Source organism: Citrobacter sp. C5_2 (genome assembly GCF_014596845.2).
Lineage (GTDB): Bacteria > Pseudomonadota > Gammaproteobacteria > Enterobacterales > Enterobacteriaceae > Citrobacter > Citrobacter werkmanii.
Genome location: NZ_CP115032.1, coordinates 4952767 through 5010437, shown reverse-complemented (window position 1 = coordinate 5010437; position 57671 = coordinate 4952767). Strand labels below are relative to the sequence as shown.

Here is a 57671-nt window from a genome sequence, read left to right as displayed (position 1 = left end):
CGTCAGGCCCGCTACCGGAAAGGCGACATGCTGGGCGAGCTCGAGATCTTTGAGTCACGTCATTACATCTGTTCGGTGGTGGCGGTAGGGCATGTGCAGCTCCTGAGTTTGTCGCAGGAATATTTTTGCCGCTGGCTGGCCTTAGATAACCATTTTAACCAGCGGATGCTGCGCTTCTTTAGTCAGCAATATTATCAGCTGTCAAAAAAGGCCAGCAGCGACAATCTTTACTCGCTGCATCAGCGAGTATGTCAGGCGTTATGGCTGCGTTATCAACAAGATGGCACCAACGCAATCTTGCTGGATAAGCTAAACCTCAGCGAGGAGCTGGCGGCGACGACCCGTAGTATTAATCGTATTTTACATGATCTGAAAGCGTTACAGATTATTGATACCGATGGTGAAAGCATTGTGTTGTTTGTCCCTGAAAAGTTAAAGCAGGAGGCTGATATCGGATAACCGCAAGAGTGAAGGAGGCGCGAGAATGTCGCTGCAACCCCATATCCAGTTAAGCAAGGAGATGACCGGCGCACGCTATGCGCTGCTGCCGGGCGATCCGTTGCGGGTAGACCGCATCGTCAATTTTCTTGATAACCCAGAACAGCTTGGTCAAAACCGGGAGTTTCGCGCCGCGCGAGGTTGGTATCAGGGCGTCGAGATTTTGGTGCTCTCTACCGGGATCGGTGGGCCGTCTACGGCGATTGCCATTGAAGAACTGCGCCAGATCGGCCTAACAACCCTGATTCGTATCGGTAGCTGTGGGGCGTTGCAGGATAATCTTGCGCTCGGTGACGTGATTATCGCCCATGCCGCAGTAACGGATGACGGGACCAGCCGTACCTATGCGCCAGCAGGCTATCCGGCCTGCGCCGACCCGCAGTTAACCTGGGAACTGATGGCGCAGGCTCGCCAGATGAATATCCCCGCCGTGTGCGGCCTGGTGCGTAGCCACGACAGTTTTTATACCGATCGGGAAGCAGAACTGGATGCGCAGTGGTCGGCGCTCGGCGTTCTGGGCGCGGATATGGAGAGCGCCGCTCTGATGACTATCGGCGCGCTGCGAGGGTTACGTACGGCGTCATTACTCAACGTGGTGGTGGCCCACAACGGTTGTCTGGATAGCAGCATCAATGATTATGTCCAGCAGGACGCGTTGTGCCAGCAGGGTGAAGAACGGCAAATTGCCCTGGCGCTCCGCGCCATTTATTCCGTCAGCCAGTCAGGAGGTCAGTGATGGACTTTTTTAGCATTAACAATGTGATGGTCAACATTCCTCTCGGCGAAGGCGGGTATGCGCTATCGTGGATTGAAGCCATTGGTACCGTATTTGGTCTGTTATGTATCTGGTGTGCCAGCCGGGAAAAAATCATCAATTACCTGTTTGGCTTGATTAACGTCACGTTGTTTGCGGCGATTTTCTTCCAGATTCAGCTCTATGCCAGCCTGCTGCTGCAGGTGTTTTTCTTCGCCGCTAACATTTACGGCTGGTATGCGTGGAGCCGGCAAAACGAGGCGCAGGAAGCTGCGCTCAAAGTACGTTGGCTTTCCCGCCAGCAAACCCTGGTACTGGGCGGCGTATGCGCGGTGGCGATAGTTCTGATGACGCTGTTTATCGACCCGGTGTTTTCGGCGCTCACTCGCATCATGATTGCTCTGCTGCAAACATTTGGTATGCAGGTCGCTATGCCTGACCTTCAGCCCGATGCCTTCCCGTTCTGGGATTCCACCATGCTGGTATTGTCGATTGCGGCCATGGTACTGATGACGCGTAAATATGTTGAAAACTGGCTGCTATGGGTACTTATCGATGTCATTAGCGTGGTTATATACGCGGTGCAGGGCGTTTACGCCATGTCGCTTGAGTATGTCCTCCTGACTGCGATTGCTGTCATGGGAGCGTACGGCTGGATCAAAAGTGCGCAGCGAAATGGCTATACACCGCTTGCCGCGACGGTCTCCTGATTGACCCGATTTTCTGGCTACCCGCAGGGGTAGCCAGTTACTCTTTCTCCCCCTCTTTCTGCTACAATCCACCTCCCCGTGTTTACAGATTGAGCAATCCTCTATGCGTTTGAACCCCGGACAACAACAAGCCGTCGAATTCGTCACCGGACCTTGCCTGGTGCTGGCGGGAGCTGGTTCCGGTAAGACGCGTGTTATCACCAATAAAATCGCGCATCTGATTCGTGAATGTGGCTACCAGGCACGACATATTGCGGCCGTAACCTTTACCAATAAGGCTGCGCGCGAGATGAAAGAGCGCGTGGCGAAAACGCTGGGGCGTAAAGAAGCACGCGGGTTGATGATCTCCACTTTCCACACACTGGGACTGGATGTCATTAAGCGCGAATATGCGGCGCTGGGGATGAAGTCGAACTTCTCGCTGTTTGACGATACCGACCAGGTGGCCCTGCTTAAGGAGCTGACCGAAGGGCTAATTGAAGACGATAAGCTTATTCTCCAACAGCTGATCTCGACGATCTCCAACTGGAAAAACGATCTGATGACCCCGGCGCAGGCGGCGGCCAGCGCGAAGGGCGAACGCGATCGTATTTTTGCCCACTGCTACGGTTTGTATGACGCCCATATGAAGGCGTGTAACGTTCTCGATTTTGACGATCTGATCCTGCTCCCGACGCTGCTGCTTCAGCGCAATGAAGAAGTGCGCGAGCGCTGGCAGAATAAAATCCGCTATCTGCTGGTGGATGAATATCAGGACACCAACACCAGTCAGTACGAGCTGGTGAAGTTGCTGGTGGGGAAACGGGCACGCTTCACCGTCGTGGGCGATGACGATCAGTCGATCTACTCCTGGCGCGGCGCGCGTCCGCAGAACCTGGTGCTGCTGAGCAAAGACTTCCCGACCTTACAGGTGGTTAAACTGGAGCAAAACTACCGCTCCTCCGGGCGCATTCTCAAGGCGGCGAATATTCTTATCGCTAATAACCCGCATGTGTTTGAAAAGCGGCTCTTTTCTGAGCTGGGCTATGGTGCGGAGCTTAAGGTATTGAGCGCCAATAACGAAGAGCATGAAGCGGAGCGCGTCACCGGTGAACTGATTGCCCATCACTTCGTCAATAAGACGCAGTATAAGGACTATGCGATTCTGTATCGCGGCAACCATCAGTCGCGGGTGTTTGAAAAATTCCTGATGCAGAACCGCATCCCGTACAAAATTTCCGGCGGTACCTCGTTCTTCTCTCGTCCGGAGATTAAAGACTTGCTGGCCTATCTACGCGTACTCAGCAACCCGGATGACGACAGCGCGTTCCTGCGCATCGTTAATACGCCGAAGCGCGAGATTGGCCCGGCGACGCTGCAGAAATTGGGTGAATGGGCGATGACGCGTAATAAAAGCCTGTTTACCGCCAGTTTTGACATGGGCCTGAGCTCGACGCTGACCGGACGCGGATATGATTCACTGACCCGTTTTACGCACTGGTTGGGTGAAATTCAGCGCCTGGCAGAGCGTGAGCCCGTTGCGGCCGTGCGCGATCTTATCCACGGCATTGATTACGAGTCCTGGCTGTATGAAACCTCGCCGAGTCCGAAAGCGGCAGAAATGCGCATGAAGAACGTTAACACGCTGTTTAGCTGGATGACAGAGATGCTGGAAGGCAGCGAGCTGGAAGAGCCAATGACCCTGACCCAGGTGGTTACTCGTTTTACCCTGCGTGACATGATGGAGCGCGGAGAGAGCGAAGAAGAACTGGATCAGGTGCAGTTGATGACGCTGCATGCTTCGAAAGGGCTGGAGTTCCCGTACGTGTTTATGGTGGGAATGGAAGAAGGATTTTTGCCGCACCAGAGCAGCATTGATGAAGACAATATCGATGAAGAGCGTCGTCTGGCTTACGTAGGGATTACTCGCGCGCAGAAAGAGCTCATCTTTACCCTGTGTAAAGAACGCCGTCAGTACGGTGAGCTGGTACGCCCGGAACCGAGCCGTTTCCTGTTAGAACTGCCACAGGATGACGTTATCTGGGAACAGGAGCGTAAAGTGGTAAGCGCTGAGGAACGGATGCAAAAAGGGCAGGCCAGTATTGCCAATATTCGGGCGATGATGGCAAAGGCGAAAGCGAAGCCGTAGGCCGGATAAGCGCAAGCGCCTTCCGGCAAATCAACGATTAACGTACTTCCAGCGGCCAGTGGACATAGCTTTGCCACTCGCTTTCCTGATCGATGAGCTCTTTACCTAGCGGGTGATGTTCCAGCCAGCCTTCAGGCAGTATGACCGTCAAGTGCTCATCTCTTGCATCCAGCTGAATTTCCGGCACCAAATCATCGCGGCGACGGCTGGCGAAAATAATCGCCAGACGCAGCAAACGGCAAAGGTGCTCCGCGATGCGCGGTGGCACGGCGTTTTGCTGATGGAGCGAAGAGAGATCGACCGGATTGGTCTGGTTAAGTAACAACGTGGCTAACAGTTTTTTCTGCGCCGGCGTAAAACCTGGAAGATCGAGATTGCGCACCAGATAAGCCGCATGCTGTGGTGCCTGTTTAAAATCAACGCTCAACCCAATTTCATGCAGCTGGCAGGCACTAATCAGCAGTTCGCGGCTAATTGCTTCCAGATGCCACTTATTTTCCACTTGATCGAGGAATTTCGTTGCTAACATGGCAACGCGATGCGCTTGCTCTGTATCGACCATGAATCGACGCTGAATATTACGTAACGTGCGGCTGCGAATATCCTGATCCACCGCCAGATGTAGCATGCCATAGACCAGCCCTTCGCGTAATGCGCCGCCAGCAAGGGTCATGCACTGAATATTCAGTTCGGTGAAAATGGCAATCAGGATCGCCAGCCCGCTGGGGAAAACCAGCGCACGTTCCAGCGTTAAGCCTTCAATTTCCAGCTCTTCCAGACGGCCACAATGAATGGCTCGCTGCTTTAGCTGCTGAAGTTTCGCCAGCGTGATACGCTCATCCATGCCTTGCGCCATCATGATTTCCTGCAACGCCTGGACGGTACCAGAAGCACCAACGCAGACTTTCCAGCCATGAAAACGCAGTTTGTCAGCGACCGGACGCAGCACTTCGCGCGCAGCCTGCTCGGCCTGGTCGAAGTTTTCCTGCGCCAGATTACGATCGGTAAAATACCGTTCGAGCCAGGTGACGCAGCCCATTGACAGGCTAAACAAGGAAGTCGTTTGTGCGCCGGAGCCGGTAACCAGTTCAGTGCTGGCGCCGCCAATATCAACGACCAGACGCTGATCGGCCCCGCCGGTAGTGTGGGCTACACCCTGATAAATCAGTCGTGCTTCTTCTTCGCCGCTAATGACCTGGACAGGACAGCCGAGGATATCTTGCGCTTTAGCGATAAACTCATCGGCATTTACGGCGATGCGTAATGTTGCCGTGGCAACCACGCGGATTTGCGGTTGAGGTATATCCTGCAGGCGTTCAGCAAACAGGCGCAAACATTGCCAACCGCGCTCCATCGCCTCTGCGGAGAGAACGTAGTCGCTATTGAGTCCAGCGGCCAGACGCACTTTGCGTTTAATACGCGTGAGCGTCTGGATGCTTCCCGCCACCTCGCGTACGACCAGCATATGAAAACTATTGGAGCCGAGATCGATTGCCGCATACAACGAGGTAGAGTTCATACACTTCATCCTTCAACCTGTATCTGTGTTGGCTGCGTTCTCTCACCCGAATCACTTACAGTAAGCTCATCGGGATTCGTTTTCTTGCCGCCTTGATAAAGGCTGAATGATTTTGTGTATGGCATAACTTTTCTTAACCTGAACGACGACGATTACGCGGAGCGCCACCGGTACGACGTGGGCCATTACCTGTACGCGGGCGTGTCAGGCGCAGCGGCTTCGGCAGATCGGTCATTAGCGCATCCGGGTTGTACTTGCTGACCGGAATCGAGTGGCCGATATAGGTCTCGATTGCAGGTAAATTCAGCGCGTATTCTTCGCAGGCCAGGCTGATAGAGTGACCGCTTGCGCCAGCACGACCCGTACGACCGATACGGTGAACGTAATCTTCACAGTCATCCGGCAGGTCATAGTTAAAGACGTGCGTTACGGCTGGGATATGCAGGCCACGCGCGGCCACGTCAGTCGCAACGAGAATGTCGAGATCGCCACGGGTGAACTCATCCAGGATACGCAGGCGTTTTTTCTGCGCCACGTCACCGGTCAGCAGGCCGACGCGATGACCATCCGCAGCGAGGCTGCCCCAGATATCTTCACAACGATGCTTGGTGTTAGCAAAGACGATGGCGCGATCTGGCCACTCTTCTTCAATCAGCGTTTGCAATAAACGCATTTTTTCTTCGTTGGAAGGATAGAAGAGTTCTTCTTTGATGCGGTGACCTGTCTTCTGCTCCGGTTCGACTTCCACATACTCAGCGTTATTCATTTGTTCGAACGCCAGTTCGCGGACGCGATAAGAAAGGGTTGCAGAAAACAGCATGTTCAGACGTTGGGTGGTTGGCGGCATACGACGGAACAGCCAACGGATATCTTTAATAAAGCCCAGATCGTACATACGATCGGCTTCATCCAGCACCACGACCTGAATCGCGCCCAGGTTAATGTGGTTCTGCTTTGCATAGTCAATGAGACGACCGGTGGTGCCGATAAGAATATCGACGCCGCTTTCCAGCACTTTTAGCTGTTTGTCGTAACCGTCGCCGCCATAAGCCAGGCCTAATTTCAGACCGGTGGTCTGTGCCAGCGGCTCGGCATCGGCGTGGATTTGCACGGCTAACTCACGCGTTGGCGCCATAATTAACGCACGCGGTTGGTTCACCTTGCGATCGGCAATCGCGGGATGAGAGAGAAGATAATGAAACGTTGACGTCAGGAACGCCATCGTTTTTCCGGTACCGGTTTGCGCCTGCCCTGCAACATCACGACCTGCCAGCGTTAGCGGCAGCGCGAGGGCCTGAATGGGCGTGCAGTTATGAAACCCTTTATTTTCAAGGGCTTCTATCACCTTTGGGTGCAGGGCGAAGTCGGAAAACTTCTGTTCTGTTAAATGTGTTTTGCTCATAGTGTGGTAGAATATCAGCTTACTATTGCTTTACGAAAGCGTATCCGGTGAAATAAAGTCAACCTTTAGTTGGTTAATGCTACACCAACAGCCTACACCAACACGCCAGGCTTATTCCTGTGGAGTTATATATGAGCGATAAAATTATTCACCTGACTGACGACAGTTTTGACACGGATGTACTCAAAGCGGACGGAGCGATCCTTGTTGATTTCTGGGCAGAGTGGTGCGGTCCGTGCAAAATGATCGCTCCGATTCTGGATGAAATCGCTGACGAATATCAGGGCAAACTGACGGTTGCTAAACTGAACATTGACCAAAACCCAGGCACCGCGCCGAAGTATGGTATTCGTGGTATCCCGACCCTGCTGTTGTTTAAAAACGGCGAAGTAGCGGCGACTAAAGTCGGCGCACTGTCCAAAGGTCAGTTGAAAGAATTCCTCGACGCGAATTTGGCGTAAGGAAGTCTCATGATCGGGCGACCATACTTCGAATTGATTCGGATGACTGGACGCCCGACTTGAGTCGTGCTAAGTTAGTGTTGACTTCGTATTAAACATACCTTATTAAGTTTGAATCTGGTTATATCCCATACTTCCCGTAGTTTCTCGCGCGAGAAGTGGACAGATTCAGGGCCTTATCACTCAATCCGTCTTGTCGTTTCAGTTCTGCGTACTTTCCTGTGACCAGACAGCGAACAGACATGAGTCGATGGCCGTAAACAGGCATGGATGACCCTGCCATACCATTCACAACATTAAGTTCGAGATTTACCCCAAGTTTAAGAACTCACACCATTATGAATCTTACCGAATTAAAGAATACGCCGGTTTCTGAGCTGATCACTCTCGGCGAAAATATGGGCCTTGAAAACCTGGCTCGTATGCGCAAGCAGGACATTATTTTTGCCATCCTGAAGCAGCACGCAAAGAGTGGCGAGGATATCTTTGGTGACGGTGTGCTGGAGATATTGCAGGACGGATTTGGTTTCCTCCGCTCTGCAGACAGCTCCTACCTCGCCGGTCCTGATGACATCTACGTTTCTCCCAGCCAAATCCGCCGTTTCAACCTCCGTACTGGTGATACCATTTCTGGTAAGATTCGCCCGCCGAAAGAAGGTGAACGCTACTTTGCGCTGTTGAAAGTTAACGAAGTTAACTACGACAAACCAGAAAACGCCCGTAACAAAATCCTCTTTGAGAACTTAACCCCGCTGCACGCAAACTCTCGTCTGCGTATGGAACGTGGTAACGGTTCTACTGAAGACTTAACGGCGCGCGTACTGGATCTGGCATCGCCGATCGGTCGTGGTCAGCGCGGTCTGATCGTCGCTCCGCCGAAAGCGGGTAAAACTATGCTGCTGCAGAACATCGCGCAGAGCATTGCTTACAATCATCCAGACTGTGTGCTGATGGTGCTGCTGATTGACGAACGTCCGGAAGAAGTAACCGAGATGCAGCGTCTGGTGAAAGGTGAAGTTGTTGCGTCTACTTTTGACGAACCCGCCTCCCGTCACGTTCAGGTTGCGGAAATGGTCATCGAGAAGGCGAAGCGTCTGGTTGAACACAAGAAAGACGTTATCATTCTGCTTGACTCCATCACCCGTCTGGCGCGTGCTTATAACACCGTAGTTCCGGCTTCCGGTAAAGTTCTGACTGGTGGTGTGGACGCTAACGCCCTGCACCGTCCGAAACGTTTCTTCGGTGCTGCGCGTAACGTGGAAGAGGGCGGCAGCCTGACCATCATCGCGACTGCGCTGATCGATACCGGCTCTAAAATGGATGAAGTTATCTACGAAGAGTTTAAAGGTACCGGCAACATGGAACTGCACCTCTCTCGTAAGATTGCTGAAAAACGCGTCTTCCCGGCTATCGACTACAACCGTTCCGGTACCCGTAAAGAAGAGCTGCTCACCACCCAGGAAGAGCTGCAGAAAATGTGGATCCTGCGCAAAATCATCCATCCGATGGGTGAAATCGACGCGATGGAATTCCTCATTAATAAGCTGGCGATGACCAAGACCAACGACGACTTCTTCGATATGATGAAGCGTTCCTGATTCTGGCATCATCTGAAAACGCCACGTTTTTACGTGGCGTTTTGCTTTTGTAGATGTAATCTTAACGACACAATAACAATAATCCGGTATGACATACCGCCAGGCGAAGAAGGGTAGTAATTCGTATTTTGTGGTTAATAATCATACAGAACCACCTGATATGGAATCGGGTTTCTCTTCTGAATATTCGCCTTGATGGTTATACTTCGTATATTGATATTCTTTGAGAGTATGTATAGTGAATTTACTGACAGCAAGTACTGATCTCATCAGTATTTTTTTATTCACAACGCTGTTTCTTTTCTTTGCCCGCAAGGTTGCGAAAAAGATAGGATTGGTGGATAAACCCAACTTTCGCAAACGTCATCAGGGACTGATTCCGCTGGTTGGGGGGATTTCGGTTTACGCAGGCATTTGCTTTACGTTCCTCATCGCAGATTACTACATCCCGCATGCTACTCTCTACCTGGCCTGTGCTGGGGTACTGGTATTTATCGGTGCCCTGGACGACCGTTATGATATCAGTGTAAAAATCCGCGCAACCATTCAGGCCATTATCGGCATCATTATGATGGCAGTTGGTAAACTGTATCTGCTAAGCCTGGGGTATATTTTTGGTCCCTGGGAGATGGTGCTCGGTCCATTTGGTTATTTTCTTACCCTTTTTGCCGTATGGGCGGCGATTAATGCCTTCAATATGGTTGATGGCATTGATGGTCTGTTAGGTGGGTTATCCAGCGTCTCATTTGCGGCAATGGGGCTTATCCTGTGGTTCGATGGTCAGACAAGCCTGGCTATCTGGTGTTTTGCCATGATTGCCGCCATTTTGCCTTACATCATGCTGAATCTGGGCATTCTTGGACGCCGCTATAAAGTCTTTATGGGCGATGCGGGAAGTACGCTGATTGGCTTTACAGTAATTTGGATCCTGCTGGAGACCACTCAAGGGAAAACGCATCCAATTAGCCCGGTCACCGCACTGTGGATTATTGCCATTCCGTTAATGGATATGGTGGCGATTATGTATCGTCGTTTACGTAAGGGCATGAGCCCTTTCTCCCCGGACCGCCAACATATTCACCATTTAATCATGCGCGCCGGATTTACCTCCCGACAGGCATTTGTTCTGATCACGCTGGCTGCAGCGATCCTGGCCTCTATTGGCGTACTGGCTGAATATTCTCATATAGTCCCTGAATGGGTGATGCTGGTGCTCTTTTTATTGGCATTTGTTTTGTACGACTATTGTATTAAACGTGCCTGGAAGGTAGCGAGATTTATCAAACGCTTGAAACGCAAGCTGCGTAGAAACCGTGAAAGTAAACCAAACTTAACCAAATAGATTGAGGGTACGATGACACAACCATTACCGGGGGAACACGCCGTGAGCGCTGAAAATGAACTGGACATCCGTGGGTTGTTTCGTACCTTGTGGGCAGGGAAAGTGTGGATTATTGGTATCGCGCTTGCCTTTGCGATAGTCGCTCTCGCCTATACATTTTTTGCACGTCAGGAGTGGAGTGCTACGGCGATTTCAGACCGGCCAACGGTCAATATGTTGGGCGGTTACTACTCTCAACAGCAGTTTTTGCGTAACCTGGATATTAAGGCCAGTCTCGCATCTGCGGACCAACCGTCGGTAATGGATGAAGCTTACAAAGAATTCATCATGCAACTTGCCTCCTGGGATACGCGTCGTGAATTCTGGCAGCAGACTGATTACTATAAGCAGCGTATGGTGGGTAACAGTAAAGCCGATGCGGCGATGCTGGATGAACTGATTGGTAACATCCAGTTTATGCCAGGCGATGCGTTACGTAATACCAATGACAGTGTGAAACTGATTGCGGAGACGGCTCCTGATGCCAACAATTTGCTGCGTCAGTACGTCGCCTTTGCCAGTCAGCGTGCGGCGCGTCATCTGAATGAAGAGTTAAAAGGGGCCTGGGCTGCACGCACCGTGCAGATGAAGGCGCAGGTTAAACGCCAGGAAGAAGTGGCGAAATCACTATTCTCCCGCCGTGTTCACAACATTGAGCAGGCACTCAAAATTGCCGAACAGCATAACATTTCGCGTACCTCCACTGATGTTCCAGCTGATGAGTTGCCGGATTCTGAACTGTTCTTGCTCGGACGCCCTATGCTGCAGGCGCGACTCGAAAACCTACAGTCCGTTGGTCCGGACTTTGATCTGGACTACTTCCAAAACCGAGCCATGCTTAACACACTAAACGTTGGGCCAACTCTGGATCCGCGTTTTCAGACCTATCGTTATCTGCGTACGCCGGAAGAGCCGGTAAAACGTGACAGCCCACGCCGTGCCTTCCTGATGATTATGTGGGGCATCGTTGGAGCTCTGATCGGTGCTGGCGTCGCATTAACCCGTCGCCGCGCGATTTAGTAATACCGTTGCAGTGAGGGGCTGGGCCCTCGCTGCCAATCCGAAGAGAATCGATGTGAAAGTACTGACTGTATTTGGCACGCGACCAGAGGCTATAAAAATGGCACCTCTGGTTCATGCGTTGGCAAAAGATCCTGATTTTGAGGCAAAAGTTTGCGTCACAGCGCAGCATCGGGAGATGCTCGATCAGGTGTTGAACCTCTTTTCCATAGTACCTGACTACGATCTCAATATTATGCAGCCAGGTCAGGGGCTAACAGAAATTACCTGCCGAATCCTTGAAGGGTTAAAGCCAATTCTGGCTGATTTCAAACCTGATGTGGTGTTGGTGCACGGTGATACCACGACCACTATTGCTACCAGTTTGGCTGCGTTTTATCAGCGCATCCCGGTGGGGCATGTTGAGGCGGGTTTACGTACTGGCGATCTTTACTCTCCCTGGCCGGAAGAGGCGAACCGTACGCTGACCGGGCATTTGGCTATGTATCATTTTGCGCCAACAGAAAACTCGCGGCAAAATTTGTTACGGGAAGCTATTCCTGATAATCGTATTTTCATCACCGGTAATACGGTTATAGATGCGTTGATTTGGGTACGCGACCGCGTACTGGCGAGTGATGCATTGCGGGCTGAACTGGCAGAACATTACCCTTTCCTCAACGCTGACAAAAAGATGATACTGGTGACCGGTCATCGTCGGGAAAGCTTCGGTCGCGGCTTTGAAAACATTTGCCACGCACTGGCGGAAATTGCCGCGGCTAATCAGAATGTGCAGATTGTCTATCCGGTACACCTGAATCCTAACGTCAGCGAGCCGGTCAACCGCATCCTGGGGCACGTTGAAAACGTGATTCTGATTGAACCGCAGGACTACATGCCGTTTGTCTGGCTGATGAATCACGCATGGCTGATCCTGACCGATTCCGGCGGGATTCAGGAAGAAGCCCCATCCCTGGGGAAACCTGTGCTGGTGATGCGTGAAACAACGGAACGGCCTGAAGCTATTACCGCAGGCACTGTACGTCTGGTGGGGACTGACCCACAGCGTATCGTAGAAGAAGTCACGCGTTTGCTGCATGACGACAATGAATATCAGACCATGAGCCGTGCCCATAACCCATATGGTGACGGGCTGGCGTGTGGCCGCATTTTACACGCGTTAAAAAATAATCGGGTATCGCTATGAGTTTTACGACCATTTCTGTCATTGGGCTGGGTTATATCGGACTGCCAACGGCGGCTGCCTTTGCTTCCCGTCAAAAACATGTAATTGGCGTAGATATAAATCAACATGCAGTGGATACCATTAATCGCGGCGAAATTCACATTGTTGAGCCCGATCTGGCCGCTGTGGTGAAAACGGCGGTCGAAAACGGATTTCTTCGTGCAACCACCACTCCCGTAGACGCTGATGCGTATCTGATTGCTGTGCCTACCCCGTTCAAGGGAGAGCATGAACCCGATATGGTCTACGTTGAAGCTGCGGCGAAGTCTCTTGCGCCGGTGCTGAAAAAAGGCGCATTAGTGATACTTGAATCGACGTCACCTGTCGGGGCAACTGAACAGATGGCCGCATGGCTTGCAGAAATGCGGCCTGATCTGACTTTCCCGCAGCAGGTCGGTGAACAGGCCGATGTGAATATTGCGTATTGTCCGGAGCGCGTGCTGCCAGGCCAGGTCATGGTCGAACTGATTAAAAACGACCGCGTGATCGGCGGGATGACCGCCGTCTGCTCCGCGCGTGCCAGTGAGTTGTATAACATCTTCCTTGAGGGCGAATGTGTCGTGACCAACGCCCGCACCGCGGAAATGTGCAAGCTGACTGAGAATAGCTTCCGCGACGTCAATATCGCCTTTGCGAATGAATTATCGCTAATTTGCGCCGATCAGGGGATTAACGTCTGGGAACTGATTCGCCTGGCAAACCGTCATCCGCGAGTCAATATTCTGCAACCAGGACCTGGCGTTGGTGGACACTGTATCGCGGTCGATCCGTGGTTTATCGTGTCGCAGAACCCGCAGCAGGCGAAACTGATCCGTACCGCACGCGAAGTTAATGATGGTAAGCCCCATTGGGTCGTCGAGCGGGTAAAAGCCGCTGTGGCCGACTGTCTGGCAGATACCAACAAACGGGCCAGTGAAGTGAAAATCGCCTGCTTTGGTTTGGCTTTTAAACCGAATATTGATGATTTACGTGAAAGCCCGGCGATGGGAATTGCGCAAAGCATCGCGCATTGGCACAAAGGTGAAATGCTGGTGGTGGAACCGAATATCCATCAACTGCCGAAAAAACTGGACGGCATTTGCCAACTGGCGACATTGGACGATGCGCTGGCAAGCGCCGATGTGCTGGTCATGCTGGTCGACCATAATGAATTTAAAGCCATTAAAGGCGATGCGGTTCTTCAGCAGTACATCGTTGATACCAAAGGGGTCTGGCGCTAATGAAACGAATTCTGGTTACCGGTGGCGCGGGGTTTATCGGCTCGGCGGTTGTACGCCATATTATTCAAGAGACCCAGGATGCGGTGGTTGTGGTCGATAAGCTGACCTATGCCGGAAACCTGATGTCGCTGACGCCGGTTGCACAGAATGACCGTTTTGCCTTTGAGAAAGTGGATATCTGCGATCGGGCATCGCTCGACAAGGTGTTTCAACACTACCAGCCAGACTGCGTGATGCATCTGGCGGCAGAAAGCCATGTCGATCGCTCCATTGATGGTCCGGCTGCTTTTATCGAAACCAACATTGTGGGCACCTACACGCTGTTGGAAGCGGCACGCGCTTACTGGAGTGCATTGGCCAGCGAGAAAAAATCGGCGTTTCGCTTCCACCATATCTCAACTGATGAGGTGTATGGCGATCTCCATTCGACAGATGATTTCTTTACTGAAAGCACGCCTTATGCGCCGAGTAGCCCTTATTCCGCGTCGAAAGCCAGCAGCGACCATCTGGTACGCGCGTGGTTGCGAACCTATGGCCTGCCAACGCTCATTACCAACTGCTCTAACAACTATGGCCCCTACCATTTCCCGGAAAAACTCATCCCGCTGATGATCCTCAACGCATTGGCTGGGAAACCGCTGCCGGTATACGGCAATGGGCAACAGATCCGCGACTGGTTGTACGTAGAAGATCATGCCAGGGCGCTCTATTGCGTGGCGACAACGGGCGCGATTGGGGAAACCTATAATATTGGTGGTCACAATGAGCGTAAAAACCTGGACGTTGTCGAAACGGTTTGCAGCCTGTTGGAAGAGCTGGCGCCGCAAAAACCACAAGGCATTGCACAGTACCGAGACTTGATCACTTTTGTTGACGATCGCCCGGGTCATGATGTGCGGTATGCCATTGACGCGTCGAAGATTGCGCGTGAATTAGGCTGGATGCCGCAGGAAACGTTTGAAAGCGGAATGCGCAAAACCGTGCAGTGGTATCTGGATAATCAGGCATGGTGGAAACCCGTGCAGGATGGCAGCTATCAGGGTGAACGTTTAGGTCTGAAGGGCTAACAGCCTGGTTTTGGCTCCCGGAGGAGACAACGCATGAAAGGTATCATTCTGGCGGGCGGTTCAGGTACTCGCCTGTATCCCATTACGCGTGGCGTATCGAAGCAGCTATTGCCTATTTACGATAAGCCGATGATTTACTACCCGCTATCAGTGCTAATGCTGGCGGGGATTCGCGAAATTCTGATTATTACCACGCCGGAAGATAAAGGTTATTTCCAGCGTTTGTTAGGCGATGGCTCTGAGTTCGGCATTGAATTGCACTATGCCGAGCAACCCAGCCCGGATGGATTAGCGCAGGCATTTATCATTGGTGAAACGTTCCTTAACGGTGAACCGTCATGTCTGGTATTAGGGGATAATATCTTCTTTGGTCAGGGCTTCAGTCCAAAACTACGTCATGTAGCCGCCCGCACAGAAGGTGCGACGGTGTTTGGTTACCAGGTCATGGATCCTGAACGTTTTGGTGTTGTGGAGTTTGACGACAATTTTCGCGCTATCTCTCTGGAAGAGAAGCCGAAAGCACCGAAATCTAACTGGGCGGTAACAGGGCTCTATTTCTATGACAGTAAAGTGGTGGAATACGCAAAACGCGTGAAACCTTCTGAGCGTGGAGAACTGGAGATTACGTCGATCAACCAGATGTATCTTGATGATGGGCATCTGACGGTGGAATTGCTTGGACGTGGCTTCGCCTGGCTGGATACCGGTACGCATGACAGTCTGATCGAAGCGAGTACTTTTGTGCAGACGGTAGAAAAACGTCAGGGTTTTAAAATAGCCTGTCTGGAAGAGATCGCCTGGCGTAACGGTTGGCTGGATGATGAAGGCGTGAAACGTGCCGCCAGCTCGCTGGCTAAAACGGGCTATGGCCAATATTTGCTGGAGCTGCTCCGTGCTCGTCCGCGCCAGTATTGAGCCGCTTAGCTGGGAAAATACGTTTTTTGGCGTGAATAGCGCCATTATACGTTTTGACCAACACGCGCCGGTTCTGACGGTGGATGCGTTACGTCCCTGGTCGCGGGTACAGGCAAAAATTGCTGCCGCAAATACCCATGAATTGGATGCCTTGCAGCGGTTGGGTTTCTCACTGGTCGAAGGCGAAGTGGATTTTGTACTGCCAGTGACGTGTGCCAGCGGCAACTCTGACGCGCAGATCGCGCAAACTACGGATATCCCGGCATTACGCTGCCTGGCAGAACAGGCATTCGCGCAAAGCCGTTTTCGCGCCCCGTGGTATGCCGCAGATGCCAGTTCGCGTTTTTATGCGCAGTGGATTGAAAATGCGGTGCTGGGGACGTTCGATCATCAATGCCTCGTTTTACGCACGCCGACAGGTGAAATTCGTGGTTATGTCTCGCTGCGCGAACTGAATGCGACCGAGGCGCGAATAGGCCTACTGGCCGGGCGTGGCGCGGGTGAAGAACTAATGCTGGCTGCGCTTTGCTGGGCGCAGGCCCGCGGTAAAACAATATTGCGCGTGGCAACCCAAATGGGTAACACCGCCGCGCTTAAACGTTACATACACAGTGGTGCGAATGTAGAAAGCACCGCGTATTGGTTATACAGGTGACACGATGATTCCATTTAATGCACCGCCGGTGGTGGGAACTGAACTCGATTACATGCAGTCTGCGATGAACAGCGGCAAACTGTGTGGCGACGGCGGCTTTACCCGTCGCTGTCAGCAGTGGCTGGAGCAGCATTTTGGCAGCGAGAAAGTTCTGTTGACGCCATCTTGTACCGCATCGCTTGAGATGGCGGCATTGCTGTTGGACATTCAGCCCGGCGATGAAATCATCATGCCGAGCTACACATTTGTCTCCACGGCTAACGCATTCGTTTTACGCGGGGCGAAAATCGTCTTTGTTGATATCCGTCCGGATACCATGAACATTGACGAAATGCTGATTGAAGCGGCGATCACCGACAAAACCCGCGCTATTGTGCCGGTACATTACGCGGGCGTGGCCTGCGAAATGGATACCATTATGGCGCTGGCCAGCAAACATAACCTGTATGTGGTCGAAGATGCGGCTCAGGGCGTGATGTCGACCTACAAAGGCCGGGCGCTGGGGACAATTGGTCACATCGGCTGCTTTAGCTTCCATGAGACTAAAAACTATACCGCAGGCGGTGAAGGCGGCGCGACGCTGATCAATGATGAAAAATTAGTCGAACGTGCCGAGATTATTCGTGAAAAAGGGACAAATCGTAGTCAATTTTTCCGTGGCCAGGTAGATAAGTATACCTGGCGCGATATCGGCTCCAGCTATCTGATGTCCGATCTGCAGGCTGCCTATTTGTGGGCGCAACTGGAAGCGGCCGACCGTATTAACCAGCAGCGTCTGGCGCTGTGGCAGAATTACTATGATGCCCTCGAACCGCTGGCGCGTGCCGGACGTATTGAGCTGCCTGCTGTCCCGGAAAACTGCGTGCAGAATGCCCATATGTTTTATATCAAGCTGCGCGATATCGACGATCGCACCGCGTTGATTAATTTTCTCAAAGAAGCCGAAATTATGGCGGTGTTCCACTATATCCCGCTACATGATTGCCCGGCTGGCGATAAATTTGGCGAGTTTGCCGGTGTGGATCGTTACACCACCAAAGAGAGCGAGCGTCTGCTGCGTTTACCGCTGTTCTATAACCTGTCGCCGGTTAATCAGCGAACGGTAATTTCGACCTTACTCAATTACTTCGCCTGATATGTCGCTTGCTAAAGCGTCCTTATGGACGGCGGCCAGTACGCTGGTAAAAATTGGGGCGGGTTTGCTGGTGGTGAAGTTATTGGCCGTCTCCTTTGGCCCGGCAGGTGTGGGCCAGGCGGGTAATTTTCGCCAAATGGTCACCGTGCTGGGCGTGTTGGCGGGAGCCGGCATTTTCAACGGCGTCACGAAATACGTTGCGCAGCACCATGACGATCCGGCCCGGCTCCGTAAGGTGGTCGGTACATCTTCCGCAATGGTGCTGGGATTCTCTACGCTGATGGCGGCGGTTTTTCTGCTGGCGGCCGCGCCGATCAGTCAGGGGTTGTTTGGCCATACGCATTATCAGGGGCTGGTTCGACTGGTTGCGCTGGTGCAGATGGGTATCGCCTGGGCGAACCTGCTACTGGCGCTAATGAAAGGCTTCCGCGATGCGGCAGGCAACGCGCTGTCGCTGATTGTGGGTAGCCTGGTTGGCGTAGTGGCTTACTATGGCTGCTATCGCCTGGGGGGCTATGAAGGCGCCTTGCTGGGTCTGGCCCTGGTGCCTGCGCTGGTCGTTATCCCTGCCATTATTATGCTGCTTAAGCGTGGAACTATTCCGCTGCATTACCTGAAGCCCTCGTGGGACAATGGTCTGGCAGGGCAGTTAAGCAAGTTTACGCTGATGGCGCTGATTACCTCTGTTACGCTGCCTGTGGCATACGTGATGATGCGAAACCTGCTGGCGGCACAGTACAGCTGGGATGATGTGGGGATCTGGCAGGGGGTCAGCAGTATCTCCGATGCGTATCTGCAATTTATTACCGCCTCATTCAGCGTTTACTTGCTGCCGACGTTGTCGCGGCTGACAGAAAAGCATGACATTACCCGCGAGGTCATTAAGTCACTGAAGTTCGTGCTGCCGGCGGTTGCCGCCGCGAGCTTTACCGTTTGGCTATTGCGTGATTTTGCGATCTGGCTGCTCTTTTCCGCAAAATTTACCGCCATGCGCGACCTGTTTGCCTGGCAACTGGTCGGCGATGTACTGAAAGTTGGCGCCTACGTTTTTGGTTATCTGGTGATCGCGAAAGCGTCGCTGCGGTTTTATATTCTGGCTGAAATTAGCCAGTTCATGTTATTGACGGCGTTTGCCCACTGGCTGATCCCGGCACATGGTGCTCTGGGAGCAGCGCAGGCGTATATGGCAACATACATCGTCTATTTTTCTCTTTGTTGTGGCGTGTTTTTACTCTGGCGTAGGCGGGCATGACTGTACTGATTCACGTTCTGGGATCGGATATCCCTCACCATAACCACACCGTGCTGCGGTTTTTTAACGATTCGCTGGCTGCGACGAGCGAGCACGCGCGCACGTTTATGGTTGCAGGCCAGGATGCTGGGTTCAGTGAGAGCTGCCCGGCGTTATCGCTGAGTTTCTACGACGGAAAAAAGGCGCTGGCCCGGGCGGTTATTGCGAAGGCGAAAGCGGATCGCCAACAGCGCTTCTTCTTTCATGGTCAGTTCAACACCAGCCTGTGGCTGGCGCTGCTGAGCGGGGGAATTAAACCGGAGCAGTTTTACTGGCACATCTGGGGCGCGGATTTATATGAAGTTTCCAGTGGGCTGAAATTCCGACTGTTTTACCCGATTCGTCGCATGGCGCAGAATCGCGTGGGCTGCGTGTTTGCTACGCGAGGCGATTTACGTTATTTCGCCGGGCAGCATCCGCACGTTCGCGGCGAACTGCTCTATTTCCCAACGCGGATGGATCCCTCGCTCAATAATATGAGCAGTGAAAGCCAGCGCAGCGGTAAGATGACGGTGTTGGTTGGCAACTCTGGCGATCGCAGCAATGAGCATATTGCCGCGCTACGTGCCGTTCACCAGCAGTTTGGTGACACGGTGAATGTGATAGTGCCAATGGGGTATCCTGCCAATAATACGGCCTATATCGACGAGGTGCGTCAGGCGGGTCTGGCATTATTTAGCGCGGATAATTTGCAAATATTGAGTGAAAAACTGGAGTTTGATGCCTATCTGGCACTATTGCGTCAGTGCGATCTGGGCTACTTTATTTTTGCCCGTCAGCAAGGGATCGGCACCTTATGTTTGTTGATCCAGGCCGGTATCCCGTGCGTGCTCAACCGTGAAAATCCTTTCTGGCAGGATATGGCAGAGCAAAATATCCCGGTTCTGTTTACGACAGATCAACTCAATGAAGGTCTCGTACGTGAAGCGCAGCGGCAACTGGCGTTGGTAGATAAAAATACGATCACCTTCTTTAGCCCGAATTATCTGCAGCCGTGGCATAACGCGCTGCGCATTGCTTCAGGAGAAACTAAATGAGCCTGATGCAATTCAGCGGACTGCTGGTGGTCTGGCTGCTCTCCACTTTGTTTATCGCCACGCTGACCTGGTTTGAATTCCGCCGCGTGCGTTTTAACTTCAACGTCTTTTTCTCGTTGCTGTTTTTGCTAACGTTCTTCTTCGGATTCCCGCTGACCAGCATCCTGGTGTTTCGTTTTGATGTGGCGGTAGCGCCCCCGGAGATCCTGCTGCAGGCTTTGCTGTCAGCTGCTTGCTTCTATGCCGTTTACTACGTGACGTATAAAACGCGTTTACGTAAGCGCGTAGAGGATAAGCCGCGCAGGCCGCTATTTACCATCAATCGCGTTGAAGCCCATTTAACCTGGGTTATTCTGATGGCGATTGCGTTGGTGAGCGTGGGCGTCTTCTTTATGCACAATGGGTTCCTGCTGTTCAGACTGCAATCCTACAGCCAGATTTTTTCCAGTGAAGTCTCTGGCGTGGCGTTAAAGCGCTTCTTCTACTTCTTCATTCCGGCAATGCTGGTGGTCTACTTTCTGCGTCAGGACAGCAAAGCGTGGCTGTTTTTCCTGGTAAGCACCGTCGCGTTTGGCTTGTTGACCTATATGATTGTCGGTGGAACGCGCGCCAATATTATTATCGCGTTTGCCATCTTCCTGTTTATCGGCATTATTCGCGGTTGGATTTCGCTGTGGATGCTGGCCGCCGCAGGCGTGTTGGGCATCGTCGGTATGTTCTGGCTGGCGCTGAAACGCTACGGGATGAACGTGAGTGGTGACGAGGCGTTCTATACGTTCCTGTACCTGACGCGTGATACTTTCTCGCCGTGGGAAAACCTGGCGCTGTTGCTGCAGAACTACCACAATATTGAGTTCCAGGGGCTGGCGCCGATCGTCCGTGATTTCTACGTCTTTATCCCCACCTGGCTGTGGCCCGGGCGGCCGAGTATCGTTCTCAACTCCGCGAACTACTTTACCTGGGAAGTGTTGAACAACCACTCGGGGCTGGCGATTTCACCCACGTTAATTGGTTCGCTGGTGGTGATGGGCGGGGCGCTGTTTATACCGTTAGGCGCGATTGTCGTCGGGTTAATCATTAAATGGTTCGACTGGCTATATGAATTAGGTAACCGCGAAACCAATCGCTACAAGGCGGCCATTTTGCACAGTTTCTGTTTTGGCGCCATTTTCAATATGATCGTTTTGGCACGTGAAGGACTGGATTCGTTTGTCTCGCGAGTGGTCTTTTTCCTCGTGATTTTTGGCGTTTGTCTGCTGGTGGCAAAACTGCTGTTCTGGCTATTCGATAGCGCGGGACTTATCCATAAACGAATTAAATCGCTGCCCCGGACACAGATTGAAGGATCGTAATGACGGATAACACAACTGCGCCACTCTATTCGCTGCGCGGACTACAACTGATTGGCTGGCGCGATATGCAACACGCGCTAAATTACCTGTTTGCCGAAGGACGCCTCAGGCCTGGGACGCTGGTGGCTATCAATGCCGAGAAAATGCTGACGGCAGAAGATAACCCTGAAGTGCGGGATCTGATTAACGCCGCTGAGTTCAAATATGCGGATGGTATTAGCGTGGTGCGTTCGGTGCGTAAAAAATTCCCGCAGGCTCAGATTTCACGCGTAGCGGGGGCCGATCTCTGGGAAGCGCTAATGGCGAGAGCCGGGCAGGAGGGAACGCCGGTTTTCCTGATTGGCGGCAAGCCTGAGGTTCTGGCGCAAACCGAAGCCAAATTGCGTGCGCAGTGGCATGTGAACATTGTGGGTAGCCAGGACGGTTATTTTACGCCGGAGCAGCGTCAGGCATTGTTTGAACGTGTCCACGCCAGCGGTGCGCAAATTGTGACGGTAGCGATGGGATCGCCGAAACAAGAAATTTTTATGCGTGATTGCCGGAAGATCCACCCTGAAGCGCTGTATATGGGGGTAGGGGGGACCTACGACGTCTTTACCGGTCACGTTAAGCGTGCGCCTAAACTCTGGCAAAATCTGGGGCTGGAGTGGCTGTATCGCTTACTGTCACAGCCGAGCCGTATCACCCGTCAACTTCGTTTGTTGCGCTATCTCCGCTGGCACTATACCGGCAACCTCTGATGCTCTCTCCTCTGATAAGTAGCGTGATCTGCTCATCACGCTACTTATTCACAACATAATCGCTGCTTTCTCGCACAATCTATTCATTTTTTGAATGCTTTAATTGCCATTTAAGCGATTTTAGGAAACCATTCGCAACAATCATTACAGTGCCGTGGTGTTTTTGGCGCCAACCGTTAAGCGGTCGGTGCCGTATGGCCTGTTATGGAATAACAAGATGTACCCATAACGAGAACCGGTAATACCGGACAGCATGCAAACACATCAAGAGGATTTATGGCCGAGAACAAACCTGAGCTACAGCGTGGGCTGGAGGCTCGTCACATCGAATTAATTGCCCTTGGAGGCACTATTGGCGTCGGACTGTTTATGGGCGCCGCCAGTACCCTGAAATGGGCGGGGCCTTCGGTCCTGCTGGCGTATATCGTCGCGGGGCTGTTCGTCTTTTTCATTATGCGTTCCATGGGGGAGATGTTATTCCTCGAGCCGGTTGCCGGTTCATTCGCTGTTTACGCGCACCGTTACATGAGCCCCTTCTTTGGCTATCTTACCGCCTGGTCATACTGGTTTATGTGGATGGCGGTAGGGATATCAGAGATTACCGCCATCGGGGTGTACGTACAGTTCTGGTTCCCGGAAATGGCGCAATGGATACCCGCCCTGATTGCTGTCGGGCTGGTTGCGCTGGCAAACCTCGCCGCGGTTCGCCTGTATGGTGAAATTGAATTCTGGTTTGCCATGATCAAAGTGACCACCATCATTGTGATGATCGTTATTGGGTTAGGGGTCATTTTCTTCGGCTTTGGCAATGGTGGCCAGGCGATTGGCTTTGGCAACCTGACCGACCACGGCGGCTTCTTTGCCGGCGGCTGGAAGGGCTTTCTGACGGCATTGTGTATTGTCGTGGCTTCCTACCAGGGCGTAGAGCTGATCGGCATTACTGCGGGTGAGGCGAAGAACCCCCAGGTCACGCTGCGTAGCGCGGTGGGGAAGGTGCTGTGGCGTATCCTGATTTTCTACGTCGGCGCGATCTTTGTTATCGTCACTATTTTCCCGTGGAACGAGATCGGCAGCAACGGCAGCCCGTTTGTTCTCACCTTTGCCAAGATTGGTATTACCGCTGCGGCAGGGATTATTAACTTTGTGGTCCTGACGGCGGCGCTGTCTGGCTGTAACAGCGGCATGTACAGCTGTGGGCGTATGCTCTACGCGCTGGCAAAGAATCGCCAGCTACCAGCCGTTGTTGGAAAAGTCTCTCGCCATGGCGTGCCGGTTGCCGGTGTAGCGATTTCTATCGCGATCCTGCTGATTGGTTCGTGCCTGAACTACATCATTCCCAATCCGCAACGGGTGTTCGTTTATGTCTATAGCGCCAGCGTGTTGCCGGGGATGGTGCCGTGGTTTGTGATCCTGATAAGCCAGCTGCGTTTCCGTCAGGCGCATAAAGCGGCGATCGCCAGTCATCCTTTCCGCTCGATTCTGTTCCCGTGGGCGAATTATTTGACGATGGCGTTCCTGATTTGCGTATTAATCGGTATGTACTTTAATGAAGATACCCGAATGTCGCTGTTTGTTGGGATTATCTTCTTACTGGCTGTGACGCTCATTTATAAGGTTTTTGGTCTGAATCGTCATGGCACAGCCCATAAATTGCGGGAATAAGCGACAAAACGCACAAACCATGACCAAACGATAATTTATTTTAAAAAAGCACTAGACAGAAGACCGAGACCTCCGTAATATCCAGCCCCGCAACGGCGCTAAGCGCCCGTAGCTCAGCTGGATAGAGCGCTGCCCTCCGGAGGCAGAGGTCTCAGGTTCGAATCCTGTCGGGCGCACCATTTAGTTAGGTGCCGGAGCTGCGGTGGTTTTAATACCGCGTAAAAGATTTGCAGTGGTGGCTATAGCTCAGTTGGTAGAGCCCTGGATTGTGATTCCAGTTGTCGTGGGTTCGAATCCCATTAGCCACCCCATTAATTTAAAGTTGTGAAATGCGAAGGTGGCGGAATTGGTAGACGCGCTAGCTTCAGGTGTTAGTGTCCTTAGGATGTGGGGGTTCGAGTCCCCCCCCTCGCACCACGACTTAAAGAATTGAACTAAAAATTCAAAAAGCAGTAAAACGGCGAGTAGCGCAGCTTGGTAGCGCAACTGGTTTGGGACCAGTGGGTCGGAGGTTCGAATCCTCTCTCGCCGACCAATTTTGAACCCCGCTTCGGCGGGGTTTTTTGTTTTCTGATTTTCCCTCCTCAGCCTTTATTCCCGCGAATTACCTGATGTCTTAAAAAGTTCGAATCCATAGTTTTTGCAGTGCAATCGTGGCATGCGTTGTGCAATAATATACGGGTAGATGCTCATTCCATCTCTTATGTTCGCCATCAGGCCTCATAAACTCAGGAATGATGCAGAGCCGTTTACGGTGCTTATCGTCCACAGACAGATGTCGCTCAGGCCTCATCAAACACCATGGACATAACGTTGAGTGAAGCACCCATTATGTTGTCATACAGACCTGTTTAACGCCTGCTCCTTACCGAGCGGGCGTTTTTTTATGCATATACACGTCATCCTTCAAGCTGCCTCTTTGTTGGCTACGTCTGCTCACCCCAGTCACTTACTTATGTAAGCTCTTGGGGATTCCCAGACTTGCCGCCTTGATGCATCTTGAATGATTTTGTGTAGACGGTAGGCCCGGTAAGCGAAGCGCCACCGGGCAAGAGGGAATTACTGCGGGGGATTGTTGTTCTGCAGCGTCAACATCAGGCCATCACGGCGCATGGTGGCGGCTTCTTCCGGCTGATGCAGTCTGTCCAGCGCGTCAGCAAGCCAGGCGTAGTCGTAGGCGTCCGGGCGCTGTTTGAGCGCAGCACGGAAGGCGAGCGTGGCTTCCTGCCATTCGCCATGCTTCATTAACGATTGCCCCAGCGTGCTCCACAGCAACGGGCGATCGCCAACGGCCTTAATCTGCTGGCGCAACACTTTTTCTATCTGTTCCGGGTTGTTGGTTTTCAGGCGCGGGATCGGCAGCACCAGACGGTCGTCATACTGACGTTTCAGACCGTCAATGATGACCTGCTGCGCCGTATCGTGATCGTCGCACTCAATCAGATGTTCAGCCATCGCGACCTGCAGGGCAACCTGATGACGGGTTTTACGGTTCTGGTTTTTCCACCACGTACGTAGCCCCTCACTGCCCTGATCGGCGCGAACCTGATCCATCAGACCCACCCATGCCTGTTGTTCCAGCATTGCGCGGTGCTCTTCATCACCTACATGCGCTTTAGCCATAGATGGAATGATATCCAGTAACGAACTCCATGCGCCGGTGCGAATGTAGGCTTGCTCAGCCAGACGCAGCACTTCCGGATGACGCGGGGTCACCTCCAGCAGCTTATCTACGCTGTGGCGCGCGGCGTGATTTTCATTACGCGCCAGTTGCAGACGAACGCGAGCGATTTCTACCGGGATCGTATCATTCCCGGCCAGTTCAGCTGCACGCTCAAGGTGTTGATTCGCGCGCGCTTCATCGCCACGTTGCTGGGCCGCTTCTGCCGCCAGCAGGTAATTCACTACCGGTTGTTCAGCATGATCGGCGTTTTTCGACATCAGCTTTTCAACCTGCTGATAATCGCCTTCTGCCAGCTTGAGCAGCGCTTGTTCAGTCTGCTTGCGGGCGCGGCGACGTTTACGGCCGACAAACCATCCGCGGGTATGCGCGCCGGTGCGGAAAATTCGGCGCAGCAGCCATTCAATCGCAAACAGGACGACCATCGCGACGATCAGGATGATCACCAGGCCCGTCACGCTGGTTTCAATGTTGTAATTATCGGTTTGGATCAGCACGTAGCCCTGATGACCGGCAATCATTGGACCAACGACGATCCCGGCAATCAACAGTACAAAGAGTAATAATACTTTTAGCATCATTATTCTCCTTGCGGCGCGGTTGCCGGGGTGTCTGCCGAAGGAGCAGGAGCGGCGGCAACCGGCGCTGTGACAGGCTGCGCCAGTAAATTACGCACGCGGGTCTGCATTAATTTGTCGAGAATAGCCTGGCTCTGCAGTGTTTCCGGCACATCCATACTGATGCTTTGTTGGCTCAACTGGTCTACCTCTTCCAGGAAAGCTTTGGTGGTTGCATCGTCGGTGTCGTAGTAGGCGCGTACCCAGGTAGAGACATTTTCCAGCGCCTGGCGGTATGTCTCTTCCTGATGACGCGGTACGGCCTGGGCGGCTACTAACAGGCGAGAACGAATGTTCTCACGTAAGTAAACGTCCTGGTTCGGCGCCAGCAGCGGGACGGCGGTTTCATCTCGACGGCGAACAGTGATAAAGCTGTCCATAAAATTCTGCCAGCTTTTTTGCAGGTTGACGCGCCATTCACTAATTGAGCTGGACAGCTCGCTGCTGTCGGAGTCCATCGGTGAATCGTCGGTGTCGTTGTCGGCCAGACGCAGGTTATCAATCTGGTTAGAGAGCTGATTCACTTTCAGGATAATGCCGTCATAGTCGACCTGAGTTACCGCGGAGAGGCTCGCGATGTCGTCAGTAATCGCGCGACGGGCGGCAATTAAGCTCGGGTCGTTCATATCCGCCAGACTGGCGTCGGCGCTTTTCAGCAGCGCCGCGGCGGTGGTAACGTCCTGATCGCTCCATAATTTACGACCAGCCAGTTTTACCAGAAAATCAGCCTGCGCCAGCAGCCATGTTCCAGCATCGCTGCCGGAGATAGTGGCGACTTTTTGCTGTACTTCATCAAGCTGTTTGACCAGCGCGGCTTGCTGGCGAGTGGCTTCATCAAGCTGCGTTGCCTGCTGTTTAATGATGCCTTCCAGCTCAGCTTTTTGGCTTTCTTGCGCTTTTTGCAGCGCCGTCAGCTGGTTCGCCAGCGCATCGCTGGTTGCCGTCTGCGTTGTTGCCTGCTGTTTCCCCCAGCCATACAGACCCACACCTGCTGCCAGCGCAATAGCAATCGCCACCGCGCTCAGAATCAGCGCCGTGCTGTTGTTACCCTTTTTTTCAGTATTGACTGGCTGTGCTGTGGTTTCCACGGCCTCCCTGGTCTCTTCAACCACGGCGGAGGATTTTTCTTGTTCCGTCATTATGGCATCCCATTATGAGAGTTATTGTAATGCGCGTAGTAGCGCATCGTTGTCGGCGTTATCAGCGACCTTAATATCTTGCCAGCCCAGTTCCCGGGCGAGGTGCGCCAGACGCTCACTGACGACCAGCAGCCGACAGCGTAGTAACCAGTGCTCACGATACCACTGCGGAATGAGCGACCAGAGCTGTTGTAACATCTCACCGCTGGTGACCACCACCGTGGTCACGCCGCGAGATTGCCAGCGCATTGCTTCTTCCGCACCATCGTAATTTTTTGCACTGCGTTGATAACATTCACAAAAATCAACATCGGCTCCACGCGCCGTCAGGGTTTCACCTATCAGTTCCCGACCGCCGTTGCCGCGTAAAATAAGCGCGCGTTTTCCCGCAATATTTTGTAATTCAGGTAATTGTAGCAAGACTTCGCTGATTTCCCGATCCAGAGGATAGTGAATATTGCACCCGCTAACAGTATGCAGCGCCAGCGCCGTTGTACGACCAATGGCAAAATAATGCGGAAGGGAAGGCCAGCTTTTCCCTTGTTGCTGAAGTTCGGCATCGGCAAAGGTGACAGCGTGCTGCGAGAGGGCAAAAACCAGATCGTTATCCGTCAGCGCCAACAGTCGGGAGGCGAGTGTTGCCAGTTCCCGACCCGGGGAAAATTCGATGAGCGGAAAACTCCAGGCCACCTGCCCCAGTGTGCGCAGACGGCTCACTAACTCTTCCCCTGCGGGAGACGGGCGGGTGACCAGAATACTCATGCGGGTGCTTCTCCGTTATAAACTTCAGCCAGAATGGCGCGCGCACCATTCTCCAGGAGCTCTTCTGCCAGAGAGATGCCCATCTGTTCAGCATCCTGCGCGGCGCCGCGACGTTCCCCGCATACCATCTGCGATCCGTCAGGCGCGCCGACCAGCGCGCGTAGCCAAATCTCACCGTTGATGAGTTCGGCATAACTGCCGATAGGCACCTGACATCCCCCTTCGAGGCGAGTGTTCATGGCGCGTTCGGCTGTTACACGTAGCGCGGTCTCTTCGTGGTTGAGCGGCGCTAACAACGCCTGAGTACGCATATCGTCCAGTCGGCACTCTATGCCGACGGCGCCTTGCCCGACAGCGGGCAGGGAGACTTCCGGCGGCAGTGCGGTACGGACTCGCGACTCAAGCCCTAAACGTTTTAACCCGGCGACCGCCAGAATAATGGCGTCATAATCGCCGTTATCCAGTTTGCCGAGACGCGTACCGACGTTGCCGCGCAGCGAACGGATGACGAGATCCGGGCGACGCTTTGCCAACTGGCACTGGCGACGCAAACTGGATGTCCCGACAATGCTACCTGCGGGAAGGTCATCCAACGTGTTGTACTTATTTGAGACGAAAGCATCACGCGGATCCTCTCGCTCGCAAATGGTGACCAGTCCAAGACCGTCAGGGAATTCAACCGGCACATCCTTCATGGAATGCACGGCGATATCGGCGCGTTTTTCCAGCAGCGCGACTTCCAGCTCTTTAACAAACAACCCTTTCCCTCCGACCTTTGCCAGCGGGGTATCAAGGATCACATCGCCACGGGTTACCATAGGAACCAGTTCCACGATCAGACCGGGGTGATTTGCCATTAAGGCGTCTTTGACATAATGTGCCTGCCAGAGCGCAAGGGGGCTTTGGCGTGTGGCAATTCTCAAAACATTGTCTAACATGCTTGTTACCGTCATTATCAATCATTGACCATCCTAACATCCTTATCAAAGGGATGTCAGCGTTACGCTCAAACGTAAGTGAGAGGAAAAGCTGCTGCATCATCAGTGGCAGTGAATAATGACGAGAAACCTTCCGACCGTATGAAGGAATTTACACGTAACGAACGGTGCTACACTTGTATGTAGCGCATCTTTCTTTACGGTCAATGAGCAAGGTGTTAAATTGATCACGTTTTAGACCATTTTTTCGGCTGTACCGCACAAAAAAATACGGGCGAAAAACAGGTAACGGTTATTTTTGACATACGGTTTATCCGAATTGATGACGATTATTGTGAGCGCTTGCGCCGCAGTAATCGACAACATGACGGATAGCAACATCAGGCGATACGTCTTGTACCTCTATATTGAGACTCTGAAACAGAGACTGGATGCCATAAATCAACTGCGTGTGGATCGCGCGCTTGCTGCCATGGGACCTGCTTTCCAGCAGGTATACAGTCTGCTGCCGACATTATTGCACTACCACCACCCTCTGATGCCGGGTTACCTCGATGGTAACGTTCCCAAAGGCATATGCTTTTACACGCCTGATGAAACCCAACGCCACTACCTCAATGAACTCGAACTATACCGCGGTATGTCACCGCAGGAACCTCCCAAGGGCGAACTGCCGATCACCGGCGTCTACTCAATGGGCAGCACCTCTTCGGTAGGGCAAAGCTGTTCTTCCGACCTCGATATCTGGGTCTGCCACCAATCCTGGCTGGATAGCGAAGAGCGCCAGCTGTTGCAGCGTAAATGTAGCCTGCTCGAAAGCTGGGCCGCTTCGCTGGGCGTGGAAGTCAGTTTCTTCCTGATTGATGAAAACCGTTTCCGTCACAATGAAAGCGGCAGTCTCGGTGGTGAAGACTGTGGCTCGACGCAGCATATCCTGTTGCTTGATGAATTCTATCGCACCGCTGTGCGCCTCGCGGGCAAACGTATTCTGTGGAATATGGTGCCGGGCGACGAAGAAGAGCATTACGACGATTACGTCATGAAGCTCTACGCGCAGGGCGTATTAACGCCAAACGAATGGCTGGATCTCGGCGGACTCAGTTCACTCTCCGCCGAAGAGTACTTTGGCGCCAGCCTCTGGCAGTTGTACAAAAGTATCGATTCCCCGTACAAAGCGGTGCTGAAGACGCTGCTGCTGGAAGCCTACTCCTGGGAATATCCCAATCCTCGCCTGTTAGCGAAAGACATTAAACAGCGCCTGCACGATGGCGAGATCGTCTCTTTTGGTCTCGATCCCTACTGCATGATGCTGGAGCGTGTGACCGAATATCTCACGGCGATCGAAGACCCGACGCGCCTGGATTTAGTGCGTCGATGTTTCTACTTAAAAGTGTGTGAGAAACTGAGCCGCGAGCGCGCCTGCGTGGGCTGGCGTCGTGAAGTATTAAGCCAGTTAGTGCAAGAATGGGGCTGGGACGAAGCCCGTCTGACAATGCTGGATAACCGCGCTAACTGGAAGATTGACCAGGTACGTGAAGCGCATAACGAACTGCTTGATGCGATGATGCAGAGCTATCGTAATCTGATCCGCTTTGCGCGGCGCAATAACCTCAGCGTTAGCGCCAGTCCGCAGGATATCGGCGTGCTGACCCGTAAGCTGTATGCCGCGTTTGAAGCGTTGCCGGGTAAGGTAACGCTGGTGAACCCGCAAATATCTCCGGACCTCTCAGAACCGAACCTGACCTTTATCCATGTGCCGCCGGGCCGCGCCAACCGTTCGGGTTGGTATCTCTACAACCGCGCGCCAAATATGGATTCGATCATCAGCCATCAGCCGCTGGAATATAACCGCTACCTCAACAAGCTGGTGGCGTGGGCCTGGTTCAACGGTCTGCTGACTTCGCGTACGCATTTGTTTATTAAGGGCAACGGTATTGTCGATTTGCCGAAGCTGCAGGAGATGGTCGCCGATGTATCGCACCACTTCCCGCTGCGCCTGCCGGCACCAACGCCGAAAGCGCTCTACAGCCCGTGCGAAATTCGCCATCTGGCGATTATCGTTAACCTTGAATATGACCCGACGACCGCATTCCGTAATCAGGTGGTGCATTTTGATTTCCGTAAGCTGGACGTCTTCAGCTTTGGCGAAGAGCAAAATTGCCTGGTAGGGAGCGTCGACCTGCTGTACCGCAACTCGTGGAATGAAGTACGTACGCTGCACTTCAACGGCGAGCAGGCGATGATTGAAGCGTTAAAAACGATTCTGGGCAAAATGCACCAGGATGCCGCGCCGCCGGATAGCGTCGAAGTGTTCTGCTACAGCCAGCATCTGCGTGGGTTAATCCGTACCCGCGTGCAGCAACTGGTTTCTGAGTGTATCGAGCTGCGCCTTTCCAGTACCCGCCAGGAAACCGGGCGTTTCAAAGCGCTGCGCGTGTCTGGTCAGACGTGGGGACTGTTCTTCGAGCGTCTGAACGTATCGGTACAGAAACTGGAAAACGCCATCGAATTCTATGGGGCGATTTCACACAACAAACTGCACGGCCTTTCCGTCCAGGTTGAAACGAACCACGTGAAACTTCCGTCGGTGGTGGACGGTTTTGCCAGTGAAGGGATCATTCAGTTCTTTTTCGAAGAAACGGGCGATGAGCAGGGCTTTAATATTTATATACTGGATGAGAGTAACCGTGCGGAGGTGTATCACCACTGCGAGGGAAGCAAAGAAGAGCTGGTACGTGATGTCAGCCGCTTCTATTCATCGTCGCACGATCGCTTTACCTACGGCTCCAGCTTCATCAACTTTAACCTGCCGCAGTTCTATCAGATTGTGAAAACCGACGGACGTGCGCAGGTGATTCCGTTCCGTACCCAGCCGCTCAACCCGGTCCCGCCAGCTAATCAGGATAACGACACGCCGATGTTGCAGCAGTATTTCTCCTGAGGCTTTTCGCCCGGTGGCGGCTACGCCTTACCGGGCCTACTGTAGGACGGATAAGCAAAGCGTATCCGGCAAAAAATCAACGGAAGCTCACCTCTTCACCCGACTGCTGCGTTGCCGCCTGCTCCAGCAAATCCCAGAACGTTTCGCCGCTACGGTCGCAGATCCACTCGTCGCCTTTCAGGTCAAAGTGGTAGCCGCCTTGTTTGGTTGCCAGCCACACCTGGTGCAGCGGCTCCTGACGGTTAATAATGATTTTGCTGCCGTTTTCGAAGCTGATGGTCAGCACGCCGCCGTTGATCTCACAATCGATATCGCTGTCGCCGTCCCAGTCATCCAGACGCTCCTCAATGGTCATCCACAGGGTGTCGGCAAGGCGATGAAATTCACTGTCGTTCATTTTCTTATCCTGTTTTTCGTGATGACGGCAGTATAACCTGAAACAAAACGCGTTGCAGATTACAGGCTAACTCTTGCTTTTACGCCTTCTCCTGCGATGATAGAAAACAGAAAGCATGAACTTTACAGGCAATCCATAATGAAAAACGTGTTAAAGCCACTCGCTGTCATTTTAACTCTGTTCAGCCTGACGGGCTGTGGGCTAAAAGGCCCGCTCTATTTCCCGCCAGCAGATAAAACCGCGCCGCCTCCGACCAAGAGCGTTCAGCCGCAATCGCAATCCACCACGCCCGAGAAAAACGATCGTGGGATCAGCGACGGCCCTTCTCAGGTGAATTACTGACGGCAGGAATAGATTTACATTTCTGTACCCGCGTGAACGGAGTGAATGATGCAATTCTCTAAAATGCATGGCCTTGGCAACGATTTTATGGTCGTCGACGCGGTAACGCAGAATGTCTTTTTCTCACCAGAGCTGATCCGCCGCCTGTCCGACAGGCATCTCGGCGTTGGGTTTGATCAGTTGCTGGTGGTTGAACCTCCGTATGATCCGGAGCTGGATTTCCACTACCGTATTTTTAATGCCGACGGCAGTGAAGTGTCACAGTGTGGCAATGGCGCCCGTTGTTTTGCTCGCTTTGTTCGCCTGAAAGGGCTGACCAATAAACGTGATATTCGCGTCAGTACCGCGAATGGTCGTATGGTGTTAACCGTAACCGACGACGAACTGGTGCGGGTGAATATGGGGGAACCCAACTTTGAACCTTCGCAGGTTCCGTTTCGCGCCAACAAAGCAGAGAAGACCTATATTATGCGCGCGGCCGAACAGACAATATTGTGCGGCGTGGTTTCAATGGGGAACCCACACTGCGTGATTCAGGTTGATGATGTTGATACGGCCACGGTGGAAACGCTGGGACCGGTGCTGGAAAGCCACGAACGCTTTCCTGAACGCGCCAACATCGGCTTTATGCAGGTGGTAAAGCGCGAGCATATCCGGCTGCGCGTCTATGAACGCGGGGCGGGCGAAACGCAGGCCTGCGGCAGCGGAGCGTGCGCCGCTGTTGCGGTAGGTATTCAGCAGGGCCTGCTGGCAGAAGAGGTGAGGGTGGAGTTACCTGGCGGTCGACTTGATATCGCCTGGAAAGGTCCGGGTCATCCGCTGTATATGACTGGCCCGGCGGCACATGTCTACGACGGATTTATTCACTTATGAAGCAACCAGGGGAAGAACTACAGGAAACGCTCATGGAGCTCGACGATCGGGCGGTCGTCGATTACCTGCAACGTAATCCTGAGTTTTTTATCCGTAATGCCCGGGCAGTTGAAGCGATGCGCGTCCCACACCCTGTGCGGGGCACGATCTCTTTAGTTGAATGGCATATGGCGCGGGCACGTAATCATATTAATGTGCTTGAAGAGAACATGGCGTTATTGATGGAACAAGCCAACGCCAATGAAAGCCTGTTCTATCGTCTGCTAAATCTGCAAAGTCGCCTGGTGTCGGCCAGCAGTCTTGACGATATGCTGATGCGATTTCATCGCTGGGCGCGTGAACTGGGGCTGGCCGGCGCGACGGTGCGTCTGTTTCCGGACCGGTGGCGACTTGGCGCGCCATCCAAATTTACGCATCTGGCATTAAGCCGTCAGGCCTTTGAACCGTTGCGTATTCAGCGTCTGGGACAGTCGCAGCACTATCTTGGGCCACTCAATGGTCCGGAATTGCTGGTTATGATGCCGGAGGCGAAAGCGATAGGCTCGGTGGCGATGTCGATGCTGGGGCAAGATGGTTCCCTGGGCGTGATGCTGTTCAGCAGCCGTGACGTTAACCATTACCAGCAGGGGCAAGGTACACAATTACTGCAAGAAATCTCGCTGATGTTGCCGGAGCTGCTGGAGCGCTGGATTGAACGCGTATGACCGATTCACCCCTTTCTCAGGATGTGGCGCGCTTTTTGCGCTATCTGGGCGTTGAGCGCCAGCTTAGCCCGATCACGCTACTCAATTATCAGCGTCAGCTTGATGCCATCATCGCGTTAGCCGGAGAAACCGGTCTGCAAAGCTGGCAACAATGTGACGCTGCAATGGTACGCAGCTTTGCTGTGCGCAGCCGTCGAAAAGGGCTGGGAGCGGCGAGTCTGGCATTGCGTCTCTCCGCACTACGCAGTTTCTTCGACTGGCTGGTTAATCAGGGCGAGCTGAAAGCCAACCCGGCAAAAAGCGTTTCCGCGCCGAAAGCGCCACGCCACTTACCTAAAAATATCGACGTCGATGATGTTAATCGTCTGCTGGATATCGATCTCAACGATCCCCTTGCCGTGCGCGACCGGGCGATGCTGGAAGTGATGTACGGCGCGGGACTGCGTTTATCTGAACTGGTTGGGCTGGATATTAAACATCTCGATCTCGACACCGGCGAAGTGTGGGTGATGGGCAAGGGGAGTAAAGAACGTCGTCTGCCGATCGGCCGCAATGCGGTGGCGTGGATTGAGCACTGGCTGGATCTGCGCGGTTTATTTGGCGGGGATGACGATGCGTTGTTCCTGTCTAAACTGGGCAAGCGCATCTCTGCGCGTAACGTGCAGAAACGCTTTGCGGAATGGGGTATCAAACAGGGGCTGAACAGCCACGTCCATCCCCACAAATTGCGCCACTCTTTTGCGACGCATATGCTGGAGTCGAGCGGCGATCTGCGCGGAGTGCAGGAGTTATTGGGTCATGCCAATCTCTCCACTACTCAAATCTATACCCATCTTGATTTTCAACACCTGGCTTCAGTGTACGATGCGGCGCATCCGCGCGCCAAACGGGGGAAATAATGCGTTTTTACCGGCCTTTGGGGCGTATTTCTGCGCTCACCTTTGACCTTGATGACACCCTTTACGATAACCGTCCCGTTATCACACGCACCGAGCAGGAAGCGCTCGCGTTTGTACAGAATTATCATCCGGCGTTGAATTCGCTGCAAAATAGCGACCTGCAGCGCTTACGTCAGGCCGTTCGTGACGCCGAGCCGGAAATCTACCACGACGTTACCCAATGGCGTCACCGCGCCGTAGAACGCGCTATGCTGGAGGCTGGTCTGTCAGCGGCAGAAGCCTTGATGGGGGCGAATGCGGCGATGATGAATTTCGCCAAATGGCGTAGCCGCATTGATGTTCCGCAGGCGACGCATGACACGCTGAAGGCGCTGGCCCGCAAATGGCCGCTGGTGGCGATCACCAATGGTAACGCGCAGCCGGAACTGTTTGGTCTGGGTGATTATTTTGAGTTTGTGCTGCGCGCCGGTCCCGACGGGCGCTCAAAACCGTTCAGCGACATGTACGCGCTGGCGGCGCAAAAACTGAAAATGCCGGTAGGTGAAATTCTGCATGTGGGTGATGACCTGACGACAGACGTTGCAGGCGCTATTCGTTGTGGTATGCAGGCTTGCTGGATCAAACCGGAAAATGCCGACCTGATGCAAACCGCAGACAGCCGTTTGCTGCCGCATATTGAAATTTCACAGTTGGCATCTCTGACCTCGCTGATATAATCACCAGCAGAACTCTGTATATATACCCAGCTTTTTGGCGGATGGCGCTACGCTTCTCCGCCTTACCTACTTTTACGCGGCGGTGCCAATGGACGTTTCTTACCTGCTCGACAGCCTTAATGATAAACAGCGTGAAGCGGTGGCTGCGCCACGCAGCAACATGCTGGTTCTGGCAGGCGCGGGGAGTGGTAAAACTCGCGTACTGGTGCATCGTATCGCCTGGTTACTGACGGTAGAGAACAACTCGCCGTACTCCATTATGGCGGTGACCTTTACCAACAAAGCGGCGGCGGAAATGCGCCACCGTATTGGTCAGATCATGGGAACCAGCCAAGGCGGAATGTGGGTGGGGACCTTTCACGGCCTGGCGCACCGTCTGTTGCGCGCGCACCATATGGATGCCAACCTGCCGCAGGATTTCCAGATCCTCGACAGCGAGGACCAACTGCGTCTGCTCAAGCGCCTGATCAAAGCGATGAACCTTGACGAAAAGCAGTGGCCGCCGCGTCAGGCAATGTGGTTTATCAACAGCCAGAAAGATGAAGGGCTGCGCCCGCACCATCTGCAAAGCTACGGCAACCCGGTCGAACAGACCTGGCAGAAGGTCTATCAGGCTTATCAGGAAGCCTGCGATCGCGCGGGGCTGGTGGATTTCGCCGAACTGCTGCTGCGCGCCCATGAACTGTGGCTCAACAAGCCGCACATTCTGCAGCACTACCGCGAACGCTTTACCAATATCCTGGTGGACGAATTCCAGGATACCAACAACATTCAGTACGCCTGGATCCGTCTGCTGGCGGGCGACACCGGCAAGGTGATGATCGTGGGCGATGATGACCAGTCGATCTACGGCTGGCGCGGCGCGCAGGTGGAGAACATTCAGCGCTTCCTCAACGATTTCCCGGGCGCAGAAACCATTCGTCTGGAGCAGAACTACCGTTCGACCAACAATATTCTTAGCGCAGCTAACGCCCTGATTGAAAATAACAACGGACGCCTGGGTAAAAAACTGTGGACCGACGGCGTCGACGGCGAGCCGATCTCGCTGTACTGCGCGTTCAACGAACTTGATGAAGCGCGCTTCGTGGTCAATCGCATTAAAACCTGGCAGGACAACGGCGGCGCGCTGGAACAGTGCGCGATTCTGTATCGTAGCAACGCCCAGTCACGCGTGTTGGAAGAAGCCTTACTACAGGCCAGCATGCCGTATCGTATCTATGGCGGTATGCGCTTCTTTGAACGTCAGGAAATTAAAGACGCGCTCTCCTACCTGCGCCTGATCGCTAACCGCAATGACGATGCCGCGTTTGAGCGTGTGGTGAATACGCCAACGCGCGGGATTGGCGATCGTACTTTAGATGTCGTGCGCCAGACTTCCCGTGACCGCCAGCTAACGTTGTGGCAGGCCTGTCGTGAACTGCTGCAGGAAAAAGCCCTGGCCGGTCGAGCCGCCAGCGCCTTACAGCGCTTTATGGAACTGATTGACGCGCTGGCGCAAGAGACCGCCGATATGCCGCTGCACGTGCAGACTGACCGGGTGATTAAAGATTCCGGCCTGCGCATGATGTACGAGCAGGAAAAAGGCGAGAAAGGTCAGACGCGTATCGAAAACTTAGACGAACTGGTGACGGCAACGCGCCAGTTCAGCTACAACGAAGAAGACGAAGACTTAATGCCGCTGCAGGCGTTCCTCTCCCACGCCGCGCTGGAAGCAGGCGAAGGGCAAGCGGATACCTGGCAGGACGCGGTACAGCTGATGACCCTGCACTCGGCGAAAGGGCTGGAGTTCCCACAGGTATTTATCGTGGGTATGGAAGAAGGCATGTTCCCGAGCCAGATGTCGCTGGATGAAGGCGGCCGTCTCGAAGAAGAACGTCGCCTGGCCTATGTTGGCGTCACCCGCGCGATGCAGAAACTGACGCTCACCTACGCCGAAACGCGTCGTTTGTACGGTAAAGAGGTTTACCATCGTCCGTCGCGCTTTATCGGCGAACTGCCGGAAGCGTGCGTTGAAGAGGTGCGTCTGCGCGCCACGGTTAGCCGTCCGGTGAGCCATCAGCGGATGGGCACGCCAATGGCGGAAAACGATACCGGCTACAAACTTGGCCAGCGGGTACGCCACGCGAAGTTCGGCGAGGGCACCATCGTCAACCTCGAAGGTAGCGGTGAGCACAGTCGTTTGCAGGTCGCGTTCCAGGGGCAGGGCATTAAATGGCTGGTGGCGGCTTACGCCAGACTGGAAACGGTGTAATCGCCTGATGTCGTTGCGCTTATCTGATCTACTGACCGGGTAACATTTTGATTTGTAGGCCGGATAAGGCGAAGCCGCCATTCGGCTATCTGCCGGTTAATATTCTGAAATCATAGATAAATAATTCCCCTCTGCTAACCTTTCTGTATAAGGGGAAATTATTACTTTTTCGCCATCCGTTGCGTGTTGACGTCAAAATTTTGCTGGCGTAACATGCGCGCACGATTACGCTAAGAGGACATTCGCCTTGGACACACCCAGTAGATACTGGCTCATTATCCTGTCATCCAGGATCAACTCCTAAGGCTATCCCTTTTTGCTGATAGCCTTCGCGGTTGTCAGCGACCTTCTGTTTTTTCCCGTCGCGCTGAGTCAGGCTGTTTAATGGTCTGAAACCCAATTTGTTTCTGTGTGCCCTCCGAACTGTCCGATAATTTTTTGCATTGGGAGTCCCGGTCATGCTGAGCGCATTTCAACTGGAAAACAATCGTTTAACTCGCCTTGAGGCAGACGAGATCGAGCACCTGGCCAGTTCGGTTTGGGTCGATTTAGTCGAGCCGGATGACGAAGAACGAAACCGTGTGCAAAAGGACTTGGGCCAGAATCTGGCCACGCGCCCTGAACTGGAAGACATCGAAGCATCCGCACGTTTTTTTGAAGACGAGGATGGACTGCACATTCACTCCTTCTTCTTCTATGAAGACGCCGACGATCACGCGGGTAACTCAACCGTCGCATTTACCATTCGCGAAGGCCGCCTGTTTACCCTGCGCGAACGCGAACTGCCGGCGTTTCGTCTGTATCGCATGCGTGCGCGTAACCAGGCGATGGTGGATGGTAACGCCTACGAGCTGCTACTCGATCTGTTCGAAACCAAAATTGAACAGTTGGCGGATGAGATTGAAAACATCTATAGCGACCTGGAAAAACTCAGCCGTGTGATCATGGAAGGGCGTCAGGGCGATGAATACGACGAAGCGCTTTCCACGCTGGCGGAACAGGAAGATATCGGCTGGAAGGTACGCCTGTGTCTGATGGATACCCAGCGCGCACTGAACTTTCTGGTGCGTAAAGCGCGTCTGCCGGGTGGTCAACTGGAGCAGGCGCGTGAGATCCTGCGCGATATCGAGTCTCTGCTGCCGCATAACGAATCGCTGTTCCAGAAGGTTAACTTCCTGATGCAGGCGGCGATGGGCTTTATCAATATTGAGCAGAACCGCATCATCAAGATCTTCTCGGTGGTCTCGGTGGTATTTCTGCCGCCGACGCTGGTGGCTTCCAGCTACGGCATGAACTTTGAATTTATGCCGGAACTGCACTGGAGCTTCGGTTATCCTGGCGCGATTGTCTTTATGATGCTCGCAGGTCTGGCGCCGTATCTGTACTTTAAACGTAAGAACTGGCTTTAATGGCGGTGTCTTATCAGGCCTACAGATCCCGTAGGCCTGATAAGCGTAGCGCCATCAGGCAAAAAGCCTTCACATCCCCATACGCGTTCTGCGTTGCGTATAAATCGCATCCATCACGAAAATCGCCAGCGCCACCCAGATAAAGGCGAACGTCACCATTTTATCCGCTCCCGGCACTTCACCGTAAAAGGTGATCGCCAGCAGGAACATCAACGTGGGTCCGATATACTGGAAGAAACCCAGTGTTGAAAGACGCAGACGTGTCGCTGCGCCGGTAAAGCACAGCAGCGGAATGGTGGTCACGATACCGGCGGCAATCAGTAGCAGATTGAGTGACATCGGGTTTTGCCCCATATGGCTGGTTGGGCTATCCGCAATGCCAAACAGGTAGATAGCGGCAACGGGTAAGAGCCACAGGGTTTCAATCAACATGCCGGTTTGCGCTTCAACGGCAATCTTCTTACGCACCAGACCATAAAAAGCAAAGCTGAACGCCAGTCCCAGCGCGATTATCGGCAATGAGCCGAAGGTCCACAGCTGTACCAGTACGCCGCAGGCGGCTAACAGTACCGCCAACCACTGCATGCGACGAAAGCGCTCGCCGAGGAAAAGCATCCCCAGCACGATATTCACCAGCGGGTTAATAAAATAGCCGAGACTGGCTTCCAGCATATGGTGATTATTGACCGCCCAAATGAACAGCAGCCAGTTTCCGCCGATGAGCACCGCAGAGAGCGCCAGCAGGAAGATCTTCTTTGGTGTTTGTAGCAGCGTTTTAACACCCGACCACTGGCGGCTGATGCTCATCAGAACCACCATAAAGAAAAATGACCAGATGACGCGGTGCGTCAGGATCTCATCCGCCGGGACATAGTAAATCAGTTTGAAGTAGGCGGGAGCGATACCCCAAATAAAATAGGCAGCCAGAGCGAGTAATACGCCCTGCCGCGTTTGTTTAGCATCCATCGGGAAAACTCATTGCAGAAATGTAACAGCAGTTTACCTTTTTTTAAGCGCTTACCCCACCATATAAGTGGCGGTTGCGCTGGCGATATAGAGCTGTTCTTCGTTATGCAGTTCAACACGCGCAACGGCTACTTTATTACCCGCCCGCAGCAGGCTGCTGGTGGCGGTAAAGCGATTCCCTCTCCCCGGGCGCAGGTAATCAACGCGTAAATCGATGGTGCCCATACGTGACATTCGCTGACGCAGTTCGTCCTCACTGATCGTTTCGTGACGGGTCAACGTGCTGCCTACACACACCAGTCCGGCGGCGACGTCGAGTGCTGAGGCGATCACTCCGCCATGCAGAATGCTTTGCGCCCAGTTACCGACCATCATCGGTTGATTATTAAACGCTAATTGCGCAAATTCTTTTTCATAGCGTTCCAGTTCCAGCCCCAGCGCACGGTTAAACGGCATATGATAAACAAACATTTCACCCACTAACTTCAGGGCTTCTTCAGCGGTCAGTACAGCAGACATACGATCTTAATACCTTGTTGGTTAATGAAATGTTGATATTATGCTTATTATTTGTTGTTTTCTACTTTAGGACGGGATAACTAACGAGGAACGAGCTAAGTATGTAGAATGCTTGTCAGAAAATTATACAATTCATCAATATTTTGGTTCAGGAGAACATTACCGATGCGGGCGATTCTGGGATGGTTACTACCAGCAGTCATGCTGCCGTTGACCGCGTATGCGCAGGAAGCGACAGTAAAAGAGATTCATGATGCACCAGCAGTTCGGGGCAGTATCATCGCTAATATGCTGCAAGAGCATGACAACCCTTTCACGCTTTACCCTTATGACACCAACTACCTTATCTACACCAATACCAGCGACATGAACAAAGAGGCGATCAGCAGCTATAGCTGGTCGGACAATGCGCGCAAAGATGAGGTGAAGTTTCAGCTAAGCCTGGCGTTTCCCCTTTGGCGAGGAATATTGGGTCCGAACTCGGTTCTTGGCGGTTCCTATACGCAGAAATCCTGGTGGCAGCTTTCGAACAGTGAAGAATCTTCACCGTTTCGCGAAACCAACTACGAGCCGCAGTTGTTCCTTGGTTTCGCCACCGACTATCGCTTTGCCGGGTGGACGCTACGTGATGTCGAAATGGGTTATAACCATGATTCCAACGGGCGCTCCGACCCCACTTCACGTAGCTGGAACCGCCTGTATACCCGCCTGATGGCAGAAAACGGCAACTGGCTGGTGGAAGTAAAGCCGTGGTACGTCATTGGCAGTACCGATGATAACCCCGACATCACCAAATACATGGGCTATTATCAGCTGAAAATGGGGTATCACCTGGGCGACGCCGTTATCAGCGTGAAAGGTCAGTACAACTGGAACACCGGCTACGGCGGCGCAGAGTTAGGAGCAAGCTATCCTATTACGAAGCATGTTCGTCTCTACACCCAGGTCTACAGTGGTTACGGAGAATCGCTGATTGACTACAACTTCAATCAGACCCGTGTTGGCGTGGGTGTAATGCTTAACGATATCTTCTGACAGATATTGAGAGTATTTTAATCATTGCAGTTTCTTTCTCAGGCGCTGAAAATAGCGCCTGTTTTTATTTAAGGTTAATGGGGTTAATGTGGCGCAGGCGGAAGTGTTGAATCTGGAAATGGGCGCTAAACAGGTTTTGCAGGAAACCTTTGGCTACCAACAGTTTCGCCCAGGCCAGGAAGAAATTATCGACACCGTGCTCTCTGGTCGCGACTGCCTGGTCGTTATGCCCACCGGTGGCGGCAAATCCCTGTGCTATCAAATTCCCGCATTATTACTCAACGGACTCACCGTTGTTGTTTCGCCGCTGATTTCCCTGATGAAAGACCAGGTCGATCAACTGCTGGCCAACGGCGTGGCGGCGGCGTGCCTGAACTCCACCCAAAGTCGTGAGCAGCAGCTTGAGGTGATGGCCGGCTGTCGCAGCGGGCAGGTTCGCTTGCTGTATATTGCCCCTGAGCGCCTGATGCTGGATAACTTCCTTGAGCATCTTGGGCACTGGAATCCGGTGCTGCTGGCGGTGGATGAAGCGCACTGTATTTCGCAGTGGGGGCATGACTTCCGCCCTGAATACGCCGCGCTGGGCCAACTGCGTCAGCGTTTCCCAACGCTGCCGTTTGTGGCGTTAACCGCGACCGCGGATGAAACCACCCGGCTGGATATCGTGCGCCTGCTGGGCCTCAACGATCCGTTAATTCAGATCAGCAGCTTTGATCGGCCGAATATTCGCTACATGCTGATGGAGAAGTTTAAGCCGCTCGATCAACTGATGCGCTATGTGCAAGAACAACGCGGTAAATCCGGCATTATTTACTGTAACAGCCGCGCCAAAGTCGAAGACACCGCTGCGCGCCTGCAAAGCCGCGGCATCAGCGCCGGGGCTTATCATGCCGGGCTGGAAAACAGCGTGCGCGCCGAGGTGCAGGAAAAATTCCAGCGCGATGACCTGCAAATTGTGGTGGCGACCGTAGCGTTCGGCATGGGGATCAACAAACCTAACGTGCGCTTCGTGGTGCATTTTGATATCCCGCGCAACATTGAGTCCTATTATCAGGAAACCGGTCGTGCCGGGCGTGATGGCCTGCCGGCGGAAGCGATGCTGTTTTACGATCCGGCTGATATGGCGTGGCTCCGCCGTTGCCTCGAAGAGAAACCTGCCGGACAACTGCTGGATATCGAACGCCATAAGCTCAATGCGATGGGGGCGTTTGCCGAGGCGCAAACCTGTCGTCGTCTGGTTCTGCTGAATTATTTTGGCGAGGGGCGTCAGGAGCCGTGTGGTAACTGCGATATCTGTCTCGATCCGCCAAAACAGTACGACGGCTTAAACGATGCGCAGATTGCGCTTTCCACGATTGGCCGGGTCAATCAGCGCTTTGGTATGGGATATGTGGTGGAGGTTCTGCGCGGAGCGAATAATCAGCGTATCCGCGAGTTGGGCCACGATAAACTCAAGGTTTATGGCATGGGGCGCGATAAAAGCCATGAACACTGGGTGAGCGTAATTCGCCAGCTTATCCATCTTGGGCTGGTGACGCAAAATATCGCGCAGCATTCCGCACTGCAGATGACCGATGCCGCGCGTCCGGTTCTGCGCGGTGAAGTCCCGTTGCAGCTTGCGGTACCGCGAATCGTGGCGCTGAAACCGCGCGCTATGCAGAAATCCTTCGGCGGCAATTACGATCGCAAACTGTTTGCCAAATTGCGTAAGCTACGTAAAGCGATTGCCGATGAAGAGAATATCCCGCCGTATGTCGTCTTTAACGATGCCACGTTGATTGAAATGGCCGAGCAGATGCCGGTTTCGCCGAGCGAAATGCTGAGCGTCAACGGCGTGGGAATGCGTAAACTTGAACGTTTTGGCAAAGAGTTTATGGCACTTATTCGCGCCCACGTCGATGGTGACGACGAAGAGTAGTCAGCCAGGCAAAAAAGTGCCAGGATGGTGACTCACTGAACTATTTCCCCGCGAGTCATTTTTATGTTAACGCTATTTTTTACCGTTGCGTTGGTGCATATCGTTGCGCTGATGAGTCCCGGTCCCGATTTCTTCTTTGTTTCTCAAACGGCCGTTAGCCGTTCGCGCAAAGAAGCCATGATGGGCGTGCTGGGTATTACCTGTGGCGTCATGGTCTGGGCTGGCGTGGCGCTGCTTGGCCTGCATCTGATTATCGAAAAAATGGCCTGGCTGCACACCATTATCATGGTGGGCGGCGGCCTGTATCTGTGCTGGATGGGTTACCAGATGCTGCGCGGCGCGTTTAAAAAACAGGACGTAGCGGCCCCTGCCCCACAGGTTGAACTGGCGCAGAGCGGACGCAGCTTTTTAAAAGGTCTGTTGACCAACCTCGCCAACCCGAAAGCGATTATCTATTTTGGCTCCGTGTTCTCATTGTTTGTTGGCGATAGTGTAGGAACGGGCGCGCGTTGGGGCATTTTCGCGCTGATCATCGTGGAAACGCTGGCGTGGTTTACCGTGGTTGCCAGCCTGTTTGCATTACCGAAAATGCGTCGCGGCTATCAGCGTCTGGCGAAGTGGATCGATGGCTTTGCCGGCGCGCTGTTCGCGGGTTTCGGTATCCATCTGATCATTTCGCGCTAAGCTTCCTTCATGCCGGATAAGCGCTAACGCCATCCGGCACCGTTATCAGGCATGCCTTGCCGACGCCAGCAGGGCGCCTATCAGCATAAACAGTGAACCAAACACTTTGTTCAGCGCTTTCATTTGCTTTGGCCCTTTAATCCAGCCAGCAATGCGCGTAGCCAGCGTCGCGTAACCGATCATCACAATAATATCGACCACAATGGTCGTGACGCCAAGCACCACATACTGCATCAACTGCGGTTCCTGCGGCAGGATAAACTGCGGGAACAGGGCGGCAAGAAAAACAATGCTTTTGGGGTTGGTCAGATTAACAAAGACCGCGCGTTTGAACAGGCGGCTGCGCGATTGCGTATTCGCCATGGTGTTCAGATCGATAGCGCCCGCCGCCCGCCATTGCTGAATTCCTAGCCAAATCAGGTAAGCCGCGCCCGCCCACTTCAGCACTTCAAACGCGATCGCTGAACGTGAAAACAGCGTTCCCAGCCCTACGCCAACCAAAATGATATGAATGCCCAGTCCGGTCTGTAGACCCGCAATCGATGCGCTGGCACCGCGATAACCGTGGCTGATGGCGGTGGTCATGGTGTTGATTGCGCCAGAGCCTGGAGACAAGCTCAAAATAATAGAGGTCAGCAGGTAGGCGAACCACCATTCAAAGGTCATGAGAAACTCCCGGATTGTCTATTTTTATGCCACAATACGCTACTGTCGGTACGTTGTATCAGACATGGCAAAAAAAACGATTTTACTTGGTCAACGAGGCTGGATACCCGATGTTTCAGCAGCAAAAAGACTGGGAAACAAGAGAAAACGCGTTTGCTGCTTTTTCCATGGGACCACTGACAGATTTCTGGCGTCAGCGGGAAGAAGCGGAGTTTACGGGCGTAGATAATGTCCCCGTACATTTTGTGCGCTTTCACGCAGAGAAAAACGATCGCGTCATCGTCGTCTGTCCTGGACGCATTGAAAGCTATGTAAAATACGCTGAACTGGCGTACGACCTGTTTCATTCTGGTTTTGACGTTCTCATTATCGATCACCGTGGCCAGGGGCGTTCCGGCCGTATGCTTTCGGATCCGCATCGCGGTCATGTGGATAACTTTAATGACTATGTCGACGATTTAACCGCTTTCTGGCAGCAGGAAGTGTCACCCGGTCCGTGGAGAAAACGCTATATACTGGCGCATTCTATGGGCGGGGCGATTGCCACGTTGTTCCTGCAGCGTCACCCGAATCAGTGTGATGCCATTGCGCTTTGCGCGCCGATGTTTGGTATTGTGATGCGCTTTCCCGACTGGATGGTGCGTCAAATTCTGGACTGGGCTGAAGGGCATCCACGGATCCGCGAGGGTTATGCCATGGGGACCGGGCGCTGGCGGGCGCTGCCATTCGGGATGAATGCGGTAACCCACAGTCGACAGCGCTATCGGCGCAATCTGCGTTTCTATGCCGATGAACCTCGGCTGCGCGTGGGCGGTCCCACTTACCACTGGGTACGTGAAGGCATTCTGGCGGGTGAACAGGTCCTGGCCGGGGCGGGAGATGACGCGACGCCAACATTGCTTATCCAGGCCGAAGAAGAGCGTTTGGTTGATAACCGTATGCACGATCGCTTTTGTGAACTCCGCGCTGCAGCGGGCCATCCAGTAGAGGGAGGTCAGCCGCTTGTCATCAAAGGCGCGTACCATGAGATCCTTTTTGAAAAGGACGCAATGCGCTCAGTCGCGCTTAACGCTATTGTCGAATTTTTCGATAAGCATAACTCATCCAGCGGAAACCGCTTTGCCTAGAGGTTTAATTTTCTTATGTATCAGGTTGTTGCGTCTGATTTAGACGGTACGCTGCTTTCCCCCGACCATACGTTGTCCCCTTATGCCAAAGAGACACTGAAATTATTGACCGCACGTGGCGTTAACTTCGTGTTTGCGACTGGCCGTCATCATGTTGATGTGGGGCAAATTCGCGATAACCTTGGCATTAAAACCTACATGATCACATCCAACGGCGCGCGCGTGCACGATTCTGCCGGGAATCTGGTGTTTACCCATAACCTGGATCGCGACATTGCCAGCGACCTGTTCGGCGTGGTAAATGCAAATCCGGACATCGTAACCAACGTTTATCGTGATGATGAATGGTTTATGAATCGCCATCGCCCGGACGAAATGCGCTTCTTTAAAGAAGCGGTATTTAACTATTCTCTGTTTGAACCTGCGCTACTGGAGCCTGAAGGCGTCAGCAAAGTGTTTTTTACCACCGATTCTCATGAAAGGCTGCTGCCGCTGGAGCAGGCGATTAACGCCCGCTGGGGCGATCGCGTCAACGTCAGCTTCTCTACGCTTACCTGTCTGGAAGTTATGGCTGGCGGCGTGTCGAAAGGTCATGCGCTGGAAGCGGTGGCGAAAGCGATGGGCTACAGCCTGCAGGACTGCATCGCTTTCGGCGATGGCATGAACGATGCGGAAATGCTCTCCATGGCTGGTAAAGGCTGCATCATGGGCAACGCGCACCAACGCCTGAAAGATCTTCATCCGGAACTGGACGTGATTGGACTCAACGCCGATGATGCCGTGCCGCACTATCTGCGTAAGCTCTTTTTGCAGTAATGTTATCGTTCGTTAGTTGACCAGTTGTCAACTAAAAACTTCGCTACAATGGGTGTACCTTTTGTTAAGAGACATCCATTGTGGCGTTACTCATCATTACCACAATTCTGTGGGCCTTTTCCTTTAGCCTGTTTGGCGAGTACCTTGCCGGTCATGTCGATAGCTATTTTGCGGTGCTGGTGCGTGTTGGGCTGGCGGCGCTGGTGTTCCTGCCATTTTTACGCACCCGTGGGCACAGCGTAAAAACGATCGCGCTGTATATGCTGGTAGGGGCCATGCAGCTTGGCATTATGTATATGCTGAGTTTTCACGCCTATCTGTACCTGACGGTTTCAGAACTGCTGCTCTTTACCGTACTGACGCCGCTCTACATTACGCTGATTTATGATCTCATGAGCGGACGTCGTCTGCGCTGGAGTTACGCCTTCAGTGCGTTGCTGGCGGTGATCGGTGCGGGGATCATTCGTTACGACCAGGTGACCAGCCACTTCTGGACCGGCCTGCTGCTGGTACAGTTGTCCAATATCAGCTTTGCCATTGGCATGGTGGGCTACAAGCGTCTGATGGAAACGCGGCCAATGCCGCAGCACAACGCCTTCGCCTGGTTTTACATGGGGGCATTTATGGTGGCGATAGTGGCCTGGTCCATGCTGGGTAACGCGCAGAAAATGCCTGCAACTACGCTACAGTGGGGCATCCTGGTGTTTCTTGGCGTGGCGGCGTCCGGCATCGGTTACTTTATGTGGAACTATGGCGCGACACAGGTGGATGCGGGTACGCTGGGCATCATGAACAATATGCATGTGCCAGCCGGGCTGCTGGTTAACCTGGCTATCTGGCATCAACAGCCTCATTGGCCGAGCTTCATCATTGGTGCGGCTGTGATAGTGGCCTCACTGTGGGTACATCGAAAGTGGGTCGTTCCGCACTCCGCACAAACGGCAGGTGATCGCAGGCGTGATTCCGCGCTGAGCGAATAAACGCTTCCGTGACCGGCTGCCGTTGCTCGCCATCGCGCACGGCGGCGTACAGTCGGCTCCACAATCCATCACCCAGGGTTTTGGTTACCACCAGACCCTGGCGCTCAAAACTCTCCACCACCCAGTGTGGTAAAGCCGCGATACCCATTTTGGCTGCAACCATCTGAATCAGCAGCAGGGTGTTATCCACGCTCTTCAGCGACGGGCTAACGCCCGCAGGCTGCAGGAAATGCCGCCAGACATCCAGCCGACTCCGTTGTACCGGATAAATAAGCAGCGTCTCGCTGGCTAAATCCTCCGGGGTGATTTGCGTTTTGCTGGCCAGCGGATGGTCCGGCGCCAGGACCAGGCGTACTTCAAAATCAAACATCGGCGAGTAGTGCAATCCGCTGCGCGGCAGAATGTCGGAGGTCAACACCAGATCCAATTCATCCTGCTGTAGCGCAGGTTGCGGATCGAACGTCACGCCGGATTTAAAGTCCATTTCCACCTGCGGCCAGTTGGCACGAAAATTCTCCAGCGCGGGCGTCAGCCATTGGATACAGCTGTGGCATTCAATCGCGATGCGTAGCCGGGTTTGCTGCGGTTCGTTGCAGGCCTGCAGCGCGCGACCGATTTGCGGCAACACCTGGTTTGCCAGCTGCAGCAAAATTTCGCCCTGCGGCGTAAAGCGCAGAGGCTGACTTTTACGGATAAAAAGACGAAAGCCGAGGCGTTGCTCCAGATCGCTGAACTGGTGAGAAAGGGCGGATTGGGTCTGATGCAACGTCGCCGCTGCGGCTGCCAGCGAACCACTATTCCGCAACGCCTGGAGCGTTTTCAGGTGTTTAATCTCGATCATGAAAGTCCTTCACTTCGGCATGAACAAATTGCGCTTGAGGAATATACAGTAACCGCCAATTATGGATGTGTAAACATCTGGATGGCTAAAATCCTTCGTCTTTTAAATTTATGGTGCGTTGGCTTCGTTTCCCCACCCCAGTCACTTACTTCAGTAAGCTCCTGGGGATGAGCAAACTTGCCGCCTTCCCTAAATTCAAAATCCATAGGATTTACATATAATTAGAGGAAGAAAAATGACAATATTGAATCACACCCTCGGTTTCCCTCGCGTTGGCCTGCGTCGCGAGCTGAAAAAAGCGCAAGAAAGCTACTGGGCGGGAAATTCTTCCCATGAGGAATTGCTGGCCGTTGGCCGCGAGCTGCGCGCCCGCCACTGGGATCAGCAGAAGCAGGCGGGCATTGACCTGCTGCCGGTGGGCGATTTTGCCTGGTACGATCACGTGCTAACCACCAGCCTGCTGCTCGGTAACGTTCCAGCGCGTCATCAAAATAAAGACGGCTCGGTTGATATCGATACCTTATTCCGCATTGGTCGTGGTCGCGCCCCGACGGGTGAGCCAGCGGCGGCGGCAGAAATGACCAAATGGTTTAATACCAACTATCACTACATGGTGCCGGAGTTCACCAAAGGTCAGCAGTTCAAACTGACCTGGACCCAACTGCTGGATGAAGTGGACGAAGCGCTGGCGCTCGGCCACAAGGTGAAGCCTGTACTGCTTGGGCCGGTAACTTACCTGTGGCTGGGGAAAGTGAAGGGCGAACAGTTTGACCGCCTGACCCTGCTCAACGACATTCTGCCGGTTTACCAGCAGGTGCTGGCCGAGCTGGCGAAACGCGGTATTGAGTGGGTACAGATTGATGAACCCGCGCTGGTACTGGAGCTGCCGCAGGTTTGGCTGAACGCCTTCAAACCCGCGTATGACGCGCTGGCAGGGCAGGTAAAATTACTGCTGACCACTTATTTTGAAGGCGTAACGCCGAACCTGGATACCATTACCGCGCTGCCGGTGCAGGGTCTGCACGTTGATTTCGTTCATGGCAAAGATGACGTTGCCGAGTTGCACCAACGCCTGCCTGCCGACTGGCTGCTGTCAGCCGGTTTGGTAAACGGTCGTAACGTCTGGCGCGCCGATCTCAGCGAAAAATATGCGCAAATTAAAGACATCGTCGGGAAACGTGCTCTGTGGGTGGCTTCTTCCTGCTCTCTGCTGCACAGCCCAATCGATCTCAGTGTGGAAACCCGACTTGATGCCGAAGTGAAGAGCTGGTTTGCCTTCGCGCTGCAAAAGTGCGGCGAGCTGGCGCTGCTGCGCGATGCCCTGAACAGCGGCGATACGGCGGCAATTGTGGAATGGAGCGCACCGATCCAGGCGCGTCGTCACTCTACCCGCGTACACAACGCCGCAGTGGAAAAACGTCTGGCGGCGATCACCGCGCAGGACAGCCAGCGCGCCAACGCTTACCCGGTTCGCGCCGAGGCGCAGCGTGCCCGCTTTAATCTGCCGGCATGGCCGACCACTACGATCGGTTCATTCCCGCAAACCACCGAAATTCGCGGTCTGCGGCTGGATTTCAAAAAGGGCAACCTGGATGCTGGTCACTACCGCACCGGTATCGCCGAACATATCAAACAGGCGATCGTCGAGCAGGAACGTCTGGGCCTCGATGTGCTGGTGCACGGTGAAGCCGAGCGTAATGACATGGTGGAATATTTTGGCGAGCATCTGGATGGTTTTGTCTTTACCCAGAACGGTTGGGTGCAGAGCTATGGTTCTCGCTGCGTGAAGCCGCCGGTGGTAATTGGCGACGTCAGCCGCCCGGAAGCGATCACCGTGGAGTGGGCGAAGTACGCGCAGTCGCTGACCGACAAGCCGGTAAAAGGTATGTTGACCGGTCCGGTGACCATTCTTTGCTGGTCATTCCCGCGTGAAGACGTGACGCGTGAAACCATCGCCAAGCAGATTGCGCTGGCGCTGCGTGATGAAGTGGCGGATCTGGAAGCGGCGGGTATCGGTATTATTCAGATCGACGAACCGGCGCTGCGCGAAGGTCTACCGCTGCGGCGCAGCGACTGGGCCGCGTATCTGGCGTGGGGGGTAGAAGCCTTCCGCATTAACGCGGCGGTGGCGAAGGATGAAACTCAGATCCACACCCACATGTGTTACTGCGAGTTCAACGACATCATGGATTCCATTGCGGCGCTGGACGCGGATGTGATCACCATTGAGACCTCACGCTCCGACATGGAGTTGCTGGAATCGTTTGAAGAGTTCGACTATCCGAATGAAATTGGGCCGGGTGTCTACGATATTCACTCGCCGAACGTCCCGAGCGTGGAGTGGATTGAGGCCCTGCTGAAGAAGGCGGAGCAGCGTATTCCAGCGGAGCGGCTGTGGGTGAACCCGGACTGCGGCCTGAAAACCCGAGGCTGGCCGGAAACCCGTGCCGCACTGGCGAATATGGTGAAGGCCGCGCAGAACTTGCGTCAGGCTTAAAAACAAAACGGAGGCTAACGCCTCCGTTTTGATGATCGGTTTACCTGGCGATACTTATTTCTTCTCGCCGTATTGCGCGAACCACTCCAGCATTCTCTGCCAGCCATCTTTGGCGGACTCTTCGTGGTAGCTCGGGCGGTAATCGGCATTAAATGCATGCCCGGCATCGGGATAAACCACAATTTCCGCTTTTGCATTAGCGGCGCGTAGCGCCTGACGCATAGTTTCGACGGTAACCTGAGGAATACTGGTGTCCTGACCACCATAAAGCCCCAGAACAGGAGCGTTAAGATCGGTGGCGATATCAACCGGATGTTTCGGCGAGTTGAGGGTCTTATCGCCTACCAGTTTGCCATACCACGCTACCGCTGCTTTTAACTGCGGATTGTGCGCTGCATACAGCCAGGTGATGCGTCCACCCCAGCAAAAACCTGTGATCATTAATCGATGCGCGTCACCGCCGTTGCGGGAGGCCCAACTGGCGACGTGGTCCAGATCGGCCAGTACCTGAGCGTCAGGCACTTTGGCGACAAGGCCGCTGAGCAGCGTGGGGATATCGGCAAAGTCATTGGGATCGCCTTCGCGGAAATAGAGCTCTGGCGCGATAGCCAGATACCCTTCCAGGGCCAGACGGCGGCAAACGTCACGAATGTGTTCATGAATGCCAAAAATCTCCTGCACGACAATGACCACGGGTAGGGGGCCATCGGTCTGTTTTGGTCGTGCGTGATACGCTGGCATATCATCGCCTTGTGAAGGTATGGACGTTACACCGGCGATAATTGCGTTATCCGGTGTGTGAACCGTAGTAGACGTCGGTGGAGATACAGCAGGTGCAAAGCCAGATTGTCGTGTGGTCATGGTATTCTCCGTACCCTTAAATATTCAGCCAAAAAGCGCATTATTAAATATAGACATATGCAACGAACCACATTGCCTTAAACGGTCTATCTTTTGTGCAAGGCGTCCTTACATCACGTCATTTATGTGATGCAGATCACTATTTCATGGTAATCGAATGCAATTGATTTACATCATGGTGATGTCTGTCACGAAAATTTGTTTATGCCTTCGGTAAAGTGTGTTTTTGCTTCTTCTGACAAAACCGATTCACAGAGGAGTTTTTATGTCTAAGTCTGATGTTTTTCATCTCGGCCTCACTAAGAACGATTTACAAGGGGCCCAGCTCGCTATCGTCCCTGGCGACCCGGAGCGTGTGGAAAAGATCGCCGCGCTGATGGATAAGCCGGTTAAGCTGGCATCCCATCGCGAGTTCACGACCTGGCGTGCTGAGCTGGATGGTAAAGCCGTGATCGTTTGCTCTACCGGTATCGGCGGCCCGTCCACCTCTATTGCCGTAGAAGAACTGGCGCAACTGGGCATTCGTACCTTCCTGCGTATCGGTACGACTGGCGCAATTCAGCCGCACATCAATGTTGGCGACGTGCTGGTCACCACTGCGTCTGTCCGTCTGGATGGTGCAAGCCTGCACTTCGCGCCAATGGAATTCCCGGCCGTTGCCGACTTCGAGTGCACCACTGCGCTGGTGGAAGCGGCGAAATCTATCGGTGCGACTACCCACGTGGGCGTCACCGCGTCATCTGACACCTTCTACCCGGGCCAGGAGCGTTATGACACCTTCTCTGGTCGCGTAGTGAGCCGTTTCAAAGGCTCGATGGAAGAGTGGCAGTCCATGGGGGTCATGAACTACGAAATGGAATCCGCAACGTTGCTGACCATGTGTGCCATCCAGGGCCTGCGTGCCGGTATGGTTGCTGGTGTTATCGTGAACCGTACTCAGCAAGAGATCCCCAATGCGGAAACGATGAAACAAACGGAAAGCCACGCGGTGAAAATCGTGGTGGAAGCTGCCCGCCGTTTACTGTAATTCTCACTTCTGTTCAAAAAGGCCGACGTGTTCGGCCTTTTTATTTTGCGTAGTGCCTCGCAGGAAATTCCTTTTAAACTGGACGTTTATACAGCACAATTCTATTTTGTGCGGGTAAGCCGTTGCTGTAAGGGGGCGTTGTGGATATTTCAATTATGATGAGTGCTGTGTTGGCGTTAGCCGCAGGGCTGCTGGTGGGGTGGCTGGCGACAAAAGCGCGGGCCGATCAGATCCGTGCCGACCTCATCGAAGAGCGACGTGAACTGGATATTGCGTTAAGCGCTGCCCGCCAACAACTCGCACAGGAAGCCCACTGGCGCGACGAGTGCGAGCTACTCAATAACGAATTACGCAGCCTGCACAGCATCAACACCTCTCTGGAAGCCGATCTCCGTGAAGTCACTACCCGGCTGGAAGCGACGCAGCAGCATGCGGAAGATAAAATCCGCCAGATGATCAACAGCGAACAGCGCCTGAGTGAACAGTTTGAAAACCTGGCGAACCGCATTTTTGAGCACAGCAACCGCCGCGTCGATGAGCAAAACCGCCAAAGCCTGAACAGCCTGCTGGCGCCGCTTCGTGAACAGCTGGACGGTTTTCGTCGTCAGGTTCAGGATAGCTTCGGCAAAGAGGCGCAGGAACGTCATACTCTGGCGCATGAAATTCGTAATCTTCAGCAACTGAACGCGCAGATGGCGCAGGAAGCGGTAAACCTGACGCGGGCGTTAAAAGGCGATAACAAAACGCAGGGCAACTGGGGGGAGGTGGTACTCACGCGGGTGCTTGAAGCCTCTGGTCTGCGTGAAGGTTATGAATACGAAACTCAGGTTAGCATTGAAAACGATGCCCGTTCGCGTATGCAGCCCGATGTCATTGTCCGGCTACCCCAGGGGAAAGATGTGGTGATCGACGCAAAAATGACGTTGGTTGCCTATGAGCGCTATTTTAACGCGGAGGATGAATATACCCGCGAGAGCGCGTTGCAGGAGCACATCGCCTCAGTGCGAAACCATATTCGTCTGCTGGGCCGAAAAGATTATCAACAGCTTCCCGGGCTGCGTTCGCTTGACTACGTGCTGATGTTTATTCCCGTCGAGCCTGCTTTTTTGCTGGCGCTGGACAGGCAACCTGAACTGATAACCGAGGCGCTTAAAAATAACATTATGCTGGTCAGCCCCACCACGTTGTTAGTGGCATTGCGCACGATCGCCAACCTGTGGCGCTACGAGCATCAGAGCCGTAATGCGCAACAAATTGCCGATCGGGCCAGTAAACTTTATGACAAGATGCGCTTGTTTGTGGATGATATGTCGGCGATTGGCCAAAGTCTGGATAAAGCCCAGGACAACTACCGACAAGCGATGAAAAAACTCTCTTCAGGCCGTGGAAACGTCCTGTCACAGGCAGAGGCGTTTCGCAGTTTAGGTGTGGAAATTAAGCGCGAGATAAATCCTGAGCTGGCTGAACAAGCCACTACGCAGGATGAAGAGTACCGCTTGCGCTCGGTCCCTGAGACGCAACAGGATGCGCCTTACCCTGATGACGAAGCGGTAAATCAGCAATCAAACTAGTCCGTTTGGGGTAGTTGAACGGGGTAGAAGGGTAGGGCAAATTGGCCCAATCTGTTACACTTCTTGAACATTTTTTGAATGAGCAGGCACTGAGATGGTGGATAATTCACAAGAAACGACGCACTTTGGCTTTCAGACCGTCGCTAAAGAGCAGAAAGCTGACATGGTGGCCCACGTTTTTCATTCTGTGGCCTCGAAATATGACGTTATGAATGACTTAATGTCATTTGGCATTCATCGTTTGTGGAAGCGCTTCACCATTGATTGCAGTGGCGTGCGTCGCGGTCAAACCGTTCTGGATTTGGCAGGCGGTACGGGCGACCTGACGGCGAAATTCTCTCGCATGGTGGGTGAAACCGGTAAAGTCGTACTGGCGGATATCAATGACTCAATGCTCAAAATGGGTCGCGAAAAGCTGCGTAATATCGGCGTAGTGGGTAACGTTGAGTACGTTCAGGCGAACGCGGAAGCACTGCCTTTCCCTGATAACACGTTTGACTGCATTACCATTTCTTTCGGTCTGCGCAACGTAACGGATAAAGACAAAGCTTTACGATCCATGTATCGCGTGTTGAAGCCGGGCGGACGTTTACTGGTGCTGGAGTTCTCCAAGCCGATTATCGAACCGCTGAGCAAGGCCTACGATGCTTATTCTTTCCATGTTCTGCCGCGCATCGGTTCCATGGTCGCAAGCGATGCGGACAGTTACCGCTATTTGGCGGAATCCATTCGTATGCATCCCGATCAGGACACGCTAAAAGCAATGATGCAAGATGCCGGGTTCGAAAGCGTTGATTACTACAACCTGACGGCTGGTGTCGTTGCGCTGCATCGTGGTTACAAGTTCTGACAGGAGATTGGGGATGCCTTTAAAACCCTTAGTGACCGCAGGCGTTGAAAATCTGCTCAATACCTTTCTGTATCGTTCTCCTGCGCTGAAATCAGCCCGAACGCGTTTACAGAGCAAGGTGCTGCGTGTTGATCTTAAAGGATTTTCAACACCCTTAGTCCTGGTGTTTAGTGAGCGCCAGGTCGATGTGCTGGGGGCATGGGAAGGCGAAGCCGATTGCACAGTAATCACACATGCCAGCGTGTTGCCGAAATTACGCGACCGCCAGCAACTTACCACGCTTATTCGCAGCGGTGAGCTGGAAGTTCAGGGTGATATCCAGGTGGTGCAGAACTTTGTGGCGCTGGCCGATCTGGCTGAGTTTGATCCCGCAGAACTGTTAGCGCCCTATACCGGCGATATCGTCGCGGAGGGGGTCAGCAAAGTCTTGCGTGGCGGCGCGAAGTTCTTGCGCCATAACATTCAGCGCCAGCAGCGCTATGTAGCCGAAGCGATCACCGAAGAGTGGCGTATGGCTCCCGGCTCGCTCGAGGTTGCATGGTTTGCAGAAGAAACGGCAGCCGTTGAACGTGCGGTCGAATCTCTGGCCAAACGGCTGGAAAAACTGGAGGCCAAATGACGCCAGGTGAAGTACGGCGCCTTTATTTCATCATTCGCACTTTTTTAAGCTACGGTCTTGATGAACTCATCCCTAAAATGCGTATCACGCTGCCGCTTCGGTTGTGGCGTTACTCGCTGTTCTGGATGCCCAACCAACATAAAGACAAACCGCTGGGAGAAAGGCTGAGACTGGCTTTACAGGAGCTCGGCCCGGTGTGGATCAAATTTGGGCAAATGCTCTCTACCCGTCGTGACCTTTTCCCACCGCACATCGCCGATCAGCTTGCGCTATTGCAGGATCGCGTTGCCCCATTCGATGGGCAGCGAGCGAAAGAACAAATCGAAGAAGCCATGGGCGGGCTGCCCGTCGAGGAGTGGTTTGATGATTTTGAGATCACGCCGCTGGCATCCGCGTCTATTGCTCAGGTCCATACCGCACGACTGAAGTCCAATGGTAAAGAGGTGGTGATCAAAGTTATCCGCCCGGACATACTGCCGGTCATTAAAGCGGATTTAAAACTGATTTACCGCCTTGCGCGCTGGGTTCCTCGTCTGCTGCCGGATGGCCGTCGTCTACGGCCAACAGAAGTGGTCCGCGAGTATGAAAAAACGTTGATTGATGAGCTGAACCTGTTGCGCGAATCGGCGAACGCAATTCAGCTGCGACGTAATTTTGAAGATAGCCCGATGCTGTACATCCCGGAAGTGTATTCCGACTATTGCAGTCAGAACATGATGGTGATGGAGCGCATATATGGTATCCCCGTATCGGATGTCGCAACGCTTGAGAAGAATGGCACCAACATGAAGTTGTTGGCTGAACGCGGCGTGCAGGTCTTCTTTACTCAGGTATTTCGCGACAGTTTTTTCCATGCGGACATGCATCCTGGGAATATTTTCGTGAGTTATGAGCACCCTGAAAACCCGAAATACATTGGTATTGATTGCGGGATTGTGGGTTCTTTAAATAAAGAAGATAAGCGCTACCTTGCTGAAAACTTTATTGCGTTCTTTAACCGAGACTACCGCAAAGTTGCCGAACTGCATGTAGATTCAGGTTGGGTTCCGCCTGATACCAACGTTGAAGAGTTTGAATTTGCAATCCGTACCGTGTGCGAGCCGATATTCGAAAAACCGCTGGCGGAGATTTCCTTTGGCCACGTGCTGTTGAATCTGTTTAACACCGCGCGTCGATTCAATATGGAAGTCCAGCCTCAGTTGGTTTTGCTCCAGAAGACGCTGCTGTACGTTGAAGGTGTCGGACGACAACTTTA

The 57671-nt window shown here is 53.3% G+C and carries 53 protein-coding genes and 4 tRNA genes (2 of these 57 only partly in view); 45 read left to right on the top strand and 12 right to left on the bottom strand.

Features of this window, described 5'->3' with window-relative positions; translation table 11 throughout:
* From ICA20_RS24295 to rep, 4 genes are all read left to right on the top strand, one after another.
* Positions 1–459 carry the 3' portion of a Crp/Fnr family transcriptional regulator gene (locus ICA20_RS24295; protein ID WP_038634592.1) on the top strand. The gene continues 246 nt to the left of window position 1, outside the view, so 459 of the gene's 705 nt are visible here — the last part of the coding sequence; the start codon falls outside the window, past its left edge; its stop codon occupies positions 457–459.
* Between the two features lie 25 nt (positions 460–484).
* A complete protein-coding gene (locus ICA20_RS24290) occupies positions 485–1234 on the top strand; it encodes a nucleoside phosphorylase (protein ID WP_038634590.1) in 750 nt (249 codons plus the stop codon).
* The gene (gene pnuC / locus ICA20_RS24285) at positions 1234–1962 is read left to right on the top strand and encodes a nicotinamide riboside transporter PnuC (RefSeq protein WP_038634587.1); all 729 of its coding nucleotides are present in this window, start codon (positions 1234–1236) and stop codon (positions 1960–1962) included. Before ICA20_RS24290 ends, pnuC begins: the two co-directional genes overlap by 1 nt.
* Before the next feature lie 103 nt (positions 1963–2065).
* A complete protein-coding gene (gene rep / locus ICA20_RS24280) occupies positions 2066–4090 on the top strand; it encodes a DNA helicase Rep (protein ID WP_038634584.1) in 2025 nt (674 codons plus the stop codon).
* A 37-nt stretch (positions 4091–4127) separates the two neighbouring features.
* Here rep and gppA read toward each other — a convergent pair whose 3' ends face one another.
* Both gppA and rhlB read right to left on the bottom strand, forming a co-directional pair.
* Positions 4128–5609, bottom strand: coding sequence for a guanosine-5'-triphosphate,3'-diphosphate diphosphatase (gene gppA / locus ICA20_RS24275; RefSeq protein WP_038634581.1), 1482 nt, complete (start codon positions 5607–5609; stop codon positions 4128–4130).
* 133 nt (positions 5610–5742) lie between these two features.
* Positions 5743–7011: an ATP-dependent RNA helicase RhlB gene (gene rhlB / locus ICA20_RS24270; protein ID WP_003829013.1), complete on the bottom strand. Its 1269-nt coding sequence runs from the start codon at positions 7009–7011 to the stop codon at positions 5743–5745.
* A 131-nt stretch (positions 7012–7142) separates the two neighbouring features.
* Here rhlB and trxA point away from each other — a divergent pair, with 131 nt between their 5' ends.
* The 20 genes from trxA (at position 7143) to ICA20_RS24170 (ending at position 24305) form a co-directional block, all read left to right on the top strand.
* Positions 7143–7472, top strand: coding sequence for a thioredoxin TrxA (trxA, locus tag ICA20_RS24265; protein WP_001280776.1), 330 nt, complete (start codon positions 7143–7145; stop codon positions 7470–7472).
* A 158-nt stretch (positions 7473–7630) separates the two neighbouring features.
* The gene (locus ICA20_RS24260; RefSeq protein WP_110496374.1) at positions 7631–7732 is read left to right on the top strand and encodes a rho operon leader peptide; all 102 of its coding nucleotides are present in this window, start codon (positions 7631–7633) and stop codon (positions 7730–7732) included.
* Between the two features lie 78 nt (positions 7733–7810).
* Positions 7811–9070, top strand: a complete 1260-nt coding sequence (rho, locus tag ICA20_RS24255; protein WP_002437993.1) for a transcription termination factor Rho — start codon at positions 7811–7813, stop codon at positions 9068–9070.
* A gap of 238 nt (positions 9071–9308) precedes the next feature.
* Positions 9309–10412, top strand: a complete 1104-nt coding sequence (wecA, locus tag ICA20_RS24250; protein WP_038634568.1) for a UDP-N-acetylglucosamine--undecaprenyl-phosphate N-acetylglucosaminephosphotransferase — start codon at positions 9309–9311, stop codon at positions 10410–10412.
* A 12-nt stretch (positions 10413–10424) separates the two neighbouring features.
* On the top strand, positions 10425–11471 hold the full coding sequence (gene wzzE, locus ICA20_RS24245) for an ECA polysaccharide chain length modulation protein (protein ID WP_038634565.1): 1047 nt from the start codon (positions 10425–10427) through the stop codon (positions 11469–11471).
* Positions 11472–11526: 55 nt separating this feature from the next.
* Positions 11527–12657 carry a UDP-N-acetylglucosamine 2-epimerase (non-hydrolyzing) gene (gene wecB / locus ICA20_RS24240; protein WP_038634562.1) on the top strand — a complete coding sequence of 377 codons (1131 nt, stop codon included), beginning with the start codon at positions 11527–11529 and terminating at the stop codon, positions 12655–12657.
* Entirely contained in the window at positions 12654–13916 is a 1263-nt protein-coding gene (gene wecC / locus ICA20_RS24235; protein WP_038634559.1) for a UDP-N-acetyl-D-mannosamine dehydrogenase, read from the top strand. Before wecB ends, wecC begins: the two co-directional genes overlap by 4 nt.
* The gene (rffG, locus tag ICA20_RS24230) at positions 13916–14983 is read left to right on the top strand and encodes a dTDP-glucose 4,6-dehydratase (protein ID WP_038634557.1); all 1068 of its coding nucleotides are present in this window, start codon (positions 13916–13918) and stop codon (positions 14981–14983) included. Before wecC ends, rffG begins: the two co-directional genes overlap by 1 nt.
* Before the next feature lie 33 nt (positions 14984–15016).
* Positions 15017–15898 (top strand): glucose-1-phosphate thymidylyltransferase RfbA, encoded by an 882-nt coding sequence (gene rfbA, locus ICA20_RS24225; RefSeq protein WP_038634554.1) that lies wholly within the window; start codon positions 15017–15019, stop codon positions 15896–15898.
* On the top strand, positions 15876–16553 hold the full coding sequence (rffC, locus tag ICA20_RS24220; protein WP_038634550.1) for a dTDP-4-amino-4,6-dideoxy-D-galactose acyltransferase: 678 nt from the start codon (positions 15876–15878) through the stop codon (positions 16551–16553). Before rfbA ends, rffC begins: the two co-directional genes overlap by 23 nt.
* Before the next feature lie 4 nt (positions 16554–16557).
* On the top strand, positions 16558–17688 hold the full coding sequence (gene rffA, locus ICA20_RS24215; RefSeq protein ID WP_038634547.1) for a dTDP-4-amino-4,6-dideoxygalactose transaminase: 1131 nt from the start codon (positions 16558–16560) through the stop codon (positions 17686–17688).
* A gap of 1 nt (position 17689) precedes the next feature.
* Complete coding sequence (gene wzxE / locus ICA20_RS24210; protein WP_038634544.1) at positions 17690–18940, top strand: lipid III flippase WzxE; 1251 nt, start codon at positions 17690–17692, stop codon at positions 18938–18940.
* The gene (locus ICA20_RS24205; RefSeq protein WP_038634542.1) at positions 18937–20016 is read left to right on the top strand and encodes a TDP-N-acetylfucosamine:lipid II N-acetylfucosaminyltransferase; all 1080 of its coding nucleotides are present in this window, start codon (positions 18937–18939) and stop codon (positions 20014–20016) included. Before wzxE ends, ICA20_RS24205 begins: the two co-directional genes overlap by 4 nt.
* The gene (gene wzyE, locus ICA20_RS24200; protein ID WP_038634539.1) at positions 20013–21368 is read left to right on the top strand and encodes an ECA oligosaccharide polymerase; all 1356 of its coding nucleotides are present in this window, start codon (positions 20013–20015) and stop codon (positions 21366–21368) included. Before ICA20_RS24205 ends, wzyE begins: the two co-directional genes overlap by 4 nt.
* The gene (wecG, locus tag ICA20_RS24195; protein ID WP_038634536.1) at positions 21368–22108 is read left to right on the top strand and encodes a lipopolysaccharide N-acetylmannosaminouronosyltransferase; all 741 of its coding nucleotides are present in this window, start codon (positions 21368–21370) and stop codon (positions 22106–22108) included. Before wzyE ends, wecG begins: the two co-directional genes overlap by 1 nt.
* Before the next feature lie 276 nt (positions 22109–22384).
* A complete protein-coding gene (locus ICA20_RS24190; protein WP_038634533.1) occupies positions 22385–23770 on the top strand; it encodes an amino acid permease in 1386 nt (461 codons plus the stop codon).
* 102 nt (positions 23771–23872) lie between these two features.
* A tRNA-Arg gene (locus tag ICA20_RS24185) sits at positions 23873–23949 on the top strand.
* Positions 23950–24005: 56 nt separating this feature from the next.
* Positions 24006–24081, top strand: a tRNA-His gene (locus tag ICA20_RS24180).
* A gap of 20 nt (positions 24082–24101) precedes the next feature.
* A tRNA-Leu gene (locus tag ICA20_RS24175) sits at positions 24102–24187 on the top strand.
* Between the two features lie 41 nt (positions 24188–24228).
* Positions 24229–24305, top strand: a tRNA-Pro gene (locus tag ICA20_RS24170).
* Positions 24306–24829: 524 nt separating this feature from the next.
* On the opposite strand, the gene hemY is transcribed toward ICA20_RS24170, so the two are convergent.
* The 4 genes from hemY to hemC are packed head-to-tail and all read right to left on the bottom strand — an operon-like array spanning position 24830 to position 28907.
* Positions 24830–26029, bottom strand: coding sequence for a protoheme IX biogenesis protein HemY (hemY, locus tag ICA20_RS24165; protein WP_038634530.1), 1200 nt, complete (start codon positions 26027–26029; stop codon positions 24830–24832).
* Positions 26030–26031: 2 nt separating this feature from the next.
* Positions 26032–27207 (bottom strand): uroporphyrinogen-III C-methyltransferase, encoded by a 1176-nt coding sequence (gene hemX / locus ICA20_RS24160; protein WP_038634526.1) that lies wholly within the window; start codon positions 27205–27207, stop codon positions 26032–26034.
* A gap of 21 nt (positions 27208–27228) precedes the next feature.
* A complete protein-coding gene (gene hemD, locus ICA20_RS24155) occupies positions 27229–27969 on the bottom strand; it encodes a uroporphyrinogen-III synthase (protein WP_038634523.1) in 741 nt (246 codons plus the stop codon).
* Positions 27966–28907: a hydroxymethylbilane synthase gene (gene hemC, locus ICA20_RS24150; protein WP_038634520.1), complete on the bottom strand. Its 942-nt coding sequence runs from the start codon at positions 28905–28907 to the stop codon at positions 27966–27968. Before hemC ends, hemD begins: the two co-directional genes overlap by 4 nt.
* Before the next feature lie 394 nt (positions 28908–29301).
* Here hemC and cyaA point away from each other — a divergent pair, with 394 nt between their 5' ends.
* The gene (gene cyaA / locus ICA20_RS24145; RefSeq protein ID WP_038634518.1) at positions 29302–31848 is read left to right on the top strand and encodes a class I adenylate cyclase; all 2547 of its coding nucleotides are present in this window, start codon (positions 29302–29304) and stop codon (positions 31846–31848) included.
* A gap of 76 nt (positions 31849–31924) precedes the next feature.
* On the opposite strand, the gene cyaY is transcribed toward cyaA, so the two are convergent.
* Positions 31925–32245 carry an iron donor protein CyaY gene (cyaY, locus tag ICA20_RS24140; protein ID WP_038634515.1) on the bottom strand — a complete coding sequence of 107 codons (321 nt, stop codon included), beginning with the start codon at positions 32243–32245 and terminating at the stop codon, positions 31925–31927.
* A 138-nt stretch (positions 32246–32383) separates the two neighbouring features.
* Here cyaY and ICA20_RS24135 point away from each other — a divergent pair, with 138 nt between their 5' ends.
* From ICA20_RS24135 to corA, 8 genes are all read left to right on the top strand, one after another.
* Complete coding sequence (locus ICA20_RS24135) at positions 32384–32587, top strand: lipoprotein (RefSeq protein WP_032940199.1); 204 nt, start codon at positions 32384–32386, stop codon at positions 32585–32587.
* A gap of 48 nt (positions 32588–32635) precedes the next feature.
* Positions 32636–33460, top strand: a complete 825-nt coding sequence (dapF, locus tag ICA20_RS24130; protein WP_038634512.1) for a diaminopimelate epimerase — start codon at positions 32636–32638, stop codon at positions 33458–33460.
* Positions 33457–34164 (top strand): DUF484 domain-containing protein, encoded by a 708-nt coding sequence (locus ICA20_RS24125; protein WP_038634510.1) that lies wholly within the window; start codon positions 33457–33459, stop codon positions 34162–34164. The genes dapF and ICA20_RS24125 overlap by 4 nt, the downstream gene beginning before the upstream one ends.
* On the top strand, positions 34161–35063 hold the full coding sequence (gene xerC / locus ICA20_RS24120) for a tyrosine recombinase XerC (protein ID WP_038634507.1): 903 nt from the start codon (positions 34161–34163) through the stop codon (positions 35061–35063). The genes ICA20_RS24125 and xerC overlap by 4 nt, the downstream gene beginning before the upstream one ends.
* Entirely contained in the window at positions 35063–35779 is a 717-nt protein-coding gene (yigB, locus tag ICA20_RS24115; protein WP_038634504.1) for a 5-amino-6-(5-phospho-D-ribitylamino)uracil phosphatase YigB, read from the top strand. The genes xerC and yigB overlap by 1 nt, the downstream gene beginning before the upstream one ends.
* Positions 35780–35867: 88 nt before the next feature.
* On the top strand, positions 35868–38030 hold the full coding sequence (uvrD, locus tag ICA20_RS24110; protein ID WP_038634502.1) for a DNA helicase II: 2163 nt from the start codon (positions 35868–35870) through the stop codon (positions 38028–38030).
* Between the two features lie 247 nt (positions 38031–38277).
* Positions 38278–38334 (top strand): YsgD/CorL family protein, encoded by a 57-nt coding sequence (ysgD, locus tag ICA20_RS24105; protein WP_212723238.1) that lies wholly within the window; start codon positions 38278–38280, stop codon positions 38332–38334.
* A gap of 154 nt (positions 38335–38488) precedes the next feature.
* Positions 38489–39439 carry a magnesium/cobalt transporter CorA gene (gene corA / locus ICA20_RS24100; protein ID WP_038634499.1) on the top strand — a complete coding sequence of 317 codons (951 nt, stop codon included), beginning with the start codon at positions 38489–38491 and terminating at the stop codon, positions 39437–39439.
* A 69-nt stretch (positions 39440–39508) separates the two neighbouring features.
* Here corA and rarD read toward each other — a convergent pair whose 3' ends face one another.
* On the bottom strand, positions 39509–40405 hold the full coding sequence (rarD, locus tag ICA20_RS24095) for an EamA family transporter RarD (protein WP_038634496.1): 897 nt from the start codon (positions 40403–40405) through the stop codon (positions 39509–39511).
* Positions 40406–40456: 51 nt separating this feature from the next.
* Positions 40457–40924: an acyl-CoA thioesterase YigI gene (gene yigI / locus ICA20_RS24090; RefSeq protein ID WP_003017917.1), complete on the bottom strand. Its 468-nt coding sequence runs from the start codon at positions 40922–40924 to the stop codon at positions 40457–40459.
* 165 nt (positions 40925–41089) lie between these two features.
* Between yigI and pldA the strand changes: the two genes are divergently transcribed.
* The 3 genes from pldA (at position 41090) to rhtC (ending at position 44561) form a co-directional block, all read left to right on the top strand.
* Positions 41090–41959 carry a phospholipase A gene (pldA, locus tag ICA20_RS24085; RefSeq protein ID WP_038634493.1) on the top strand — a complete coding sequence of 290 codons (870 nt, stop codon included), beginning with the start codon at positions 41090–41092 and terminating at the stop codon, positions 41957–41959.
* A gap of 88 nt (positions 41960–42047) precedes the next feature.
* Complete coding sequence (gene recQ / locus ICA20_RS24080) at positions 42048–43877, top strand: ATP-dependent DNA helicase RecQ (RefSeq protein WP_038634489.1); 1830 nt, start codon at positions 42048–42050, stop codon at positions 43875–43877.
* A 63-nt stretch (positions 43878–43940) separates the two neighbouring features.
* A complete protein-coding gene (gene rhtC / locus ICA20_RS24075; RefSeq protein ID WP_038634488.1) occupies positions 43941–44561 on the top strand; it encodes a threonine export protein RhtC in 621 nt (206 codons plus the stop codon).
* Between the two features lie 45 nt (positions 44562–44606).
* Here rhtC and rhtB read toward each other — a convergent pair whose 3' ends face one another.
* On the bottom strand, positions 44607–45227 hold the full coding sequence (gene rhtB / locus ICA20_RS24070) for a homoserine/homoserine lactone efflux protein (protein ID WP_038634485.1): 621 nt from the start codon (positions 45225–45227) through the stop codon (positions 44607–44609).
* A gap of 110 nt (positions 45228–45337) precedes the next feature.
* On the opposite strand from rhtB, the gene pldB reads away from it, so the two are divergent.
* The 3 genes from pldB to ICA20_RS24055 all read left to right on the top strand — a co-directional run bounded on the left by pldB (position 45338) and on the right by ICA20_RS24055 (position 48150).
* The gene (gene pldB / locus ICA20_RS24065; protein WP_038634482.1) at positions 45338–46354 is read left to right on the top strand and encodes a lysophospholipase L2; all 1017 of its coding nucleotides are present in this window, start codon (positions 45338–45340) and stop codon (positions 46352–46354) included.
* 15 nt (positions 46355–46369) lie between these two features.
* Positions 46370–47170 (top strand): sugar/pyridoxal phosphate phosphatase YigL, encoded by an 801-nt coding sequence (gene yigL / locus ICA20_RS24060; RefSeq protein WP_038634479.1) that lies wholly within the window; start codon positions 46370–46372, stop codon positions 47168–47170.
* Positions 47171–47250: 80 nt separating this feature from the next.
* Positions 47251–48150, top strand: coding sequence for a carboxylate/amino acid/amine transporter (locus tag ICA20_RS24055; protein ID WP_071888045.1), 900 nt, complete (start codon positions 47251–47253; stop codon positions 48148–48150).
* Here the strand turns inward: ICA20_RS24055 and metR are convergent.
* Positions 48038–48991: an HTH-type transcriptional regulator MetR gene (gene metR / locus ICA20_RS24050; RefSeq protein WP_038634477.1), complete on the bottom strand. Its 954-nt coding sequence runs from the start codon at positions 48989–48991 to the stop codon at positions 48038–48040. The genes ICA20_RS24055 and metR overlap by 113 nt on opposite strands.
* 235 nt (positions 48992–49226) lie before the next feature.
* Between metR and metE the strand changes: the two genes are divergently transcribed.
* Positions 49227–51488 (top strand): 5-methyltetrahydropteroyltriglutamate--homocysteine S-methyltransferase, encoded by a 2262-nt coding sequence (gene metE / locus ICA20_RS24045; protein ID WP_038634475.1) that lies wholly within the window; start codon positions 49227–49229, stop codon positions 51486–51488.
* A gap of 54 nt (positions 51489–51542) precedes the next feature.
* Here the strand turns inward: metE and ICA20_RS24040 are convergent, their stop codons facing one another.
* On the bottom strand, positions 51543–52349 hold the full coding sequence (locus tag ICA20_RS24040) for a dienelactone hydrolase family protein (RefSeq protein WP_038634473.1): 807 nt from the start codon (positions 52347–52349) through the stop codon (positions 51543–51545).
* A 265-nt stretch (positions 52350–52614) separates the two neighbouring features.
* Between ICA20_RS24040 and udp the strand changes: the two genes are divergently transcribed.
* The 5 genes from udp to ubiB all read left to right on the top strand — a co-directional run.
* Positions 52615–53376, top strand: coding sequence for a uridine phosphorylase (gene udp / locus ICA20_RS24035; protein ID WP_038634471.1), 762 nt, complete (start codon positions 52615–52617; stop codon positions 53374–53376).
* Positions 53377–53516: 140 nt separating this feature from the next.
* On the top strand, positions 53517–54947 hold the full coding sequence (gene rmuC / locus ICA20_RS24030; protein ID WP_087856731.1) for a DNA recombination protein RmuC: 1431 nt from the start codon (positions 53517–53519) through the stop codon (positions 54945–54947).
* 94 nt (positions 54948–55041) lie between these two features.
* Positions 55042–55797 carry a bifunctional demethylmenaquinone methyltransferase/2-methoxy-6-polyprenyl-1,4-benzoquinol methylase UbiE gene (gene ubiE / locus ICA20_RS24025; RefSeq protein WP_003017897.1) on the top strand — a complete coding sequence of 252 codons (756 nt, stop codon included), beginning with the start codon at positions 55042–55044 and terminating at the stop codon, positions 55795–55797.
* 13 nt (positions 55798–55810) lie between these two features.
* Entirely contained in the window at positions 55811–56416 is a 606-nt protein-coding gene (ubiJ, locus tag ICA20_RS24020) for a ubiquinone biosynthesis protein UbiJ (protein ID WP_038634468.1), read from the top strand.
* Positions 56413–57671 carry the 5' portion of a ubiquinone biosynthesis regulatory protein kinase UbiB gene (gene ubiB / locus ICA20_RS24015; RefSeq protein ID WP_038634465.1) on the top strand. It continues 382 nt past the right edge of the window, so only the first 1259 of its 1641 coding nucleotides appear in the window; it begins with the start codon at positions 56413–56415; its stop codon lies off the right edge, out of view. Before ubiJ ends, ubiB begins: the two co-directional genes overlap by 4 nt.

What these genes read in the sequence shown, in the direction of transcription:
- wzzE (WP_038634565.1), top strand. Translation starts at nt 10,425, where the DNA reads ATGACACAACCATTACCGGGGGAACACGCCGTGAGCGCTGAAAATGAA.
- wzyE (WP_038634539.1), top strand. Translation starts at nt 20,013, where the DNA reads ATGAGCCTGATGCAATTCAGCGGACTGCTGGTGGTCTGGCTGCTCTCC.
- hemY (WP_038634530.1), bottom strand. Translation starts at nt 26,029, where the DNA reads ATGCTAAAAGTATTATTACTCTTTGTACTGTTGATTGCCGGGATCGTC.
- rhtB (WP_038634485.1), bottom strand. Translation starts at nt 45,227, where the DNA reads ATGACCTTTGAATGGTGGTTCGCCTACCTGCTGACCTCTATTATTTTG.
- cyaY (WP_038634515.1), bottom strand. Translation starts at nt 32,245, where the DNA reads ATGAACGACAGTGAATTTCATCGCCTTGCCGACACCCTGTGGATGACC.
- wzxE (WP_038634544.1), top strand. Translation starts at nt 17,690, where the DNA reads ATGTCGCTTGCTAAAGCGTCCTTATGGACGGCGGCCAGTACGCTGGTA.
- udp (WP_038634471.1), top strand. Translation starts at nt 52,615, where the DNA reads ATGTCTAAGTCTGATGTTTTTCATCTCGGCCTCACTAAGAACGATTTA.
- pldA (WP_038634493.1), top strand. Translation starts at nt 41,090, where the DNA reads ATGCGGGCGATTCTGGGATGGTTACTACCAGCAGTCATGCTGCCGTTG.
- ubiE (WP_003017897.1), top strand. Translation starts at nt 55,042, where the DNA reads ATGGTGGATAATTCACAAGAAACGACGCACTTTGGCTTTCAGACCGTC.
- rffG (WP_038634557.1), top strand. Translation starts at nt 13,916, where the DNA reads ATGAAACGAATTCTGGTTACCGGTGGCGCGGGGTTTATCGGCTCGGCG.
- ICA20_RS24135 (WP_032940199.1), top strand. Translation starts at nt 32,384, where the DNA reads ATGAAAAACGTGTTAAAGCCACTCGCTGTCATTTTAACTCTGTTCAGC.
- xerC (WP_038634507.1), top strand. Translation starts at nt 34,161, where the DNA reads ATGACCGATTCACCCCTTTCTCAGGATGTGGCGCGCTTTTTGCGCTAT.
- ICA20_RS24125 (WP_038634510.1), top strand. Translation starts at nt 33,457, where the DNA reads ATGAAGCAACCAGGGGAAGAACTACAGGAAACGCTCATGGAGCTCGAC.
- dapF (WP_038634512.1), top strand. Translation starts at nt 32,636, where the DNA reads ATGCAATTCTCTAAAATGCATGGCCTTGGCAACGATTTTATGGTCGTC.
- pldB (WP_038634482.1), top strand. Translation starts at nt 45,338, where the DNA reads ATGTTTCAGCAGCAAAAAGACTGGGAAACAAGAGAAAACGCGTTTGCT.
- yigB (WP_038634504.1), top strand. Translation starts at nt 35,063, where the DNA reads ATGCGTTTTTACCGGCCTTTGGGGCGTATTTCTGCGCTCACCTTTGAC.
- rarD (WP_038634496.1), bottom strand. Translation starts at nt 40,405, where the DNA reads ATGGATGCTAAACAAACGCGGCAGGGCGTATTACTCGCTCTGGCTGCC.
- rho (WP_002437993.1), top strand. Translation starts at nt 7,811, where the DNA reads ATGAATCTTACCGAATTAAAGAATACGCCGGTTTCTGAGCTGATCACT.
- rep (WP_038634584.1), top strand. Translation starts at nt 2,066, where the DNA reads ATGCGTTTGAACCCCGGACAACAACAAGCCGTCGAATTCGTCACCGGA.
- rhlB (WP_003829013.1), bottom strand. Translation starts at nt 7,011, where the DNA reads ATGAGCAAAACACATTTAACAGAACAGAAGTTTTCCGACTTCGCCCTG.
- ICA20_RS24190 (WP_038634533.1), top strand. Translation starts at nt 22,385, where the DNA reads ATGGCCGAGAACAAACCTGAGCTACAGCGTGGGCTGGAGGCTCGTCAC.
- metR (WP_038634477.1), bottom strand. Translation starts at nt 48,991, where the DNA reads ATGATCGAGATTAAACACCTGAAAACGCTCCAGGCGTTGCGGAATAGT.
- rffA (WP_038634547.1), top strand. Translation starts at nt 16,558, where the DNA reads ATGATTCCATTTAATGCACCGCCGGTGGTGGGAACTGAACTCGATTAC.
- trxA (WP_001280776.1), top strand. Translation starts at nt 7,143, where the DNA reads ATGAGCGATAAAATTATTCACCTGACTGACGACAGTTTTGACACGGAT.
- uvrD (WP_038634502.1), top strand. Translation starts at nt 35,868, where the DNA reads ATGGACGTTTCTTACCTGCTCGACAGCCTTAATGATAAACAGCGTGAA.
- ubiJ (WP_038634468.1), top strand. Translation starts at nt 55,811, where the DNA reads ATGCCTTTAAAACCCTTAGTGACCGCAGGCGTTGAAAATCTGCTCAAT.
- corA (WP_038634499.1), top strand. Translation starts at nt 38,489, where the DNA reads ATGCTGAGCGCATTTCAACTGGAAAACAATCGTTTAACTCGCCTTGAG.
- ICA20_RS24205 (WP_038634542.1), top strand. Translation starts at nt 18,937, where the DNA reads ATGACTGTACTGATTCACGTTCTGGGATCGGATATCCCTCACCATAAC.
- hemX (WP_038634526.1), bottom strand. Translation starts at nt 27,207, where the DNA reads ATGACGGAACAAGAAAAATCCTCCGCCGTGGTTGAAGAGACCAGGGAG.
- gppA (WP_038634581.1), bottom strand. Translation starts at nt 5,609, where the DNA reads ATGAACTCTACCTCGTTGTATGCGGCAATCGATCTCGGCTCCAATAGT.
- hemC (WP_038634520.1), bottom strand. Translation starts at nt 28,907, where the DNA reads ATGTTAGACAATGTTTTGAGAATTGCCACACGCCAAAGCCCCCTTGCG.
- rfbA (WP_038634554.1), top strand. Translation starts at nt 15,017, where the DNA reads ATGAAAGGTATCATTCTGGCGGGCGGTTCAGGTACTCGCCTGTATCCC.
- wecG (WP_038634536.1), top strand. Translation starts at nt 21,368, where the DNA reads ATGACGGATAACACAACTGCGCCACTCTATTCGCTGCGCGGACTACAA.
- rhtC (WP_038634488.1), top strand. Translation starts at nt 43,941, where the DNA reads ATGTTAACGCTATTTTTTACCGTTGCGTTGGTGCATATCGTTGCGCTG.
- wecC (WP_038634559.1), top strand. Translation starts at nt 12,654, where the DNA reads ATGAGTTTTACGACCATTTCTGTCATTGGGCTGGGTTATATCGGACTG.
- yigL (WP_038634479.1), top strand. Translation starts at nt 46,370, where the DNA reads ATGTATCAGGTTGTTGCGTCTGATTTAGACGGTACGCTGCTTTCCCCC.
- ICA20_RS24040 (WP_038634473.1), bottom strand. Translation starts at nt 52,349, where the DNA reads ATGACCACACGACAATCTGGCTTTGCACCTGCTGTATCTCCACCGACG.
- hemD (WP_038634523.1), bottom strand. Translation starts at nt 27,969, where the DNA reads ATGAGTATTCTGGTCACCCGCCCGTCTCCCGCAGGGGAAGAGTTAGTG.
- yigI (WP_003017917.1), bottom strand. Translation starts at nt 40,924, where the DNA reads ATGTCTGCTGTACTGACCGCTGAAGAAGCCCTGAAGTTAGTGGGTGAA.
- pnuC (WP_038634587.1), top strand. Translation starts at nt 1,234, where the DNA reads ATGGACTTTTTTAGCATTAACAATGTGATGGTCAACATTCCTCTCGGC.
- metE (WP_038634475.1), top strand. Translation starts at nt 49,227, where the DNA reads ATGACAATATTGAATCACACCCTCGGTTTCCCTCGCGTTGGCCTGCGT.
- ICA20_RS24290 (WP_038634590.1), top strand. Translation starts at nt 485, where the DNA reads ATGTCGCTGCAACCCCATATCCAGTTAAGCAAGGAGATGACCGGCGCA.